The sequence below is a fragment of the Roseateles flavus genome (assembly GCF_039872765.1).
Classification (GTDB): domain Bacteria; phylum Pseudomonadota; class Gammaproteobacteria; order Burkholderiales; family Burkholderiaceae_C; genus Roseateles_B; species Roseateles_B flavus.
In genome coordinates this window covers 54,780-109,034 of sequence record NZ_JBDPZC010000009.1, presented here as the reverse complement: position 1 = coordinate 109,034, position 54,255 = coordinate 54,780, and the positions used below count along the sequence as shown (strand labels likewise).

Genomic DNA, 54,255 nt, shown 5'->3' with positions numbered 1-54,255 from the left:
GCTCAGGTACTTGAGCGGGTCCAGGCCGGTGCCGCGGCTCTTGCTCATCTTCTCGCCGCCGTTGACGGTCAGGAAGCCGTGCACGTGCACGTGGTTGGGCGTCTTGCGGCCGCTGAAGTGCAGCATGGCCGGCCAGAACAGGGTGTGGAAATAGGTGATGTCCTTGCCGATGAAGTGGATCTGCTCCACCGCCTCGTCGGCCATGAAGGCGTCGAAGTCCCGGCCCAGCTTGCCGAAGTAGTTCTTCAGCGAGGCCAGGTAGCCGATGGGGGCGTCCAGCCAGACGTAGAAGTACTTGCCCGGCGCATCGGGGATCTCGATGCCGAAGTAGGGCGCGTCGCGGCTGATGTCCCAGTCACCCAGGCCGCCGTTGCCGTTCTCGTCCTTGGCGAACCACTCGCGGATCTTGTTGAGCACCTCGGTCTGCAGGCGGCCGGGGGTCTGCGTCCACTGCTCGAGGAACTCCACGCAGCGCGGGTCCGAGAGCTTGAAGAAGTAGTGGTCCGAGCTCTTCATCACCGGCGTGGCGCCGGTCAGCACGGAGAAGGGATTCTTCAGCTCGGTGGGCGTGTAGACGGCGCCGCAGACCTCGCAGGAATCGCCGTACTGGTCCTTGGCGCCGCACTTGGGGCACTCGCCCTTGATGAAGCGGTCCGGCAGGAACATGGCCTTCTGCGGGTCGAAGAACTGCTCGATGGTCTTCACCGCGATCAGGTCCTTGGCGCGCAGGGCCTTGTAGATGGACTGGGAGAGCTCGTGGTTCTCGGTGCCGTCGGTCGAGTGCCAGTTGTCGAAGCTGATGTGGAAGCCGTCCAGGTACTGCTTGCGGCCTGCGGCGATGCCGGCCACGAAGTCCTGCGGCGTCTTGCCGGCCTTCTCGGCGGCGATCATGATCGGCGCGCCATGGGCATCGTCGGCACAGACGAAATGCACCTCCTGGCCCATCATGCGCTGGAAGCGGACCCAGATGTCGGCCTGGGTGTACTCCATGATGTGGCCAATGTGGAAGTTCGCATTGGCGTAGGGCAGGGCAGTGGTGACGAAGAGCTTGCGAGTCATGGCGTGCAGGGTAGCTGCGCGGCGCAAAGGGGCCACGCAAGAGGCGGGATTTTAGGGCCTGGGCGCCGGATTGCCGGCGCCTGGCTCAGGCCTCCTGGGACGGTGCCTGGCCGGCCTCGGGACTGGCCGGGTCGGCGTCGTCGCCGTGCGAGGGCTCGTCGCTGCGGCCCTGGGCCTTGCGGGCCTTCTTTTCAGCGGCTTTTTCTTCGGCCTTGCGCTTCTTGGCCAACTCGCGCTGGCGTTTTTCGTAGGAGTAATTTGGAGTTGCCAAGGTCCGGTCCTTCGGTCGCGACGGCAAGTCACCGTCAGACTCGACTGTAGCGCCTCGCCGCCCGACAGGGCCATGCGGGCCTCCGGGCCATGTGCCAAGCCGCTTCAGCTTGCGCGCGCAAGCGCTTGCCAGCACAGGGAAAAATGAGGTCCAGGCTTGTGGATAAGTTTGTGGGAAAAAGGCGGGAAAAGAAGCCGTGAATGCCGCCGGCCAAGCCGGCGTTCGGCCTGCACTCGCCCGGGGAGTCAAAAAAATCCATATGGATCAATGGCTTGCGAATGCTCTGGAGTGGCCGCTGCGGCGCGCTCGCGCACAAGACCAGATGCCCGCCATTGGGGATAAGCCCGACGGCGCTTCGAGCGTTGTGTCAATTGGCGGCAGCCGTGGCGCCGAACGGCGGGGTTCTTTGAGCCCCTGCGCCGGCGGGGCTGGTCACAGAACTTGGCGCATTGAGCTCAAGTATCTTGGAGGGATGGTGTCCAAGTCATTGATTAAACAGGACTAATGAAAGCTGTCCACCGATGCTGTGGATAAGTTTGTGGAGAAGCTGGGTCCCCGAGTCCTAAATGCTTGATTCATCGACGGCGGAGCTGGGTTGCCTCAAATTTTTGCACTTCGATGACGGTCATATGAATCAATGACTTGCACGCACTTTGGAGCAGGCGCGGCCTCTGCCCTGCCGATGGCGGTGTCTTGTTTCTTTCTGGAACGCCGCCTTGGGACAGTGGGGATAAGTCAAGCCCGCCGCAGCCTGCGTGTGTGCAGATCAAGGCCCGGCGTGTGCTCCAAATGGGGGACATGCATGACGCTGGCAGGCCGCCCGGTGGCCTTGCGGGCCGCCGCAGATGGCGCCGTGGACTGGGCAGACATCCCCAGCGGCTGTGGATAAATTTGTGAGTCCGCTGGAGAAAGCCGCGCTAAGTCCTTGATGTCATTGCAGATGTCTTGTGCTGCTCAAGATTTGAGCAGGCTCGGCATGGCGCCGGGGGCAGGTGCTCGCGCCCTGGCATGCGGGGGAACGCCGAGGGGCGGACCCGAACTGGCGGCTAAAATCGCGCGATTTGCAGCCAATGGCCGTATTCATGGGGCAGGGAACCGTTTCGCAGCAATCCGCACAGCAGTCGCCAGACCGGCCGGGACGATCCGCTCAAGGCAGGGACTCGCCCGCCGCCGAGGTGTTCGAGCTCCGCAGCGCGTCCATCGCCGCCTTCAGCCTCGTGCTGCGCAGCCCGGACCTGCAGCAGCTGGCCCAGGCCCTGCAGGAGCGCCTGGGCGACACGCCCGAGGTCTTCAGCCAGGATCCGGTGGTGCTCGACCTCAGCCAGCTGCCCGCCCCGCCCCAGGCGGCCGACGACGGCCAGCTGAGCCTGGAGTCCGCCGCCGTCCAGCTGGACTTCCCCGCCCTGGTGGCCCTGCTGCGGCGCTTCCGCATGCAGGCGGTGGCCGTCAGCGGCGCCACGGTCGAGCAGCTGGCTGCCGCGCAGGCCGCCGGCCTGGCCGAGGCCGATGTCCCTGCCCAGCGTGCCGAGGCGCCGCGGGTGGAGACCGTGGTCAAGGAGGTCGTGCGCGAGGTGATCGTCGAGCGTGAGGTGCCCGTGCCTGCCGCGCCGGCCGAGCCCAGCCGCACCGTCATCGTCGACAAGCCGCTGCGCTCCGGCCAGCAGGTCTATGCCAAGGGCGCCGACCTGGTGGTGATGGCGCTGGTGAACCATGGCGCCGAGGTCATCGCCGACGGCAACATCCATGTCTACGCGCCCCTGCGTGGCAAGGCGATTGCCGGGGCCCGTGGCAATACCGAAGCCCGCATCTTTGCTGCCAGCCTGGAGGCTGAGCTGATCGCCATTGCCGGCATCTACCGCACCACCGAGAACCCTCTGCCCGCCGAGGTGCTGGGCAAGCCGGCGCAGGTCCGGCTGGAGGGCGAGAAGCTGGTGATGGAAGCCTTGAAACTCTGAGCCGCCCGAAGTCCGGACGGCCGAACAACGCATTTTTGAAGAAGGAAGGCAATCGATGACCAAGATCGTCGTGGTGACCTCGGGCAAGGGGGGCGTGGGCAAGACCACGACCAGTGCCAGCTTTGCAACAGGCCTCGCCATGCGCGGCTACAAGACCGCGGTGATCGACTTCGACGTGGGCCTGCGCAACCTGGACCTGATCATGGGGTGCGAGCGCCGCGTGGTCTACGACCTGATCAACGTCATCAACGACGAGATCAAGCTGACCCAGGCCCTCATCAAGGACAAGCAGCTGGACAAGCTCTACATCCTGGCCGCCTCCCAGACCCGTGACAAGGACGCCCTCAGCCAGGAAGGCGTGGAGCGCGTGCTGGAAGAGCTCAAGGCCATGGAGTTCGACTACATCGTCTGCGACTCGCCGGCCGGCATCGAGACGGGCGCGCTGATGGCCATGCACTATGCCGACGAGGCCCTGGTGGTGACCAACCCCGAGGTCTCCTCGGTGCGCGACTCCGACCGCATCCTGGGCATGCTCAACAGCAAGACCAAGCGCGCCATCGAAGGCAAGGAGCCCGTCAAGGAGCACCTGCTGATCACGCGCTACAACCCCAACCGCGTCGAAGGCGGCCAGATGCTCTCGCTGGAAGACATCCACGAGATCCTGCGCACCCCGCTGATCGGCGTGATCCCGGAGAGCGAGATCGTGCTGCAGGCCTCCAACCAGGGCCTGCCCGCCATCCACATGAAGGGCACCGACGTGGCCGAGGCCTATGCCGACGTGGTGGGCCGCTTCCTGGGCGAGGACAAGCCCATGCGCTTCATCGAGGCGGTCAAGCCGGGCTTCTTCAAGCGCCTGTTCGGCGGCAAGTGAGGGGCGGCCACAATGGGATTCCTCTCGTTTTTCATTGGTGAGAAGAAGAGCACGGCCAGCGTCGCCAAGGAGCGCCTGCAGCTGATCCTCGCGCACGAGCGCAATGGCCGCAGCGCCAGCCCCGACTACCTGCCCCAGCTGCAGAAGGAGCTGGTGGCGGTGATCTCCAAGTACGTCTCCATCAACCCGGACGACATCAAGGTCCACATGGAGCGCCAGGACAACCTGGAGGTGCTGGAGGTCAAGATCGAGCTGCCCGAGCCGGGTCGCTGAGCCTTCACCGGCCTCGCAAATGCGAAGGGCCAGTCCTTGCGGGCTGGCCCTTTTTGCTGCCTGGCTTCGGCGACTCAGGCGTGGTCGAACTGGGAGGCGTTCTTGCCCTTGAAGGGGGCGTAGAAGGCCTTGATCTTGACCATGTCTGCCTCGATGTCGCCGGTGGGCACGAAGACCGGGCCCAGGCCGCTGAGCTTGCGGCTGTAGTCCATGTAGGCCATCACGATGGGCACCTCGGCGGTGACGGCGATCCAGTAGAAGCCGGTCTTCCAGTAGCGCGTCTTGCTGCGCGTGCCCTCGGGTGGCACGACCAGCTGCAGCGGGCCGTCGGCGGCCTTGATGGCCTCGGCCGAGGCGGCGACGAGGTTGTTGCTCTTGTCGCGTTGCACGGCAATGCCGCCCAGCCAGCGCATCACGGGCCCGAAAGGGAAGCGGAAGATCTGCGCCTTGCCCATCCAGTAGATGTTCAGGCGCAGTGCGAAGGCCACCATGAGCGTGTAGGGCAGGTCCCAGTTGCTGGTGTGCGGGGCGGCGATCAGCACGCATTTGTCCTGGCCGGCCGGCAGGGCGCCGTCCAGCTTCCAGCCCGTCAGGCGCAGGAAACCCACCGAGAAGGCCCGCAGCAAGGTGTTGACGACGGGCGTGGTGAAGATCGTGCGGTGCATGCGGACGGGGCCTGGGCTGACAAACCGTCGATTATCTCGTCTGCCGCTCCGGGATCCCTGCCTGTTTTTAGAGCAGGACAACAAAGTCCGTGAAGAAACAAGCACTTGCCGCATTGCTGCAGAGGCCGTGCACGGACTTGTCCACAGGCGCTGTGGATGCCTGGACCGATGCGGGCGGCCTCAGCCGCCCGCATCGGTCCCGGGCAGGGCCTCGATCACCAGGTCCGAGCAGGGCCGGGCCACGCAGGGCAGGAACCAGCCCTCCGCCTTCTCCTCGGCGCTGAGCCCGGGCCATTCGACGAGGTACTCGATCTGCCCCGAGACGAGGCGCCGCATGCAGGCCCGGCAGGTGCCAGCGCGGCAGGAGCTCAGCAGGCCGCCGCCCTCGCGCAGGCTGGCGCGCAGCACGGTGAGCTCGGCGGGCGCCTCGAAGCAGTCCCCGGGCTCGCCGGGCTGGAAGCGGATGCGGTAGGACTGTGGTGACATCGGCACATGATGCCAGCGAGCCCCCGGCTTTCGTGAAATGCGAGACGGGCGGCGGGCGCCAGTGGCTGGCATCTGCCTGCGACGGGGCACACACTGCATCCACATGGACGCAGCGCGCCCTCATCCCGAACTGGAGTCGACCCTGGCCAGCGCCTGGTTCTCGCTGGCGGGGGAGCACTGCGCCTTCCGCAGCCTGGACGGCATGCCCGAGCTCGACCCCGAGGCCGCCTGCTTCCAGCTGCCGGTGCTGAGTGCCGACGGGCGCGAGGCCGGCCGCGTACTGCTGGCCCTGAGCGACGAGGATGCCCAGCAGCTGGGCGTCTCCATGTTCGGCATGCCGCTGGACGAGCTGGGCCAGGAGGAGCTGGATGACGCCAATGCCGAGCTCTGCAACATCTTCGGCAGCTGCCTGGTGAAGGCCCTGGACGACAGCCACCAGCTGGAGATGGGCCTGCCGCGCCGCGCCCGCATCGAGGCCTTCGAGGCCCTCAGCCGCCGTCGCATGCCGGCCCTGACGCTGGCGGCCACGCTGGGCCCCCGGCACATCGTCGTGGCCTATTTCGCAAGTGCCCGTGATGTCGACATCGCATCGCCTGCGCCCCCTTCCACCAAGGATCCGCGCCATGGTTGATTCGAACCCCACACCCCTGCGCGTGCTGGTCGTGGACGACAGCCGCGCCATCCAGGCCATCATCACCCGCGTACTGCAGAACGCCGGCCTGGGCCCGATGGTGGTCGAGACGGCCGGCAACGGCGAGCAGGCGCTGCGCATGGTCACCGCCCATCCGCCTGACCTGGTGATCTCTGACTGGCACATGCCCGTCGTCAGCGGCATCGAGATGCTGCAGACGCTGCGCCAGCTGGGCGGCGGCATGGTCAAGGTGGGCTTCGTGACCACCGAGACGGCCGAGCGCCACCTCGACCAGGCGCGCAGCAACGGTGCGGTCTTCGTGATCAACAAGCCCTTCAAGGACGAGGAGCTGCTGCAGGAGGTGCAGAAGGCGCTGGCCGCGCGCGTCGAGCAGCTGAAGGCGCCGCCCCCGCCACCGCCGCCGCCCCTTGCGCCGCCAGCCCTGAGCTCCGAGGGGGCGCTGCATGCCCTGGTCAAGCTGCAGCTGGGGCAGATTCCCTTCCGCCTGGTCGAGGCGCCGGGCCAGAGCCTGGACGACCTGAAGCTGCCGCACGACCTGGCCATGTATGCGCTGGACGGGCAGAAGACACCCTTCGCGCTGGGCATCCTCGACGTCAACGCCTGCTGCATCCTGGGCGGCGGCGGCGCGCGCCTGCAGCCGCCGCCGGTGCGCCAGGCCATGCAGGCGGCCAGGCCCACGCCGGAGATGATGCAGTTCGCCGACCACTTCCTGCGCTCGGCCGCGGGCATCCTGGCGCGCGGGGAGAGCGGTGGCGCGCCGGCGCTGCGCATCGTCAACCTCACGCCCAAGCCCTTCGACAAGCTGCAGGGCCTGCTGTTGCGCAACCACGGGCGCAGCGACTACCGGATCGCCGTCCCAGGCTACGGCGAGGGAAGATTGGCATTCATTCGCTGCTGATGCTGCCGATAAGTCCCTTGGGCGCGCCTTCGCGCCGCAACAGGAACAGGTCGCTCTGATCATGGCGCTGGAGTTTTCGCTCGACAGCCTCGCGGTGGTTGCCGTCTTCGTGGCCAATGCCGCGGTGATGGTGATCACCATTGGCACTTACTGGCGCATGACGCGCTACGAGCAGAGCAACCACATCCACATCGTCAACGCCCTGCGCGAGACCCGCGACGCCGGGCGCGAGATGAAGATCGCCGCCCATGAGCTCATCCGCATTGCCGAGCGCGGCGGCGTGGGGGGCGGAGGTGGCCTTGGCAGCGCGGAGCTGGGCCAGTTGGACGAGCTGATGAAGCTGGTGCGCGGCCTGCTCGACGCCTATGGCGGGCAAGACGAGGAGGCCGAGGCCGGCGATGAGCCCGAGGTGCGCTGGCCCGATGCCGCCCATGAGATGAGCAGCGAGCTGATGGAGCAGCTGCGCCGCAGCCATCGCAACGAGGTGGACCGCCTGGTGGCACAGCGCCGCCGCATGCAGGTGGAGCTGGGCCTGACGCGGGAGCGCCTGGACGATGCGCTCAAGCAGCTCAGCGCCTCGCGGCACCGCGGCGGCGGTGGCGGCTCTGCCGGCGGCGGCCCCGAGCTGCAGGTGCTGCGCCAGCAGCTGGACGGCGTGCGCTCCCAGCTGCAGCAGGCCCAGGACCGCCAGTACCTGGCCGAGACCCGGGCCGAGAAGGCCGAGCGTGTGAGTGCCAAGCTGCAGAAGGAGCTGGAGGAAATGGCCCTGGCGCCCAAGTCCTCGGCCCCGAACAACCAGGCGCCCGAGATGATGAAGCTGCTGGAGCGCGAGGCCCTGATGCTGCGCGAGCAGCTGGCCGAGGCCGAACGCACCATCCAGAAGCTGCGGGCCGAGCTGGCTGCGCTGGCGGCCAACCCGCCCGAGCACGCCGACGCGCAGGCGGTGGACGAGATCCGCGAGCGCCTGGAGCGCGAACTGGAGCAGCTGCGCGGCAAGATCGACGACCTGCAGGACGCGCTCAAGCGCAACCAGGTCGAGAAGGAGTTCATCGAGGAGCACTACCTCAAGGAAGCCCAGAAGAACGAGGAAGCGCGCCTGGAGGCCGAGGCCGCCGCCGCCGCCATGGAGTTCGTGGGCAAGACGCCGGGCGGGCGCTGAGCGTCCCCGGACTGCAGGGCCGGGTCTTGCCTCACCGTGGGGCCAGGTCTTGCCTTGCCGGCTGAGGGACAATCGCGGGTTTCCTTGCGTCCGGGCCCGGCCCGGATTCCTCCCGTCGCAGTTCCTGACCATGCTCAAGTACCTGGCCGGCTATCCGGCAGCCCTGCAGGACCAGGTCCGGCAGATGATCGACGCCGGCCGCCTGGGCGACTACCTGACCGCCCGCTACGCCGAGCCGCACACGGTGCAGAGCGACCGCGCCCTGTTCGACTACACGCAGGCGCTCAAGCAGCGCCACCTGCGCAATGCCGCGCCGCTGGACAAGGTCTGCTATGACAGCAAGCTCAAGGTGATCCAGCACGCCCTGGGCACGCACACCCGCAGCACGCGCGTGCAGGGCAGCCAGCTCAAGAGCCGGCGAGAGATCCGCATCGCCAGCCTCTTCCGCGAGGCGCCGGCCGACTTCCTGAAGATGATCGTGGTGCACGAGCTGGCCCACCTCAAGGAGCTGGAGCACAACAAGGCCTTCTACCAGCTGTGCCAGCACATGGAGCCGCGCTACGGCCAGCTGGAGCTGGATCTGCGCCTGTACCTCACCTGGCGCGAGCTGCCGACGGTGACCGCGACGGAGGCCGTCTCGTGATCCTGCTCGCGCCCATGGAAGGCCTGCTGGACCACATGCTGCGCGACGTGCTGACCCGCGTGGGCGGCATCGACCGCTGCGTCAGCGAGTTCATCCGCATCACCGACATGCTGCTGCCCCGGCGCGTGTTCACCCGCATCGTGCCCGAGTTGCTGCAGGGCGGTCGCACGCCGGCGGGGGTGCCGGTGCGCGCACAGCTGCTGGGCTCGGACCCGACCTGCATGGCCGAGAACGCCGCGCGTCTGGCCGAGTTGAACCCTGCCGGCATCGACCTCAACTTCGGCTGCCCCGCCAAGTGCGTCAACCGCCATCGCGGGGGGGCCGTGCTGCTGGACGAGCCCGAGCTGATCGCCGAGATCGTGGGTGCCGTGCGGCGCGCCATCCCGGCGGACATGCCGCTGTCGGCCAAGATGCGCCTGGGCTTCATGGACCAGTCGCGCACCCTGGAGTGCGCGCTGGCCATGGCCGAGTCGGGCGCCGAGGAGCTGGTGATCCATGCCCGCACCAAGGCCGATGGCTACAAGCCGCCTGCCTACTGGGACCGCATCGCCCACGTGCGCGAGGCGCTCGACCCCGCGGTGGGCGTGGTGGCCAATGGCGAGGTGTGGACGGTGGAGGATGCGCGGCGCTGCCTGCAGGAGTCCGGCTGCGACGCGCTGATGCTGGGCCGGGGCATGGTGGCCAATCCGGGCCTGGCGCTGGCCGTGCGCGGGATGGGCGCAGGGCAGGGGCTGGACTGGAACGCCCTGCAGCCCCTGATGCTGCAGTTCTGGCGCGAGGTCCAGGCGCATGTGCAGCCCAAGCACCAGGCCGGCCGGCTCAAGCAGTGGCTGCACTATCTGCGCCGCCACTACCCTGAGGCGGGCGAGGCCTACCAGCGCGTGCGCACGATCAACGTGCCGGCCGAGCTGGAGCGGGCGTACTTCACGCAGGCCGCCTGAGCAGGCCTGATGCGGGCGCGGCTCGCACGAAGCCCGTCACACAGGCCCGTTTCCCGGTGCAAGCCCGGAGCCCGCGAGGGGAAGGCAACGCGTAGCATCCCGCATGCTTCAAAAATCCCGCCTTCTCCTTTCCCTGCTGCCCCTGCTGGCAGCCTGGCCGCAAGCGCAGGCCGCGGCCGCGCCTGAGGCCCTGGATCCCGCGCTGACGCTGGAGCGCATCCACGGCGACCCGCCCCTGATGGGCCGCGCCGGCCTGGGCGGCGTGCTCTCGCCGGGCGGGCAGTGGCTGACTCATCTTCGGCCCTCCGAGGCGAACCCCGATGTCAACGAGCTGTGGGGCACGCCCGTGGCCGGCGGCGATGCCCGCCGCCTGGTGGCCGCGAGCGACCTCATCGGCCAGCGCGAGGCCGTGCTGACCGAGGCCGAGCGCATGGCCCTGGAGCGGCGCCGCCAGCGCGGTGCAGGCATCACCGGCTACCAGTGGTGCGGCAAGGACGACCGCCAGCTGATCCTGCCCCTGTCGGGTGACCTCTACAGCGTCGAGCTGGCGCAGTCACAGGGCGGCGCGCCCAAGGTTCGCCGTCTCACCCACGACGAGCAGGAGCCCGAGCGCGATCCTCAATGCGATACCGCAGGCCGGCAGCTGGCCTATGTGAAGCAGAACGACCTCTGGATCCAGGGCCTGGACGGCAGCCCCGCGCGCCGTCTCACCCACACGGGCAGCGAGACGCGTTCCACCGGCCTGGCCGAGTTCATCGCCGAAGAGGAACTGCACCGCCATCGCGGCTTCTGGTGGTCGCCCGAGGGCACCCGGCTGCTGGCTCTCGAGGTGGACGAGTCCGGTGTGCCCCTGCGCCGGCGCGCGCAGATCGGTGGCGATGGCACGCACCTCGTGGAGCAGCGCTACCCGGCCGCCGGCAGCCCCAATGCCAAGGTCCAGGCGCTCGTGCTGGACCTGAGCGGCAAGGCGGAGGCCCAGCGCCTGCCCCTGCCCGCCGAGGCCGAGTACATCGCCCGCGCCGGCTGGTTCGCCGATGGCAGTCCCTGGCTGCAGTGGCTGACGCGCGACCAGAAGCGCCTGCAACTGCTGGAGTTCAACGCCCAGGCCCAGCCCCATGTGGTGCTGGACGAGCGCGATGCCGCCTGGGTCGAGGTGCATGACGACCTGCGCGAGCTGCCCGGGCTCAAGCGCTCGGGCAAGCCGGCCCTGCTGTGGAGCAGCGAGCGCAGCGGGCGCCGCCAGCTCTACCTGGTCGACCGCGTCAGTGGTGCCGTGCAGGCCCTCACGCATCAGCCCGAACCCGTGGCCCAGCTGGTGTGCCTGGGCGAGCAGCACCTGGTCTTTGCCGGCGCCACCGAGCGCGGCCGCGGCCGCGAGCTGTTCCAGGCCGACTTCAAGGGCCAGGTCCGCCAGCTCCAGCCCGGCGAGGCCCGCCGCTGGCGCGATGCGCGCGGCGATGCCGCCTGCACGCGGCTGCTGATCACGCAGTCCTCCTGGCAGCAGGCGCCGCGCACCGAGCTGCTCCTGCTGGACGGCAGGACGGCACCGCGCCTCATCGAGCAGGCCCGGCCCGATCCGCTGGTGCTGGACCTCGCCGCGAAGCTGCAGCCCCAGTTCCCCGCGCTGCTGGCCGCCGACGGCAAGACCCCGCTCAACGCCATCTTCCTGCCGCCCACGCGGCCCAGCCTCAGCGGCAACTACCCCGTCGTGGTGCGGGCCTATGGCGGCCCGGGCACGGCCACGGTGAACTGGCGCTGGCAGGGCGATCTGCCCACCCTGGCGCTCTACCAGCAGCAGGGCTTCGGCGTGCTGATGCTGGACACCCGCGGCATGGCCTTCCGCGACCGTGACTTCACCCGCGCCCATGACCACGCCTTCGGCAAGACCGAGGTGGCAGACCTCTTCGGCGCGGTGCGCCAGCTGGTGCAGCAGTATCCGGCGGTGGACGCCGGCCGCATCGGCTTCATGGGCTGGTCCTATGGCGGCTTCCTGGCCCTGCGGGCGCTGCTGGACGCCGACACGCCCTTTGCCGCCGCCATCGCCGGCGCCTCGCCCACCGACTGGACGCTCTACGACACGGCCTACACCGAGCGCTACCTCGGCCTGCCCGAGGGCGGCAAGGCGCCGGCCTACCAGCAGGCCCAGCTGGTCTCGCGCGCGGCCCTGCTGAGCAAGCCGCTGATGATCATCCACGGTACCGCCGACGACAACGTGCTCTTCGACAACTCGCTGCGCATGATCCAGGCGCTGCAGAACGAGGGCAAGCTGTTCGAGACCGTCATCTACCCGGGCCATGCCCACGGCGTGGCCGGCCGCAAGGCCCGCTACCACCTGGCGCGCACGCAGCTGGATTTCTTCCAGCGGCAGCTGCGTCCCTGAGTCCACCACTGAGCCGGAACCCGGGGTGGATGGGCATGTGGATTGCCTGTCGTGAATAAATCATGTCAGTGCATTTCCTAGTCCACCCATCTCGAGGATCCGACGTTGAATCGAGACCTTTGCACATGGTGGCCCCCGCGATTGAGGCCTAGTCTTGGATCAAGCCCACAGCAAAGATGAGGGCGTCGTTGGAGAAGATCATGAACATCCTGGAAAGCACCGCTCCGCGCGTGGCGGGGCCGTTCGAAAGCAGCTTCGAGCTGAGGTTCCAATCCCTGTTCCACAGCGGCAAGGCCCTGGCCTTTCCCTGCGATGCGCGGGGCGAAGTGAGCCTGGATGCGCTGAGCGAGCGGGCACGCGAGAACTACCTCTTCGCACGGGCCGTGGTGGGGCATGAGTACGCCGCACCGGTGGTCACCAGCCGTGGCTGAGGCCTGCACCCGTGCGGCCCCTGCTGAGCCGGTGTTCCTGAACGCCTGCCTTCAAAGGCGGCCTGTGCGCTGATCAGCGCCCTCGTCGGCGCCATGAAAAAGACCGCCCTCGGGCGGTCTTGTCATTGCGGGAGGCCGCGGCCTCGTCGATCACTTGCCCCAGCCGTCGCGCAGGCCGGTGATCTTGTTGAACACCGGCGTGTCGGCGCGGTGGTCCACGCGGTCGGCCACGAAGTAGCCGTGGCGCTCGAACTGCACCTTGGTGTCGGCCACGGCCGCGGCCAGGGAGGGTTCGAGGTAGCCCGTCACCACGCGCTTGCTGCCGGGGTTGATGACTTCCAGGAAGTCGCGGCCGCCGGCGTCCGGCTGGGCCTCGGTGAAGAGGCGGTCATAGAGGCGGAGCTCGGCCTGCACGGCCTCGTGCACGGCCACCCAGGTGATCACGCCCTTGACCTTGACGGCGTCCGCGCCCGGCGTGCCGCTCTTGGTGTCCGGCACCAGGGTGGCGAGCACGGCGGTGATCTCGCCGGCCTCGTTCTTCTCGCAGCCCGTGCACTCGACCACATAGCCGGCCTTGAGGCGCGCCTTGTTGCCGGGATAGAGGCGGTGGTAGCCCTTGCTCGGCACCTCCATGAAGTCCTCGCGCTCGATCCACAGCTCGGGGCCCAGGCTGAATGCGCGCTGGCCCAGCTCGGGCAGGTGCGGGTGGGCCGGGGCGCTGCAGGGCTCGCGGTGCTCGAGGCTGCCGAAGATCTCGGCGAAATTCGTGAGCTTGAGCTTGACGGGGTCGATCACGGCCATGGCGCGCGCGGCCTTGCCTTCGAGGTCGGCACGCAGGCAGCCGTCCAGCACGCTGTAGTCGATCCAGGCGTTCTGCTTGGTCACGCCGGTGGACTCGACCATGTTGCGGATGCTCTCCGGCGTGTAGCCGCGGCGGCGCATGCCCACGAGCGTCGGCATGCGGGGGTCGTCCCAGCCGCTCACATGGCCTTCCTCGACCAGCTGGCGCAGCTTGCGCTTGCTGGTGACCACGTAGCTCAGGTTCAGCCGACCGAACTCGTACTGATGGGGCAGGGGGCGCGCCAGCAGGCCGCCCTGGGCCAGGTGCTCCAGCAGCCAGTCGTAGAAGGGGCGCTGGTCCTCGAACTCCAGGGTGCAGATGGAGTGGGTGATGCGCTCCAGCGCGTCCTCGATCGGGTGCGCGAAGGTGTACATCGGGTAGATGCACCACTTGTCGCCCGTGTTGTGGTGGGTCGCGCGGCGGATGCGGTACAGGGCCGGGTCGCGCATGTTGATGTTGGGCGAGGCCATGTCGATCTTGGCGCGCAGCACCATGGCGCCGTCCGGATGGACGCCATCGCGCATCTCGCGCAGGCGGGCCAGGTTCTCGGCCGGCGTGCGGTCGCGGAAGGGGCTGTTGGTGCCGGGCGTGCCGAAGTCACCGCGATTGGCGCGCATTTCCTCGGGCGTCTGCTCGTCCACATAGGCCAGGCCCTGCTCGACCAGGTACTCGGCGGCGCGGTACATGAAGTCGAAGTAGTTGCTGGCGTAGTAGAGGTTGCTGCGCTCGCCGTGCGAGGCCGGGGCCTGCCAGGACCAGCCCAGCCAGGCCACCATCTCCTTGATGGCGTCGACGTACTCCTGCTCTTCCTTCTCCGGGTTGGTGTCGTCGAAGCGCAGGTGGCATTCGCCGCCGTAGTCGCGCGCCAGGCCGAAGTTCAGGCAGATGCTCTTGGCGTGGCCGATGTGCAGGTAGCCGTTGGGCTCGGGCGGAAAGCGGGTGCGGACGCGGGCGGGGTCCAGCGGGCCGGCGGCATGGTGGGGCGCGTCACCCGGGCCGCTGCCGAAGCGGCGCTCGGCGCCGTAGCCCTGCTCCAGGTCGCGCTCGATGATGGCTCGCAGGAAGTTGTTGGGCTTGAGGGCCTCGGCGTCAGGGGCGTTCTTGGGCTCGGACATCGGCGTTTCAGGAGCCGCCGGATGTGCCGCGGCCCCCTCGTTGGAATGGGAAGGGGCGGATTTTATCGGTGCTGCGCGACGGTCCGCCGCTCACAACCCCCGGAAAAGGTGCGCATAGAGCCGGCTGACGCCCAGCTTCTCGGCGTGATCGCGCAGATGCAGGGTCAGTTTGCCCTGTTCATCGCGTACGGCGCGGTCGATGGCGGTGGCGCGCACCACAGTGCCGCGGTGCACCTGCCAGAACTGCTCGGCGTCCAGCTGGGGCAGCAGTTCGCGCAGGGAGAGCCGCATCAGGTGCTCCTTGCCGGCGGTGACCACGCGCACGTATTTGTCAGCCGCTTCGAAGAACAGCACCTCTTCGATGGGCACCATCTGAATGCTGGAGCCCTGGCTGACCTGGAGCAGACGCAGGCGGGGCACGGCCGGGGCCGAGGCCGTGGCAAGGGCCTGTGGGGGCGCCAGCAGCTGGCGCAGCTGGTCCAGCGTGGCGTCCAGCGCCTGCGGGGCCTGGCGCTGGGCCAGGGACTGCTTCAGCCGGGCGACGGTCTGGGCCAGGCGCTCGCGCTGCACGGGCTTCAGCACATAGTCCACGGCTGCGTGCTCGAAGGCCTGCAGCGCGTACTGGTCATAGGCGGTCACGAAGACCAGCAAGGGGAAGGGCGCGCCCTCGGGCCAGTCCTCGGCCAGGGCCGCGGCGGCTTCCAGGCCGCTGAGGCCGGGCATGCGGATGTCCAGGAAGCACAGGCTGGGGCGCCGCGCCAGGGCCAGGTCCACGGCGGCCTGGCCATGCGGGGCGATGGGCAGCAGATCCAGCTCCGGCCACAGCAGCTGCAGCTCGGACTTGAGGTGCTCGGCGAGCAGGGCTTCGTCTTCGGCAATGAGGGCGATGGGGGCGGTGAGGCTCATGGGGAGGCGGCGGGGGCGGGCGCCGTCATCAGGCGGCGCGGGATGTGGATCTCGATGCGGCAGCCGCCGTCGGGCGGGTAACTCAGGCTGAGGCCGGCGGCCTCGCCGTAGCGCGCCTGCAGGCGCTCGCGGACCTGCTGCAGGCCGAAGCCGGTGCCCGCGGTGTCGGCGGCCGGGAAGTGGCCGCGGCCGCTGTCACTGACCACCAGCAGGCAGTCCTCGCCCTGCATCCGGGCCTGGACGCTCAGCGTGCCGCCCTCGATCTTGGGCTCCAGGCCATGCTTGATGGCGTTCTCCACCAGCGGCTGCAGCAGCAGGGCCGGCAGCTGCAGCGAGGCGAGCTCGTCCGGCAGCTCGAAGCGGGCCTGCAGGCGCTCGCCCATGCGCACCTGCATGAGGCTGAGGTAGTCCCGCAGCCGCGCGAACTCGTCGCGCAGGGCATGGTGGCCTACGCGGGAGGCCTCCAGCGTGGCCCGCAGGAAGGCGATCAGCTGGTCCAGCATCGCCTGGGCGCGGGCGGTATCCAGGCCGATCAGCACGCGCAGATTGGCCAGGGTGTTGAACAGCATGTGCGGCTCCAGCTGGGCCTGCAGCAGCAGGAGCTGGGTCTCGGCCGCCACGCGGCGTGCGTGCTCGGCCTCGACCTGGGCCGCGGCCATGCGGTGGCGGGTGTAGAAGAAGGCCGTGGCGACCAGGGAGGCCACGCCTGTCACCGTCAGCATGGCGGCCGCGTGGCTCCATTGCGCGGACCACAGGCTGCGGGTGTGCAGGCCGGAGATCAGGTCGCCCAGCTGCTGGCCGATCGAGAAGCCCCCCACCGATCCGAAGATCACGGCCAGGGCGATCCAGGGCAGGCCGGGCCATTCCTGCTCGGCGCCTTCCGGGCACGGGCGGCCCTTGCGCATCGCGTAGGCCAGGCCGCGGAAGCTGGCGTCGATGAGGCCCCAGCAGCACATGCCGATGCACACGGAGTAGAGGATGTTGTGCCAGAAGTCCCGCCAGCCGCTCACCCCTGCCAGCACCAGACCGATCAGAAGGCACCACAGAAAGGCCGCGGCGGCACCGTGGAGCCATTGGCGCAGCCCCTGTCTGCGGGTCCAGAGGGAGCGGAAGGGGCGGGAGGCCTGGGTCATGGCGGGCGATTGTGCAGCAGGGGCTCAGGCCGCCGGCGCGCTGCGGGCCATCAGGTTGCGGGACCGGGCCAGGAAGAGCGAACCGAGGGCGCCATTGAGCGCACTCACGCCCAGCACCACGCCGGCCTGCTGCGCCAGAGCCGGGCTCATGGCCAGGGTCATGCCCATCAGGAACTTGATGGCGAAGATGCCCATCATCACGGCCAGGGGCGCCCAGCTGCCGGGCACGAAGTAGGCTCCGCGCGCCGCATCGTGGCGCGCAGCGCCGGGCCAGCCGCTGGCCATGACCAACTGGCGCGTGGCCGAGAGCCCGGCCAGGAATCCCAGCACCGTCAAGGCCTGCCAGCCGAAGGCGCCCACCGTGCTCCAGGCCGAGAAGGCGAGGAAGGCCAGGGGCATGCGGCGCAGGCGCGCAGCGCTGACCCAGCGGTCACGGGCCTGGCTCAGGCCGAGGGCGACGAGTGCCAACAGCAAGCCCCAGACCCAGGTCGGGACTTGATTGAGAATCATGGAGAGGGTTGTGCTGCTCATCGTGGGCTCCTGGTTGAGGTGTCGATGGCTGCACTGTGCCGGGGGCGCCGGCTGGCGTCCCCCGGGGCGCGACGGGGCGCAGGGCGGCGTCGCGAAATGCGTTCAGTCGTCGTGAAGCGCTTGAGCGCTCAGCGGCGCCGGCTGCCCCCGCCGCCCAGGATGCTGCCCAGCACGCCGCGCATGATCTCGCGGCCCAGGGAGCTGCCCATGCTGCGCAGCGCGGACTTGGCGGCGGCCTCGGCCAGGCCCTCGCGGCGGCCGCCGCGGGGGCCGGTGGAGCCGAAGAGCACATCCTTGAGGCCGTCCATCAAGCCATTGCCCTCGTCCGGTGCCGGGGCCGGCGTGGCGGGGCCGCGCTGCAGGGCCTGGCGAGCCTCGGCTTCCAGTGAGCCGCCGGCATCGGTGCGCGCAGGCGCGCCCGCTCTGGGCGCAGCCGGCGCGGGCGTGCCCTTGAGCCGCTCGTAGGCGGACTCGCGGTCCAGCAGCTTCTCATAGACGCCCGCCACCAGCGAGCCTTGCAGCAGGGCCTGGCGCTGCTCGGCGGTGATGGGGCCGATGCGGCTGCCCGGCGGCAGGATGAAGACCCGCTCGGTGATGCTGGGCCGGCCCTTCTCATCGAGCAGGCTCACCAGTGCCTCGCCCACGCCCAGCTCGCTGATGGCGCTGGCGATGTCCAGCCCGGGCTTGGCGCGCATGGTCTCGGCCGCGGCCTTGACGGCCTTCTGGTCGCGCGGGGTGAAGGCGCGCAGCGCGTGCTGCACCCGGTTGCCCAGCTGGCCCAGCACGGTGTCGGGGATGTCCAGCGGGTTCTGCGTCACGAAGTAGACGCCCACGCCCTTGGAGCGCACGAGGCGCACGACCAGCTCGATGCGCTCCACCAGCGCATCCGGCGCGTCCTTGAACAGCAGGTGGGCCTCGTCGAAGAAGAAGACGAGCTTCGGCTTGTCCAGGTCGCCCACCTCGGGGAGCGTCTCGAAGAGCTCGGACAGCAGCCACAGCAGGAAGGTGGCGTACAGGCGCGGCGCGGCCATGAGCTTGTCGGCCGCGAGGATGTTGATCACACCCATGCCGGACTCCGGCGCCGCAGGCGACGTGGGGGCACCAGGAACGGCCTGCATGAAATCGGCGATGTTGAGCATCGGCTCGCCGAAGAACTTGTCACCGCCCTGAGCCTCGATCTGCAGCAGCCCGCGCTGGATGGCGCCGATGGAGGCGGCCGTGACATTGCCGTACTGCGTGGTGAACTCGCTGGCGTGTTCGCCCACGTACTGCAGCATGGCGCGCAGGTCCTTGAGGTCCAGCAGCAGCAGGCCCTGGTCGTCAGCGATCTTGAAGACCAGCTGCAGCACGCCGGTCTGGGTCTCGTTGAGGGCCAGCATGCGGGCGATGAGCAGGGGGCCCATGTCCGAGATGGTGGCGCGCACGGGGTGGCCCTGCTCGCCGAAGACATCCCACAGGGTGGTGGGGCAGGCCACCGGCTCGGGCGCCTCCAGCGCGCGCTCCTTGAGCACGGCCAGCAGCTTTTCCGAGGCCTGGCCGGGCTGCGAGATGCCGGTGAGGTCGCCCTTGATGTCGGCCATGAAGACGGGCACGCCCTGCAGGCTGAAACTCTCGGCGAGCTTCTGCAGGCTGATGGTCTTGCCGGTGCCGGTGGCGCCCGTGATCAGGCCGTGACGGTTGGCCAGGGCGGGCAGGAGGTGGCACTCGATATCGCCATGGCGGGCGAGCAGGATGGGGTCGGCCATGCGGGGCTCCGGGAAAGAGGTGGTGGCGAAAGCTAAAATCGCAGTCTATCCAACACCATCACGGCTGGAGCGCACGGAATTCCACAGGGGAATCACGGCAGGCGCCAAGCGGCCGACCCGGAGAACAAGACATATGGCAGGGCATTCCAAATGGGCCAATATTCAGCACCGCAAGGGCCGTCAGGACGAGAAGCGGGGCAAGGTCTGGACCCGTCTGACCCGTGAAATCATCGTGGCCGCCCGCTCTGGTGGCGGCGACATCGCGATGAACCCCCGCCTGCGCCTGGCCATCGACAAGGCCAAGGCCGCCAACATGCCGGCCGACAACATCAAGCGCAACGTCGACAAGGCCACCGGCAACCTCGATGGCGTGACCTATGAGGAAATCCGCTACGAGGGCTACGGCATCGGCGGCGCAGCCATCATCGTGGACTGCATGACCGACAACCGCGTGCGCACCGTGGCCGAGGTGCGCCACGCCTTCAGCAAGCACGGCGGCAACCTGGGCACCGAAGGCTCGGTGGCCTTCCAGTTCAAGCACTGCGGCCAGCTGGTCTTCGCCCCCGGCACCTCGGAAGACAAGGTCATGGAAGTGGCCCTGGAAGCCGGCGCAGAGGACGTGATCAGCGGCGACGACGGTTCCATCGAAGTCCTGACCCCCCCGGGCGACTTCGAGGCCGTGAAGAACGCGCTGGAGGCCGCGGGCCTGAAGCCCGAGATCGCCGAAGTCACCATGCGTGCAGAGAACACCATCGACCTCGCCGGCGACGACGCCGCCCGCATGCAGAAGCTGCTGGACGTGATCGAGGACCTGGACGACGTCCAGGAGGTCTATCACAACGCGAGCATCGAGCAATGAGCCGTCTGATGAGCACCCGGAGGTCTGCATGAAGGTTCTCGTCCTCGGCAACGGCGGCCGCGAACACGCCCTGGCCTGGAAGCTCTCGCAGAGCGAGCGCGTGAGCCAGGTCTACGTGGCCCCCGGCAACGGCGGCACTGCGCAGGATCCGCGCCTGCAAAACGTCAACCTCAGCGACGTCAAGGCCCTGGCCGACTTCGCCCAGGCCGAGAAGATCACGCTGACGGTCGTGGGCCCCGAGGCCTTCCTGGCCGCCGGCGTGGTCGACGAATTCCGTTCGCGCGGCCTGCGCATCTTCGGGGCCACCAAGGCCGCTGCGCAGCTGGAATCCAGCAAGGCCTTCGCCAAGGACTTCATGAAGCGCCATGGCATCCCCACGGCCGCCTACGAGACCTTCAGCGACGCCGCCGCCGCCCATGCGTACGTGGATGCGCAGGGCGCGCCCATCGTGATCAAGGCCGACGGCCTGGCCGCGGGCAAGGGTGTGGTGGTGGCCATGACGCTGCCCGAGGCGCACGAGGCCATCGACTGGATCCTCGAGGACAACAAGCTGGGCGTTGTGCACAACGAGGGCGGCGCGCGCGTCGTCATCGAGCAGTTCCTGCAGGGCGAGGAAGCCAGCTTCATCGTGCTGTGCGACGGCCGCAACGTCGTGCCCCTGGCCACCAGCCAGGACCACAAGCGCCTGCTGGACAAGGACGAAGGCCCCAACACCGGCGGCATGGGCGCCTACTCGCCGGCCCCGGTGGTGACGCCCAACGTCCATGCCAAGGCCATGCACGAGATCATCATGCCCACCATCCAGGGCATGGCGCGCGACGGCATCCCCTTCACCGGCTTTCTCTATGCCGGCTTGATGATCGACGAGCACGGCCAGCCGCGCACCGTCGAGTTCAACACCCGCATGGGCGACCCCGAGACCCAGCCCATCATGATGCGGCTCAAGAGCGATCTCTTCGAGGTGCTGATGCATGCCACCGAAGGCACGCTGGACCAGGTCGAGCTGCAATGGGACCGCCGCGTGGCGCTGGGCGTGGTGATGGCCGCCGAGGGCTATCCGCTGAACCCGCGCAAGGGCGACGTGATCACCGGCCTGCCCGCCGAGACCGAGGATGCCATGGTCTTCCAGGCCGGTACGGTCGAGAAGGACGGCCAGCTGCTGACCAACGGCGGCCGCGTGCTGTGCGTGACGGCCCTGGGCGAGTCGGTGCGCACCGCGCAGCAGCGCGCCTACCAGGCCATCCATGGCATCCAGTTCGCCGGCATGCAGTGCCGCCAGGACATCGGCTATCGCGCCATCAAGCGCTGAAGCCGCCGCCATGAGCAGTTCCCTTCCCGTGTCCGCCTGCGTGCCCAGCGCGGTCGACGGCAAGCCCGGCATGCCCCGCGTCATCGAGGGCGGCGCGCGCCTGCGTCCGCCGGGCAGCCGCCTGGCGCGCGGCCTGCTGCGACTCTTCGGCTGGCGCCTGGAGTTCAGCGGCCTGCCCGCGCTGCAGGGGGTGATCATGGTCTACCCCCACACCTCCAACTGGGACTTCGTCATCGGTGTGCTGGCCAAGTGGGGCCTGGGCCTGGAGCTGAAGTTCTGGGGCAAGGACTCGCTGTTCAAGCTACCCCTGTTCGGCGCCTGGGTGCGCTGGATCGGCGGCATCGCGGTGGAGCGCTCCAGTGCCCACGGCGTGGTGGCGGACACCGTCGCGCAGGTGCGCGCCGCACAGCAGCGCCAGCAGTCCTTCTGGCTGGCCCTGGCGCCCGAGGGCACGCGCTCGCTGGCCCCGGGCTGGCGCTCCGGTGCCTATCACGTGGCGGTGCAGGCCGGCATCCCCGTGGGCCTGGCCTATTTCGACTTCCAGCGCAAGGTGGTCGACCTCAGCCATTTCGTGCAGCTGTGCGGCCAGCCCGAGCGGGACTTCGCCCACTTCGCGCACTACCTGGCCCCGGTGAAGGGCAAGCGGCCCGAGCTGGCCAGCCCCATCACCCTGAAAGGTTCCAAGCGATGAACACACAGCTGGTGCGCGACTACCTGCTGGGCCTGCAGCAGCGCATCATCAGCGGGCTGGAGCAGCTCGACGGCCAGCCCTTCCTCAGCGACGGCTGGCAGCGCGAGCCCGGCGGGCGCCTGGAGGGCGACGGCCTGACGCGGCTGATCGAGAACGGCGGGCTCTTCGAGCGCGGCGGCTGCAACTTCTCGCATGTGCGGGGTCGGGTCTTGCCCCCGTCGGCCACCCAGCACCGCCCGGAGCTGGCCGGTGCGCCCTTCGAGGCCATGGGCGTGTCCCTGGTCCTGCATCCGCACAACCCCTTCGTGCCCACAGTCCACATGAACGTGCGCATGTTCGCGGCCCTGCCGGCGGGTGCCGAGCCCGTGGTCTGGTTCGGCGGCGGCATGGACCTCACGCCCTACTACGGCTTCGAGCGCGACGCCCAGCACTTCCACCGCACCTGCCAAGCCGCGCTGGAGCCGCATGGCGCGCAACACTACCCGCGCTTCAAGCAGTGGTGCGACGACTACTTCTTCCTGAAGCACCGCAACGAGCCGCGCGGCATCGGCGGCATCTTCTTCGACGACCACGCGGAAGGCGGCTTCGATGCGGCCTTCGGCCTGATGCAGTCGGTGGGCGATGCCTTCCTGCCGGCCTATGTGCCCATCGTCGAGCGCCGCCAGGGCCTGGCCTATGGCGAGCGCGAGCGTGACTTCCAGGCCTACCGCCGCGGCCGCTACGTGGAGTTCAACCTGGTCTTCGACCGCGGCACGCTGTTCGGGCTGCAGTCGGGCGGGCGCACCGAGTCCATCCTGATGTCCATGCCGCCGCTGGTGAAGTGGCGCTATGACTGGCATCCGGAGGAGGGCACCCCCGAGGCGCGCCTGTACACCGATTTCCTGCGGCCCCGCGACTGGGCGGGCGAGAAAGCCACGCACCTATGGCTGTGAGCCCGGACGACACCACGGGCACCGGCCTCGCCGGCCCCGTGGGGCTGTTCGGTGGCTCCTTCGACCCGCCGCACCTCGCCCATCTGAGCCTGGCGCGCACGGCCCTGCGGCAGCTGGGCCTGACCGAGCTGCGCTGGCTGCCCGTGGGCCAGCCCTGGCAGAAGGCGGGGCGCCAGCTGGCGGCGCCGGCGCACCGCCTGGCCATGGTGCAGGCCCTGGTGGCGGGCGAGCCGCGCTTCGTGGTGGACACCACCGAGCTGATGCGCGCGGGCCCCAGCTACATGATCGACACCGTGGAGGCGCTGCAGTCGCGTTTTCCACAGCGGCGCGAGTGGTTCCTGGTCATCGGCCAGGATCAGTACGCGCGCCTGTCCAGCTGGCACCGCTGGCAGGATCTGTTGAAGCGACTCACCCTGGCCGTCGCGGCCCGGGCGGGTCAGGCGGTGAGCGCGGCGCCCGAGGTGGCGGCGGTGGCTCATCGTGTGGTCCGGCTGGACATGCCGGCCCTGGAGATTTCCTCCACCCTCCTGCGCGGGCAATGCCTGCGTGGCGAGGACATCACGCCCATGGTGGGCGACGGGGTTGCGCGCTATATTGCCCAGCACCGTCTTTACAGCGAGCACTGAATGGACATTCGTAAACTGCAGCGTGCCATCGTCGATGGTTTGGAAGACGTCAAGGCGCAAGACATCGTCGTGTTCAACACGGAGCACCTCTCGCCCCTGTTCGAGCGCGTGATCATCGCCTCTGGCACCAGCAACCGTCAGACCAAGGCCCTGGCGTCCAGCGTGCGCGAGACCGTCAAGGGTCGCGGCATGGAAGTGATGCGCACCGAGGGTGAGGACAACGGCGAATGGATCATCGTGGACTGCGGCGCCGCCGTCGTGCACGTGATGCAGCCCGCCATCCGCGAGTACTACCACCTCGAGGAGATCTGGGGCGAGAAGCCCGTCAAGCTCAAGGTCGCCAGCGGCGAGACCAAGCTGGTGAAGGCCTCGGAAGACGCCAGCGAGGCCAAGCCGGCCAAGAAGTCCGCGAAGAAGCCCGCCGCCAAAGCCGTCAGCGAGGAAACCGAAGGCATGAAGGCCGCGGTGAAGAAGCCGGCTGCCAAGAAGGCGGCCACCAAGACCGTGGTGGCGAAGAAGGCCGCCACCAAGACCACGGGCACGAAGGCCGCGGCCACCAAGACCGCCGCCAAGGCCCCTGCCAAGCGCCGCAGCACCGAGCTGAGCCCGCGCACCAAGGAAGCCGTGACGGTCAAGGTCGGCACCAAGAAGCCGGCGGCCAAGAAGGCGCCGGTGAAGGCTGCGGCCAAGCCGGCTGCCAAGCGCGCCCCGGTCAAGTCCGCAGCCAAGCCCGCCGCCAAGAAGCCGGCCGCCAAGAAGTCTGCCAAGTAAGGCATGCGCCTCCTGCTGATGGCCGTGGGCCAGCGCCAGCCCGGCTGGGCGGACGAGGCCTACGAAGACTTCGCCAAGCGTTTCCCCCCGGAAATGCGCCTGGAGCTCAAGGCCGTCAAGGCCGAGCCCCGGGGCGGCAAGAGCGCCGAGCAGCTGATGGCCGCCGAAGGGCAGCGCCTGGAAGCGGCCCTGCCCAAGAGCGTGCGGCGCATCGTGCTCGATGAGCGCGGGGATCGCGTCACCACCAAGCAGCTGGCCGAACGCCTGGAACGCTGGAAGGGAGACGGTCGCGATGTGGCCATCTTCATCGGCGGCCCGGACGGCCTGCATCCCGATCTCAAGGGCAAGGCCGACGAGCTGCTGCGCCTCTCCGACCTCACGCTGCCGCACGCCTTCGTGCGCGTGCTGCTGGCCGAGGCCCTGTACCGGGCCTGGTCCGTGATGGAAGGGCATCCCTATCACCGCGAGTAAGGCCGGCATGGCTGACTTCATCTACCTGGCGTCCCAGAGCCCGCGCCGCCGCCAGCTGCTGGAACAGATCGGCGTGCGGCACGAGCTGCTGCTGCCCGGCGCCGACGAGGACGCCGAGGCGCTGGAGGCCGAGCGTGAGGGCGAGAGCCCGGACGCCTACGTCCAGCGCGTGACCCTGGCAAAGCTGGACGCGGCCCTCGCGCGCCTGCAGCGCCGCGGTCTGCCCGTGGCACCGGTGCTGTGCTCGGACACCACGGTGGCCCTGGGCTCGCGCATCCTGGGCAAGCCCGCCGACGCGGCCGACGCCCTGGCCACGCTGCGCCTGCTCAGCGGCCAGGAGCACCGCGTGCTGACGGCCGTGGCCGTGGGCGAGGGCGCGCGGCGCCTGCTGCGCCTGAATGTCTCGACGGTGCGCTTCGCCCCGGTCGAGGACGCCGCGCTACGCCGCTACGCCGACAGCGGCGAGCCCATGGGCAAGGCCGGCGCCTATGCCATCCAGAGCCAGGCCGCCGCCTGGATTTCCCACATCAGCGGCAGCTATTCAGGCATCATGGGCCTGCCCCTGTACGAGACCGCCGGGCTGCTGGCGGACTTCGGCATCACGGCCTGACGGAGACCCGCGGAAGCAGGCCCGCGGGGCCTGGCATGATGGGGGTCAGGTCTTGCGTCGCCCGATGCCAGCCCTGCCGCCTCGAACGCTGGCGCCAACGGTGGGACTCACCGCTGGCGCGAGCGCTGGAGCCCAAGCTATGGAAGATATCCTCATCAACTGGTCTCCCCAGGAGACCCGCGTCGCCGTGGTCGAGAACGGCGCCGTGCAGGAGCTGCACGTCGAGCGGACCCTGGAACGCGGCCTGGTCGGCAACGTCTATTCGGGCCGTGTGGCGCGCGTGCTGCCGGGCATGCAGTCCGCCTTCATCGACATCGGCCTGGAGCGCGCCGCCTTCCTGCACGTGGCCGACCTCCACATCGCCGGCCAGGCCGGTCGCGGCCACCATGCCGAGAACGGCACGCCCACGCCCATCGAGCGCCTGGTCTTCGAGGGTCAGGCCTTGACAGTGCAGGTGATCAAGGACCCCATCGGCACCAAGGGCGCGCGGCTGTCCACGCAGATCTCCATCGCCGGCCGCATGCTGGTGCACCTGCCGCAGGACGAGCACATCGGCATCTCGCAGAAGATCGGCTCGCCCGAGGCCCGCGAGCAGCTGCGCCAGCGCATGCAGGCCCTGGTGGGCAAGGCGGAGGAGGGCGGCGGTGGCGGCTTCATCCTGCGCACCAATGCCGAGGACGCCAGTGATGAGGAGCTCGGCTCGGACATCGCCTATCTGCGCAAGACCTGGGCGACCATCCGCGAGCGCAGCTTCCGCTCGCCGCCCGGCACCCTGCTGCACCAGGACCTGAGCCTGGTCGAGCGCGTGCTGCGTGACCTGGTCAGCGAGCGCACCGGCTCCATCCGCATCGACTCCCGCATGCAGTACGAGGTGCTGCACGGCTTCGGCGAGACCTACATGCCCGCCGCCGTGGCCAAGCTGGAGCACTACCGCGGCGAGCGCCCCATCTTCGACCTCTACAACATCGACGGCGAGATCGACCGCGCCCTGGCGCGCCGCGTGGACCTGAAGTCCGGCGGCTACCTGATCATCGACCAGACCGAGGCGATGACGACCATCGACGTCAACACCGGCGGCTTCGTCGGCGCGCGCAACTTCGACGACACCATCTTCAAGACCAATCTGGAGGCGGCCGGCGCCATCGCCCGCCAGCTGCGCCTGCGCAACCTGGGCGGCATCATCATCGTGGACTTCATCGACATGACCCGCGAGGAGCACCGCGCCTCGGTGCTGTCGGAGTTCCGCAAGCAGCTGGCCAAGGACCGCACCAAGGTCACCGTGGGTGGCTTCACCCAGCTGGGCCTGGTGGAGATGACCCGCAAGCGCACCCGCGAGTCCCTGGCCCGCATGCTGTGCGAGCCCTGCCCGACCTGCGAGGGCCGCGGGCAGGTCAAGACCGCGCGCTCGGTCTGCTACGACATCATGCGCGAGATCCTGCGCGAGGCCCGCCAGTTCTCGCCCAAGGAGTTCCGCGTGGTGGCCGCGGCCAATGTGGTCGAGATGCTGCTGGACGAGGAGAGTCAGCACCTGGCCGGCCTGTCCGACTTCATCGGCAAGCCCATCTCCCTGACCGCCGAGCCCACCAACCAGACCGAGCACTACGACATCGTGCTGCTGTGATCATCGGCAGGGTCTTTGCCCTGCGGCACAATCGGCGGGCCGCCAGCCGGGCGGCCTGTCTTGATTGAACGCCGAATCGCCGATGAATCGCCTCACCACGCCCGCCCAGCCCCTGAGCAATCCGCTGCGCCGCAGCCTGCTGGTCTCTTCCGCGGCCTCCGCGGCGGCAGCCTTCAGCTTCCCGGCCCTGGCGCAGTTCCGCGTCGAGATCTCCGGTGTGGGCGGCACGCAGCTGCCCATCGCCATTGCCGATTTCCGTGACGAGGCCATGGCCGGCCAGTCGGTGGCCGGCATCGTGCGGGCCGACCTGGAGCGCAGCGGCCAGTTCCGCATGATCGCGGCGCCTGCTGGCCTCTCCGAAACCATCAGCCCCAATTTCAACGAGTGGCGCGGCAAGCAGGCCGATGCCCTGGCCGCCGGCTCCGTGGCCCGCCTGGCCGACGGCCGCCTGGACGTGCGCTACAAGCTCTGGGACGTGGTCCGCGGCCAGGACCAGGGCGGCGAGGCGCAGGCCGTGCATGCCGATGATGTGCGTCTGGCCGCGCACCGCATCGCCGACAGCATCTACCAGAAGCTCACCGGCGACCGCGGCGTCTTCGCCACCCGCATGGCCTACGTCACCAAGACCGGTCCGCGCTACCAGCTGCGCATCACCGATGCCGACGGCGAGGGCGGGCAGGTCGCTCTCAACAGTCCGGAGCCCATCATCTCGCCGGCCTGGTCGCCGGAAGGGCGCGAGATCGCCTATGTGTCCTTCGAGTCCCGCAAGGCCGTCGTCTGGCTGCAGGACCTCTCCACCGGCCGCCGCCGCGTGCTGGCGGACTTCCGCGGCTCCAACAGCGCGCCGGCCTTCTCGCCCGACGGGCAACGACTGGCCCTCACCCTGTCCCTGGCCGGCGGCTCGCAGCTCTTCACCATCAGCCGCAATGGCGGTGATCCCAAGCGCCTCAGCCAGACCCGCGCCATCGACACCGAGCCGGTCTACAGCCCCGACGGCACGCAGATCTACTTCGTCAGCGACCGCGGCGGCGCGCCGCAGATCTACCGCATGCCCGCCAACGGCGGCGAGGCCGAGCGCGTCACCTTCAGCGGCAGCTACAACATCAGCCCCGCCATCAGCCCGGACGGCAAGACCCTGGCCTTCATCACCCGCGAGGGCGGCTCCACCTTCCGCCTGTGCGTGATGGACCTCGTGACCGGGCAGTCGCAAAAGATCACCGACTCCACCGAGGACGAAAGCCCCAGCTTCGCGCCCAACGGCAAGCTCATCGTCTACGCCACCCGCGCCGGCGGCCGGGACGTGCTCATGACCACCACGCTGGATGGCCGCATCAAGGCCAAGCTGGTGGCCAGCACGGCCGATGTGCGCGAGCCCACCTGGGGCCCGTTCGGGCGCTGATGTGGCGTTGCAGGGGCGATGTAGGGGCGATGTAGGGGCGCTGGCCAGGTGAAAAACCGCCATTCATGCCCTGCTGACAGCATTTGGTTCCATTCGAACCATGCCAGTGCCCGAAGTCATGCCGAACTTGAGCCAAAATACCGGCCGAGCCGGGTGAGTCGGCCTGCCGCATGCTTTCAGACCAAACCGCATTCGGACCTAACGTACGGACATTGAGGATCCAAGGAGAGAAATGATGCAAATGCAAAAGTTGGCACTGGTGGTGCTCATGGCTGCCGGTCTGGCCGCCTGCTCGTCGACCAAGCTGGAAGAGCCGGCACCGGTGGCGACCCCGCCCGCCCAGCCGCCCGTCGTCCAGAAGGAAACCCCGCCGCCCGTGACCCCGGTCAAGACCGTGGATCTGGACACCGAGCTGCTGAACGCCGCCAACGCCAAGGGCCGCACCGTCTACTTCGACTTCGACAGCTTCGTCGTCAAGAGCGACTACACCCCCCTGATCGAAGCCCACGCCAAGCGCCTGAAGAACAACGGCAAGGTCAAGATGAGCCTGGAAGGCCACGCTGACGAGCGCGGCGGCCGCGAATACAACCTGGCCCTGGGCCAGAAGCGTGCCGAGGCCGTGGCTCAGTCCATGAGCCTGCTGGGCGCCGGCAGCGCGCAGGTCGAGCCGGTGAGCTTCGGCAAGGAGCGTCCCGCTGTGGAAGGCCACAACGAGGAAGCCTGGTCCAAGAACCGTCGCGTCGAACTGAAGGACAAGTGAGATGCCGGCCTTGCGACCCCGTCTGAGTGCCCTGGCCCTGGTCGTCGCGACCCTGGCCCTGAGCCAACCGGCCCGTGCCGGCCTGTTCGAGGATGACGAGGCCCGCAAGGCCATCCTGGACCTGCGGGCCAAGCTGCAGCAGGTGGAGGACGCCCAGCGTTCCCGCCTGGAGCAGCTGGCCACGCAAGCGCAGGACCAGCAGTCGGCCCAGAGCCGCAGCCTGCTGGACCTGAGCGCACAGATTGAAGCCCTGCGCGCCGAGATCGCGAAGCTGCGCGGGCAGAACGAGCAGCTGGCACGCGACCTGGCCGAGACCCAGCGCCGTGTCAGCGACCAGGCCCAGAACCTGGACTCCCGCCTCAAGCCCCTGGAGCCTCAGAAGGTCAGCCTGGACGGCAAGGAGTTCAACGTCGAGCCCGAGGAACGCCGCCAGTACGAGGCCGCCATCGGCGCCGTGCGCAAGGGCGACTTCGCCGAGGCCGTGGGCGGCTTCAACGCCTTCCTGAAGCGCTATCCCGGCAGCGGCTATGCCGACTCCGCCCGCTTCTGGCTGGGCAACGCCCAGTACGGCAAGCGCGACTACAAGGACGCCATCGCCAGCTTCAAGTCGCTGATCGTGGCCAATCCCGAGCACCCGCGCGCGGCCGAGGCCCTGCTGGCCCTGGCCAACTGCCAGATCGAGCTCAAGGACCTGAAGGCCGCCAAGCGCAGCCTGGAGGACCTGGTCAAGGCCTACCCCGGCACCGAGGCCGCGCAGGCCGCCAAGGAGCGGCTCAAGGCCCTCAAGTAAGCCGGAGCCGGACCGAGGCAAGACCTGCCCCCCGACCCTTCGAACCCCGCCCGGATCCGTCGCCGGCGGGGTTTTGCATTTCTGATGTGCCACCATGAGCGACATGACCCCGCCCCCTCCCAGCGCCCCCGACCATGACAGCGAACGCCGCTTCGGCGGCCTGCGACGCCTCTATGGCGAGCGCGACTACCTGCGCCTGCGCGGCGCGCGCTTCGCCGTGGTGGGCGTGGGCGGCGTGGGCTCCTGGGCGGTCGAGGCGCTGGCGCGCAGCGGCGTGGCCGAACTGGTGCTGATCGACCTGGACCAGGTGGCCGAGTCCAACATCAACCGCCAGATCCAGGCTTTGGGCAGCACGCTGGGCATGGCCAAGATCGACGCCCTGCGCGAGCGCATCCGCGACATCCACCCCGACTGCCGGGTCCACGGCATCGAGGAATTCGTCGAGCCCGGCAACTGGCCGGACCTGCTGCAGGGCCGGGCCATCGACGGCCTGATCGACGCCTGCGATCAGGTCCGCGCCAAGGCCGCGCTGGCCGCCTGGGCGCGGCAGACGGGGCATTGCTTCGTGACCGTCGGCGCGGCCGGCGGCAAGCGGGCCTCGCATCTGCTGGAGGTGCAAGACCTGGCCCTCACCACCCACGACCCGCTGCTGGCCAGCCTGCGTCAGCGCCTGCGCAAGGAGCACGGCCTGGCGCGCCAGGGCAAGATGGGCGTGCGCTGCGTGTTCTCGCGCGAGGCCGTGCAGCGGCCCGAGGCGGCCTGCTCGGTGGACGGTCAGGTGGATGGGAGTCTCAACTGCGCGGGCTACGGCTCCAGCGTGATGGTCACCGCGGCCTTCGGCATGACGGCCGCGGCCGAACTGGTGAAAGAATTTTTGCAAACCGCTTGCACTGACTGAAAAACTGCTTCTATAATCTGAGGCTCTGCTGATGAGTGCAGCAGTCAAGGCAAAAAGCTCAAGAAGGCTGGATGCCAAGGCAGCCGTAGCTCAACAAGGCTCGGGTTGTTAGCTCAGTCGGTAGAGCAGCGGACTTTTAATCCGTTGGTCGCAGGTTCGAATCCTGCACAACCCACCAGTTTCGGTCGGTTTCGATCACGGGCTCTTAGCTCAGTTGGTAGAGCAGCGGACTCTTAATCCGTTGGTCGTAGGTTCGAATCCTACAGGGCCCACCAAGTTTTCTTGGCAGGCGTGATCGAAGGCGATAAGGGATTGGGCTCTTAGCTCAGTTGGTAGAGCAGCGGACTCTTAATCCGTTGGTCGTAGGTTCGAATCCTACAGGGCCCACCAAAACAGAAGGGACTCGTTGAAAGACGAGTCCCTTTTTGTTTTTCCGGGCCGCCCGCTGCGAGCACCTCCCTGTGCGGCGCCCGTGCCGCTTTGCACGCTTGTGCGCATCCCAGGGCCCGCCCCCCCGCACGCGCTGCGGTTGTGAAGTTTTGTTTCAGTATCATCCAGGCCTTTGCATGCGCCCATTTCCGGTCGCAGCAGCGATCGCGAGAGCAGCAGGGCCATGGACAGCAGCAAGGACACGATCAGCCTGGGCGCGCAGCCGCGCGGCGTCGGCCTGCGCCTGGGGCCCTGGACCCTGGACATGCAGAGCCGCCGCGATGCCGGCCGCCTGCTCCTCGCCTTCCTCGTCTTCCATGCCCTGCTGTGGGTCGTCAGCTCCGCGCTGACCCACCGCGCCCCGCCCTGGGACAACATCGAGCAGCTGGTCTGGCAGCAGTCCCTGCAGTGGGGCTACTACAAGCACCCGCCGTTCCCCACCTGGTGGCTCAGCTTCTGGACCACGCTGCTGGGCAAGCAGATCTGGGTGACCTTCTTCGCCGCGCAGCTGAGCGTGGTGCTGATGCTCTACATGGTCTGGCGCATCGGCCTGCTGGTGATGTCGCCGGCGCGCGCGCTCTGCGCGGTGCTGCTGAGCAGCCTGCTGATCTACCACGGCATCCACGGCATCATGGCCAACCACAACACGGTGCAGCTGATGCCCGTGGCCCTGCTGCTGTGGACCGGCCTGCTGGCGGTGCGGGAGGGCGGCTGGTGGCGCTGGCTGCTGGCCGGCCTGGCCGCGGCCTTCTGCATGCTGACCAAGTACAGCGCCCTGATCTGGTTGGCCGTGCTGGGCCTTTGGATGATCCAGGACCTGCGCATGCGCCGCCTGCGCCCCTGGCTGGGGGCAGGTCTTGCCCTGCTGGTGGCGGCCGTGCTCTTTGCGCCGCACGTGCAGTGGCTGCTGCGCGAAGGCGCGCCCACTCTCGGCTACGTCAGCAAGGCCGTCAATGGCGAGAACGATGCCTCGCAGCTGGGCCACTGGGGCCGGCTGCTGAATTTCGTCGTGATCCAGTTCGGCCGCGCGCTGCCTCTGCTGCTGGCCACGGGCCTGCTGGCCTGGCTGCTGCGCCCGCACGCCCGCTGGCCGGGCGTCCAGGTGCCTGAGCGGCCGGAGCTGCGCTTCATCAGCTTCATGGCGCTGGGCCCGGTGCTGCTGACCTCCCTGCTGGGCGTGGCCGGCGTGAAGCTGGGCTCGGCCTGGGCTGCCACCTTCTTCGTGGTGCTGGGCCTGTGGCTGATGCGTTTTGTCCCGGCCTACGAACCCAACCGCATGGTGCGCACGGCGCTCATCATTGCCATGGGTTTCGAGCTGCTGATGGCCCTGAGCCAGGCCCTGGCCAATGGCTGGCTGGTGGACCTCAAGGACCGCCCGGCCCGCGCCAACTTCCCGGCGCAGAAACTCGCCGCCCAGGTGGACGCGGTCTGGCGCCGGCACCAGCCGGGGCCCCTGCATATCCTCGTCGGCGAGACCTGGCTGGCGGGCAATGTCTCGGTGCATGCGCCCACGCACCCGCTGGTCTTCCTGGATGCCGACCCGCAGAAGTCGCCCTGGGTCAAGCCCGAGATGGTCCGCCAATGCGGCGCCATGCTGGTCATCGACGTGCGTGACCTGGGCCAGCTGCCCACTGCCGTGAACGCCCTGCGCGAGCAGGCCTACGCCCAGGGCCGCATCGACCTGCCCTGGACGCGGCGCGGCACCGGGCCGCACCTGCAGGTGGAGTGGTCCATCGTGGCGCCGGAGAAGTCGGGCCTCTGTCCGGTGAACTGACAGCCGCTAGCATGGCGGCATGAAGCTGTACCTCCTCTTCCTGCTGGTGGCCGCCGCCACGGTGGCCAGCCCCGGGCCCGGCGTGATGCTCTCGCTCAACAACGCCCTGCGCCTGGGCTGGCGCGGCAGCCTGCCGGGCATCGCCGGCGTGGCAGCGGGGGCGGCGGTGGTGGCGGGCATCTCGGCCACCAGCCTGGGACTGCTGCTGGCGCAGTCGGCCCTGGCCTTCACCGTGATCAAGCTGCTGGGCGCGGCCTATCTGGTGTGGCTGGGGATCAAGCTCTGGCGGGCGCCGTCCCAGGACTGGGCAGAGGCAGCCCAGGCGCCGGTGCTGAGCCCGCGCCGGCGCTTCCTCGAAGGCCTGATGCTGCAATTCACCAATCCCAAGGCCATCGTCTTCTTCCTGTCCATCCTGCCGCAGTTCGTGGACCCGGCCCATGGCGCAGCGCCGCAGCTGCTGCTGCTGGTGCTCAGCTATGCGGGCCTGGTGCTGCTCATCCACAGCCTCTATGCCTGGGGTGCGCAGTCGGTGCGGCAGTTCCTGGGCTCGGCCCGCGGCCGGCGCTGGTTCCAGCGCGGCAGCGGCCTGGTCTTCATCGGCTTCGGGCTGGCGCTGGCGCGGGCCAGCCGCTGAACCGTTGAGCCGTCCACCCGACCCTGCTTGGCGCGGGCCTATGAGCGGGCGGCAAGGGCCCCTGGGCTAGACTGCGCGGCTTGCGAGAGATCCCCATGAGCATGAATCAAGAAGCCCTGGTGCTGCAGGCCCTGCAGCGCGTCGTCGATCCTGTGACCCAGCAGGATTTCGTCAGCAGCAAGCAGATCAAGCAGCTGCGCATCGAGGGCGAGGCCCTGAGCTTCGAGCTGGAGATGGGCTACCCGGCCGCCGGCCTGCATGGCGCCCTGCGCGAATCGCTCGCCGCCGCGGCCCGCACCGTGCCGGGCATTGCGCGCGTGGACATCCGCATCAGCACCCGCGTGCTGGCCCATGCCGTGCAGCGCGGCGTGCAGCTGCTGCCCGGCGTCAAGAACATCGTGGCCGTGGCCTCCGGCAAGGGCGGCGTGGGCAAGAGCACCACCGCCGCCAACCTGGCCCTGGCCCTGGCGGCCGAAGGCGCCCGCGTGGGCCTGCTGGACGCCGATATCTACGGCCCCAGCCTGCCCCTGATGATGGGCGCCAGCGGCCAGCCGGAGTCGAAGGACGGCAAGACCATGGAGCCCATCCTGGCCCATGGCATCCAGCTGATGTCCATCGGCTTCCTGGTGGCCGAGGACCAGGCCATGGTCTGGCGCGGCCCCATGGCCACCCAGGCCCTGGACCAGCTGCTGCGCCAGACGCACTGGCAGGACCTGGACTACCTCATCATCGACATGCCGCCGGGCACCGGCGACATCCAGCTGACCCTGTCCCAGCGCGTGCCGGTGACGGGGGCGGTCATCGTGACCACGCCCCAGGACATCGCCCTGATCGACGCCAAGAAGGGCCTCAAGATGTTCGAGAAGGTGGGCGTGCCCATCCTGGGCCTGGTCGAGAACATGGCGGTGCACATCTGCACGAACTGCGGCCATGCCGAGCACATCTTCGGCGCCGAGGGTGGCCAGAAGATGGCCGCGCAGTACGGCCTGGCCTACCTGGGCGGGCTGCCGCTGGCGCTGTCCATCCGCGAGCAGGCCGATGCCGGCCGGCCCAGCGTGGTGGCCGAGCCCGAGGGCGAGATTGCGCAGCGCTACCGCGACATCGCCCGCAAGGTGGCGGCGCGCATCGCGGGGCAGGCCCGGGACTACTCGTCCAAGTTCCCCACCATCACCATCTCCAAGAACAGCTGAGCCCATGAGCATGCCGGGACCCGAGCTGCTCCAGGCCCTGCTGGAGCGCCATTCCGTCGGCCCCAAGCACCTGGCCGAGCCGGGACCGGACGAGGCGCAGCTGCAGCAGATGGTGGCCGCCGCGCTGCGCGGGCCGGACCACGGCGAGCTGGTGCCCTTCTGCTTCAAGTGGGTGGGCGGCGAGGCCCGCCAGCGCATGGCCGACCTGTTCGCCGCGGCCGCGCGGCGTGCGGGCAAGGACGAGGCCGGCGCGTCCCTCGACGCCGAACGCGCCCTGCGCCCGCCCGTGACGGTGGCCCTGGTGGCCCGCATCGACATGGGCCACCCGCAAGTTCCTGCCCATGAGCAATGGGCCTGCGTGGGTGGCGCCCTGGCCAATTTCCTCAACGCGGCGCATCTGCTGGGCTATGGCGCCAAGATGCTGTCCGGCGCCAAGGTGCGGGATGCCGACATCGTGGCCGCCTTCTGCGAGCCCGGCGAGACCCTGCTGGGGTGGATCGCCCTGGGCACGCCGCTCAAGGCCGGCCGCGCCTCGCGCAAGCCCGAGGCCGGCGCGGTGCTGCAGCGCTGGCCGAAGAAGCCTTGAGGCTCAGCCCTGCTGCGTGGCCTTGAGGTCACGCACATGCGTCGGGCCCACGCGGGCCTCGATGGCGGCCAGCATGTCCTTGCCCCAGCCCAGCGCGAACAGCCCCTCGCCCACCACGAACATGGGCCCGACCAGCAGGCCCACCAGATCGTCCACGAAGGCGGGCTTGCGGCCCTCGTAGTAGTGGCCGACGAACTGGATGATCCAGCCCACCACGAAGCTGCCCACGCCCACCGTCAGCCAGGCGGCCGCCGACCCTTGCGCGAAGGGCGTGGCCAGGGCCATCAGCAGGGCGTTCACGGCCACGGTGGCCAGGCCCAGCACCAGGGCGCCGCGGCTGAGGTACCACAGCGCGCTGACGGCGCACAGCAGCCAGGCGGCATTGGCCTGCAGACCCGCCACCTCCAGCGGGATGCGCGCCAGCAGCACACCGATGGCGAACACGATCAGCGGGATGCCCACGAAGTGCGTGGCAATGTTGCGGCGGTCGCGGTGGTAGGCGGCGTACTGGGCCATCAGGTCCAGGGCAGGACGGAAGGGGCTGGCCATGGCGGGTCTCCACGTTTGTCTTGATATCCATCAGCTTAGGCAGCGGCGAGCATTCGCACTGTCAAAGATTCGACAGTTGAGCCCCTCCCAAACCCATGGTCCCGGATGACGAATACCAGGCCCTGGCCCGCAGCCGCTGGTTCGCCAGCTGCGAGCCCGAGCTGCAGGCCGCCCTGTGCGCGCTGGGTCACGGCCTGAGCCTGGTGGACGGTGAGCTGCTGTTCCACCAGGGCCAGCGCTCGGCCGGCCTGTGCTGCGTGCTCGCCGGCGCTCTGCATGTGGGGCGGCTGCAGCCGGACGGCACACAGAGCCTGCTGGCCTGGCTGGAGGCCGGTCACTGGTTCGGCGAGATCTCCCTGCTGGACGGCCAGCCCCGCACCCACGATGTGCGCAGTGACGGCACGAGCCGGCTCTGGCTGGTGCCCGAGGCGGCCCTGGTGGCCTGGCTGGACCAGCATCCGCGGCACTGGCGCAGCGTCGCCCGCCTGGCCTGCGCCAAGCTGCGCCAGAGCTTCGAGGTGCTGGAGGACATCGCCCGGCAGCCCCTGGAGGCACGGCTCGCCAAGCGCCTGCTGCAGGTGGCTCAGGGCTATGGCGAGCAAGACCTGACCCCACAGGATGCGTCGACGCCGCGCCGGCTGCGCCTCCCCCAGGAGCAGCTGGCCCTGATGATGGGCGTGAGCCGGCAGACCGTGAACAAGGCGCTGAAGTCCCTGGAGGCGCAGGGGCATATCGCGCTGCGCTATGGCGGCATCGAGCTGCTGGCGCCACAGGCCCTGGCGACGCTGGGGCAGAATCTTGGGCATGACTAAGCCAGCACGCGTCCGCATCCAGACCGAGGACTTCGACCTCAGCGCCGAGTGCGCCGCCCTGCGCGCCGACGATGGCGGCGTGGGCGCCGTGGTCAGCTTCGTGGGCACTGTGCGCGGCGGGTCCGGCCAGCCGGGCGCCGACGCCATCACGCTGATGGAGCTGGAGCACTACCCCGGCATGACCGAGGCGGCCATCGAGGCCATGATCGACGAGGCCCAGCGCCGCTTCGACATCCGCGCCGCCCGCGTGATCCACCGTGTGGGGCCGCTGGCCCCGCTGGACCAGATCGTGGGCGTGTTCGTCAGCTCCCGCCACCGCGGCCAGGCCTTCCAGGCCTGCGAGTTCCTGATGGACTACCTCAAGACCCAGGCCCCGTTCTGGAAGAAGGAGCACGGGCCGGACGGCGCCCGCTGGGTCGATGCCCGCGAGGTGGACGACGCCGCCCTGGCGCGCTGGGGCATCGCCTCGGACAACGCCTCGGACCGCGCGGCGTCGGGCGCATGAGCCTGCCGCTGCAGATCGCCGCCGTGGCCGTGGGCGCCAGCGCGGGCGCCCTGGCGCGCTGGGGCGCGGGCCTGTGGCTCAATGCCCGCTGGACGGGTTTCCCGCTGGGCACGCTGCTGGTCAATGTGCTGGGCGGCTTCCTGATCGGCATGGCCCTGGAGTGGTTCGGCCGCATGCCCAACGAGATGGCGCGCCTGCTGCTGGTCACCGGCTTTCTGGGCGGGCTGACCACCTTCTCCAGCTTCTCTGGCGAGTCCCTGAGCCTGCTGCAGCGCGGGGACTTCGGCCTGGCCCTGGCTCATACCCTGATCCATGTGCTGGGTTCCCTGGCCGCCGCGGCCGCAGGCCTGGCCCTGATGCGTGCCGCGCTGAGCTGAGCGCCTTCAGTACCGGTGCAGGCCGTCGTACTGCGCCTTGCCCAGCGGCAGGCCCTGCTGGCGCAGCAGCAGGTAGACGGCGGTGAGGTGGAAGCAGAAATTGGGCAGGGCGAACTCGTGGATCCAGGCGCGCAGCGGCAGGCGCAGCCAGGCCTGGCCGGCATCGCCTTCGACCAGGCGGCCGGCGGGCTCGAAGTCCTCGGGGTGCCAGGCCTGTACCTGGGCCTGAAGCGCCTGCACCTGGCGCCGCATGCCGGCCAGGTCCTGCGGCCAGTCCGGGTAGCGGGGCTCGCTGCCGCGCAGTACCGCCTCCATGCGGGGCACGAAATTGCCGCAGATCCAGACCTGGCTGCGCAGGGGCAGCATGTCCGGCGCCAGGCGGGCTTCCAGCAGCGCGTCCTCCGCCAGCCCCTGGCTTCGGACCTGCGATTGAGCCAGGTCAAGAAGCCCGTCCAGCTGCCCGAGATAGCGTAGAAGGGTGGGCACGGTGCCGAGATGAAGCTCGGAGCCGGCGCTGCCCGGGGCGGTGGAGTTGGCGGTCTGTGGCATGGTCAGCATTCTGACCGCGGACGCCGGGCTGTCACCCCGCGGCTCTTGAAATGCGGCGAGCTGCGCCCACTTGAACGACAACGGAGGATGACATCCATGCGAGTCGACAAGTTCACCACGCGCTTCCAGGAAGCCCTGGCCGAAGCCCAGAGCGGCGCCGTCACGCGCGACAACCCCTACATCGAACCTGCCCACCTGCTGCAGGCCATGCTGGCGCAGGAGGACGGCCCCCGCGCTCTGCTGGAGCGGGCCGGCGTGCGCCTGCCGGCGCTGAAGACGGCGCTGGACAGCATCGTCAACGGCCTGCCGCAGGTGCAGGGCGAGGGCCAGCAGGTCCAGCCCAGCCGCGACCTCGTCAGCCTGCTGCAGGCGGCCGAGAAGGAAGCCGCCAAGCGCGGTGACCACTTCATCGCCAGCGAGATGTTCCTGCTGTCGCTGGCCGACGCCAAGAGCGACCTGGCCGGCATCGTCCGCGGCCACGGCCTCACCCGCAAGGGCCTGGAGGCGGCCATCGAGGCGGTGCGCGGCGGGCAGAAGGTGGATTCGCAGGAGTCCGAGGGCAATCGGGAATCCCTTAAGAAGTACACCCTGGACCTCACCGAGCGTGCGCGCCAGGGCAAGCTGGATCCGGTGATCGGCCGCGATGACGAGATCCGCCGTGCCATCCAGGTGCTGCAGCGCCGCTCCAAGAACAACCCCGTGCTGATCGGCGAACCGGGCGTGGGCAAGACCGCCATCGTGGAGGGCCTGGCTCAGCGCATCGTCAACGGCGAGGTGCCAGAGTCGCTGAAGGACAAGCGCGTGCTGGTGCTGGACATGGCCGGCCTGCTGGCCGGCGCCAAGTACCGCGGCGAGTTTGAGGAGCGCCTGAAGTCCGTGCTGAAGGAGGTGGCCGCCGACGAGGGCCGCATCATCCTGTTCATCGACGAGATCCACACCATGGTCGGCGCCGGCAAGGCCGAAGGCGCCATCGACGCGGGCAATATGCTCAAGCCCGCGCTGGCCCGCGGCGAGCTGCACTGCATCGGCGCGACCACGCTGGACGAATACCGCAAGTACGTCGAGAAGGACGCCGCCCTGGAGCGCCGCTTCCAGAAGGTGATGGTCGACGAGCCGACGGTGGAGGCCACCATCGCCATCCTGCGCGGCCTGCAGGAGAAGTACGAGGTGCACCACGGTGTGGAGATCACCGACCCGGCCATCGTGGCCGCGGCCGAGCTCTCGCACCGCTACATCACCGACCGCTTCCTGCCGGACAAGGCCATCGACCTCATCGACGAGGCCGCGGCCAAGATCAAGATCGAGATCGACTCCAAGCCCGAGGCCATGGACAAGCTCGACCGCCGCCTGATCCAGCTGAAGATCGAGCGCGAGGCCGTGCGCAAGGAAAAGGACGAGGCCTCGCAGAAGCGCTTCGAGCTGATCGAGGACGAGATCGAGAAGCTGCAGCGCGAGTACGCGGACCTGGAGGAGATCTGGAAGTCCGAGAAGGCCACGGCCCAGGGCTCGGCCCAGGTCAAGGAAGAGATCGACCGCATCAAGTTCCAGATCGAGGAACTCAAGCGCAAGGGCGACTTCAACAAGGTCGCCGAGCTGCAGTACGGCAAGCTGCCCGAGCTGGAGAAGCGCCTCAAGGAAGCGCAGGCCAAGGAGAGCGACAAGGCAGGCAAGGCCAAGCAGGGCGCCGCGCCGCAGCTGCTGCGCACCATGGTGGGTGCCGAGGAGATCGCCGAGGTGGTGTCACGCGCCACCGGCATTCCCGTCTCCAAGCTGATGCAGGGCGAGCGCGACAAGCTGCTGCAGATGGAAGACAAGCTGCACCAGCGTGTGGTGGGCCAGGACGAGGCCATCACCGCGGTGGCCGATGCCATTCGCCGCTCGCGCGCCGGGCTGTCCGATCCGAACCGCCCGCTGGGCTCCTTCCTCTTCCTGGGCCCCACGGGCGTGGGCAAGACCGAGCTGTGCAAGGCGCTGGCGGGCTTCCTGTTCGACAGCGAGGACCACATGGTGCGCATCGACATGAGCGAGTTCATGGAGAAGCACTCCGTGAGCCGCCTGATCGGCGCGCCCCCCGGCTATGTGGGCTACGACGAGGGCGGCTACCTGACCGAGGCCGTGCGCCGCAAGCCCTACAGCGTGCTGCTGCTGGACGAGGTCGAGAAGGCCCACCCCGATGTGTTCAATGTGCTGCTGCAGGTGCTGGACGACGGCCGCCTGACCGACGGCCAGGGGCGCACCGTGGACTTCAAGAACTGCGTCATCGTGATGACCTCCAACCTCGGCTCCCAGCACATCATGGCGCTGGCCGGCCAGGACGAGGAGGTGATCCGCGAGGCCGTGTGGGGCGAGGTCAAGCAGCACTTCCGCCCGGAGTTCCTGAACCGCATCGACGAGACGGTGATCTTCCACGCGCTGGATGCCCAGCACATCCAGTCCATCGCCAAGATCCAGCTGCGCCAGCTGGAGGAGCGCCTGGCCAAGCTGGAGATGAAGCTGGACGTCAGCGAGGACGCCCTGGCCGAGCTGGCCAAGGTGGGCTTCGACCCGGTCTTCGGTGCGCGGCCGCTCAAGCGGGCGATCCAGCAGCGCATCGAGAATCCGCTGTCCAAGCTGATCCTGCAGGGCCGCTTCGGTCCCAAGGATGTGATCCCGGTGCAGGTCGAGAACGGCGAGTTCAGCTTCGGGCGCGTGGTGCACTGACCCCGTCGCTCAAGAAGGCAAAGGGCGCGAACCCGCGAGGGTCGCGCCCTTTTCACTGGAGCCTGTGGATCAGCCCTTGGCCTGCTTCCAGCGCTGCAGCAGCGTGGCTTCCTGCTCCGCGCTGAAGGCCAGCTTCACGCGGCCCTTCTCCTCCTTGAGCTGGGTCTTGTACCAGGCCAGGGTGTCGGCCACGGTCTGCTCGACGGGGCGGAACTTCAGGCCGGCCTGGACGGCGCGGGTGGTGCGCCAGGTGTGGAAGCCCTTGCTGTCACCGAGGTAGGGCGCCCAGATGGGCATGTCCAGGTCTTCCTGCTTGGCCATGAACTCGCCCGGCACCCAGGTCACGGTGCCCGGCGTGCCGGCGGACTTCTGGCAGGCGGCGATCACGCGGCCCCAGCTCATGGGCTCGGCCGGGCCGACGGCGTTGAACTGGCCCATGGTGCCGTTCTCCACGAGGTGCACCAGCCAGGTGGCGAGATCGCGCACGTCGATCAGCTGCAGCGGATCCGTGGGGGCGCCTGGCACGGCGATCTCGCCGCCCTTGTCGAAGCGCACCGGCCAGTAGGTGAAGCGCCCGGTGGGATCGTCCGGGCCGACGATGTAGCCAGGGCGCACGATGGTGCTGCGGCCGGGCAGGGCCTTGGCCACGGCGGCCTCGCAGGCGGCCTTGAGCCCGCCGTAGTTCTCGAAGTTCTTGCCCATGGTCTCGACCGTGGGGTCGGCCAGCACGGCCAGGGGCGAGTCCTCGTCGCCGCCCACGGGCACCGGCTCCTTGTAGGCGCTGATGCTGGAGATGTAGATGTACTGCTTCACCCGCGGCGCCAGCAGCTGGGCCGAGGCGCCGACCATGCGGGGGTAGTAGCCGGAGTCATCGATCACGGCATCCCATTCGCCGGTCTCGAGCGACTTCAGGCCTTCGCCCTTGAGCGGGTCGCGGTCGCCCTGGCGCTTCTCCACGTCGGGGAAGAGGCCAGGCCGGGTCTTGCCGCGGTTGAAGAGGGTCAGGACGTGACCCCGTGCCTTGGCCACCTCGACGATGGCCGGGCCCAGGAAGCCCGTGCCGCCCAGCACCAGGATGCGCTTGGGCGCGGGGGCTTTGTCCGCGGCATGGGACTGGGGCAGCAGGCTCAGGGCGCCGAGGCCGGCGGTCCATTGCATCAGGTGGCGACGGGTAGGTTTCATGGGACGTCCTTTTCAGCGGAAGGGAAGGGAGAGGGCTCAGGGGCGCAGTGCCGCGGTGGCCGGCGCAGGAGGGGTGGGCGGGGGCGCGTCGGGCCGGGTGGCCTGCTGACGCACGAGCTGCCCCAGCGAGCGGCCCGTCCAGATCCACAGGCCGGCGCAGCCCAGGGCGGCGAGGCTCACGGGCAGGGCCAGCACGCTCATCAGCGTGGGGGCCCAGACGCCCAGCACGTCGCCCACGCGGTAGACGAAGGTGTCGATGAAGGGCTTGGACTTGTAGCGCTCCTCGGGCCCCAGCGGGATGTACAGCAGCTCACGCGCCGGGCGATCCACCGCGTAGTGCAGGCCGCGGCGCAGCACCTGCACGGCCGCCAGCACCGCGAAGCTGGGCCACAGGGCCAGGGCGCCGAAACCGGCGAGAGTCAGCGTGGGCAGCACCAGCAGCACGCCGCTGACGCCGATCCAGCGCAGCAGGCGGCCGGTCAGGAAGAGCTGGGTCAGCAGGGTCAGGGCATTGACCCACAGGTCCAGCCGCGCGAAGGCCGCGGTGCGTTCGGCGCCGCCGGCGAAGCTGCTGGCCACGATCTCGCCCTGGGTCAGGTAGAGGAAGGTGGAGGTCAGCGCATACAGCAGCATGTAGACGCACAGGGCCTGCAGATAGCGCGAGCCCGCGATCGCCCGCCAGCCCTCCAGGGCCGAGGGGCCGGGCTCGCGTTCGGGCTGGGCCTGCTCGGAGACGCCGAAGTGCCGCCGCAGCACGCCCATGCAGGCCACCGCGATCTCCAGCGCCAGCACCGAGAGCCCCATCAGCGCGGCCGGCCCCAGCTGCAGGCCCCAGCTGCCGCGGCTCAGCGCGTCCGTCAGCGCCGCGCCTCCCATGGCGCCCAGCGTGCCGCCCATGGAGATCAGGCCGAAGAGGCGACGGCCCTGTTCCTCGCGGAACACATCGCTCATGAGGCTCCAGAACACCGAGACCACGAAGAGGTTGAAGACGCTCAGCCATACGTAGAAGGCATAGCCCAGCCACACGGCGCCGGGCCAGGCCATCATCAGGCCCCCGAAGACCAGCAGATTGGCCGCGAAGAAATGCGAGACCGCCGGGATGAAGCGCCGCCGCGGCCAGCGCGACACCAGCTTCGCGTAGAGCGGGTTGGCCACCAGCATCACCAGCAGGGTCACGCTCATCAGCCAGGGCAGCTTGTCCGCGCCCTTGGCGATGCCCATGGCCTCGCGCACCGGGCGCAGCAGGTAGTAGCTCAGCAGCAGGAAGAAGAAGTAGGCGGCAGCCCACAGCAGGGCGCGGCCTTCGCCGGGGCGCACCAGCACCAGTCGCTGCAGGAGGGGTCGTGAGGCGGTCATGGGGGACATGCGGGGAAGCTGGGCGGAGGGGCGGCTGAGGCCGCTCCTGTCTTGACTGGCATTGAAGGCCGGCCACGCCGCCTTGTCCTGAAGTCATGCCGGCTTTGTGATGCCATTTGTTCTCAGTGTTTTCACGGTTGGCGGCGCGAGCCGCGGGCGGCGGCAGGGGCCGGAGCCGCGCTGGAGCTTTCTACAATCCGCCTCCATGACTTCCTATTCCGTGGGCGTGCAGCCCCGTTGCTTCGCCCTGGTGCCCGCGGCAGGCGTGGGCAGCCGCTCGGGCGCCACGCAGCCCAAGCAGTACGTGCCCCTGGCGGGCCGCGCCCTGATGGCCCACACGCTCGCTGCCCTGCAGGCGGTGCCGGGACTGGACGCGACCCTGGTGGTGCTGTCCCCCGAGGACGAGCAGTTCGAGCAGGCCGTGCCCGGCTTCGCCGGCGAGCGCGCCTGGGTCGCCCGCTGCGGCGGTGCCAGCCGCGCCGAGAGCGTCGCCAACGGCCTGCTGGAGCTCCAGGCCCGCGGCGCCCAGCCCCACGACTGGGTGCTGGTGCACGACGCCGCGCGCTGCCTGCTGCGGCCTGAGTGGGTGCAGGCGCTGATGGCCGCCTGCGCGGACGATGAGGTCGGCGGCCTGCTGGCCCTGCCGGTGGCCGACACGCTGAAGGACGAGGCCGAGGGCCGCGTGCAGGCCACCGTGGACCGCCGCGGCAAATGGGCCGCGCAGACCCCGCAGATGTTCCGCCTGGGCCTGCTGCAGCCGGCGCTGCGGCAGGTGGGCGACGCCGCCACCGACGAGGCCAGCGCCGTCGAGGCCCTGGGGCACCGGCCGCGGCTGGTGGCGGCGTCGCTGGAGAATTTCAAGGTGACCTATCCGGCGGACTTCGCACTGGCCGAGCGCCTGCTGAGGACACGCGCGGAATGAGCCGCCCTCTGCCCTGGCGTCGCGCGGCGCTGCTGTTGCTCGCCAGCGGCCTGAGCCTGCCGGCCCATGCGCACGGCGCCGGCCTGCTGCTGCTGATGGTCGGGCTGCCGCTGCTGCTGGGCCTGTACGCCACAGTGCTGGTGCGCGCCGCCTTCTTTGTGCCGCGGCCACGGCGTGGAGCCGTCCTTGGGGTGACCCTCATGCTCGCGCCGCTGTGGGCGCTGCTTGCGGGCAGCCCCTTGCTGGACTATCGCCTCGAGATCGCCCTGCGCGAGTTCGAGGGCCGCTGGTCGCTGGGCGTGCCTGTGCTGCTGGCGGCGCTGAGCTGGCATCTTCAAAACCGCATCATCCGGGCGCCTCGCCCGCGTGGAAAGTGAGCTTCGAACCATGAACCCTCTGGACCTGCGCATCGGCGAAGGCTGGGACACCCACCAGCTCGTCAGCGGTCGCCCGCTGATCCTCGGCGGCGTGACCATCCCGCACACCCACGGCCTGCTGGGCCATTCCGATGCCGACGCGTTGGCGCACGCCATCACCGACGCCCTGCTGGGCGCCGCGGCTCTGGGCGACATCGGCAAGCTCTTCCCCGACACCGCGGCGGCCTTCAAGGATGCCGACTCCATGGTGCTGCTCGCAGAAGCCCATCGCAAGGTGCGCGAGGCGGGCTGGGCCCTCGTCAACATCGACAGCACCATCGTGGCCCAGGCGCCCAAGATGGCGCCGCACATCGTGCCCATGCGCGAGCGCCTGGCTCAGGTGCTGAGCCTGCCGGTCGATCGCATCAATGTGAAGGCCAAGACGGCCGAGAAGATGGGCCCTGTGGGCGAGGGCCGGGCCATCGAGACGCGGGCGGTGTGCCTGCTGATGCGCGCGGGCTGAGCCCGCCCGGGCTCACTGCGCGCGGCGCAGGCGGATCTGGGTGACCAGGCCGCCGTCGTCGGCATTGCGCATGGAGAGCTTGCCGCCCTGGCGCTGCACCGACTTCTCCACGATGGCCAGGCCCAGGCCGGCGCCGGTGGCCGCCGTGCGGGCGGCATCGCCGCGAAAGAAGGGCGTGGTGAGCTTGTCCAGCTTGTCCTGGGGCACGCCGGGGCCGTGGTCACGCAGGGTCAGCAGCACCTCGGCGCCCTGCACCTTGGCTGTCACCAGCATCAGGGTGGGCAGGTCCGGCAGGTGGCCGTAGCGGCGCGCGTTCTCCATGATGTTCAGGAAGATGCGGCCCAGCTCGACCTCGTCGGCCCAGACCTTGATGTCCGCCGGCACATTGTTCTGGATGCGGATCTGGGACGGGTCGCGGAAGCCCTGGGCCTCGCGCTCGGCCACGTCGCGCAGTTTGATGGGATGCAGGGCCAGCTCGCTGGGGCGGGCGTAGTCCATGAACTTGTTGATGATGGCGTCGAGCTGGTCGATGTCCTGCGCCATGTACTGGCGGGCCAGTTCGTCGGTGACGCTCATCTCGGCCTCCAGCCGCAGACGGGCCAGGGGGGTGCGCAGGTCATGGGAGATGCCGGCCAGCATCACGCTGCGGTCTTCCTCCATCTTGGCCAGGTCGCGGGCCATGCGGTTGAAGCCCATGTTGACTTCGCGGATCTCGCTGGTGAGGGTGCTCTCGTCCAGGCGGGAGTCGTACTCGCCCTCGCGGATGCGGCCGGCGGCGGTGGCCAGCTCGCGCAGCGGGTGGTTGATCAGCCGCGCGATCAGGGCCGAGCCCAGGATGGTCACCAGTAGCGCGATCAGCAGCCACCACCAGTTGGCGGTGAGCCGGGCGGACATGGGCTCGGGATTGGTGCGCAGCCAGTAGTGCTCGGTGTCGATGCTGAAGCGCACCCACAGGCCGGCCTCGCCATTGAGGCTGCCGGCCACGACGGTGTCGGCACCCAGGCGCTGCTGCAGGGCCTGGACCAGCTGGTGGGTGAAGCTGCTGTTGCCGTAGTCCACCCACTGGTCGGTGGGCTCGGAGATCTCCACCTGGATGTCACGGCTGTGGGTCAGCGACTTGATCATGGCCACGCGGTTCACGCCGTCGGTGGTCGCCATGGCGGCACGGCACAGATTGACCAGGCCGGCCAGCTGATGGGCGGACTCCAGCGCGCGGGGTTCGGCGTCCAGCGCCCGGAAGGTCAGCTGCCAGGCGAACACGGCACCGGCCAGCAGGGCGGCCAGCAGCGCGAAGGTGCGCCAGAACAGGTTGAAGGCGAGGATCTTGGGCGGTTGCGGCATGGGCGCTCAGCCTGCCCGACGGGCGGCTTCAGGCGACGCCAGGCCGCGGCGGGCCGGCGTCAGCAGGGGATTGGTCAGCTGTTTTCGTCGGGCACGAAGACGTAGCCCACGCCCCAGACGGTCTGGATGTAGCGGGGCTGGGCCGGGTCCGATTCCAGCAGCTTGCGCAGGCGCGAGATCTGCACGTCCAGGCTGCGGTCGAAGGGCTCGAACTCGCGGCCCCGGGCCAGCTGGGCGAGCTTGTCGCGCGACAGCGGCTGGCGGGGGTGGCGCACCAGGGCCTTGAGCATGGAGAACTCGCCGGTGGTGAGGGGCAGGGGCTCGCCGTTCTTGGACAGGCGACGCAGGGCCAGGTCGAACTCGAAGGGGCCGAAGCTGACCGTCATCGGTTCCTTGGACGGCGCACCGGGCGCCTCCATGGCCGGGCGGCGGCGCAGCACGGCATTGATGCGGGCCAGCAGCTCGCGCGGGTTGAAGGGCTTGGCGAGGTAGTCGTCGGCGCCCACTTCCAGGCCCACGATGCGGTCCACTTCCTCGACCTTGGCCGTCAGCATGATGATGGGCGTGCTGTCGTTGGCGGCACGCAGGCGGCGGCAGATGGACAGGCCGTCCTCGCCGGGCATCATCAGGTCCAGCACGATGAGGTCGACGGTCTCGCGGGTCAGCTGCTTGTTGAGCGCCTTGCTGTCTTCCGCCAGCAGGACCTCGAAGCCCTCCTGCGTCAGGTAGCGGCGCAGCAGGTCGCGGATACGGGCATCGTCATCGACGACGAGGATGCGGTTGGCGCGGGTACTGCTGCTCATGAACGGCTCCGGGAAATATGTAACAGCGCCATTGTGGGCCTGTTCGCCGCATGAATCGCAACCGAATCAACAGTCGTTACGGTTTGGTAACAACTCAGGCGGAGCCTTGCCAACGAGGGGTCGGCGCCCTTCGTTGTGGGCGGGGCGCGGCCTGTCCTGCTATGGTCAGGCCTGCTCCATTTCCAGTGATTTCAAGGATTCCAAGGAGGATTGCATGAAGAAGCGACTGCACCGCGCCGCCTGGGCCGGGCTCATTCTGGGCTCGGCCGCACTGCCTGCGCTGGCCCAGCAGGCGGCCAGCCCGCTGCCACGTGACCGGCTGAATCTCTCGGCCACCGCCAGCGTGGAGGTCACGCGTGACACCCTCGGTGTGGTCTTCTCGACCACCAAGGACGGCAACAACGCCGCCGCGGTCCAGCTGGCCCTGAAGCAGGCCCTGGAAGCCGCGCTGGCCGAGGCGAAGAAGATCGCCAAGCCGGGCCAGGTCGAGGTGCAGACGGGCAATTTCTCCATGTACCCGCGCTACGGCAGCAAGAATGGCCAGACCTACATCAACGGCTGGCAGGGCTCGGCCGAGCTGATGGTGGAAGGGAAGAACATCGGTGCCATTTCCGAGCTGACGGGCCGCATCGGCACCATGAACATTGCGCGGGTGGGCTACAGCCTGTCCAAGGAAGCCCGCGAGCAGCAGGAGAGCGCGGTGGTGGCGCAGGCCATCGCCCAGTTCAAGGCCCGGGCCGCGGAGTACGCGAAGCAGTTCGGCTTCAGCGCCTATGAGATCGGCGAGGTCAGCGTGAACACGCAGGACGCCGCGCCCATGCCTATGGCCGCGCCGGCGCTGCGCATGAAGGCCGCCGGCGCGTCCATGGACGAAGCCCTGCCCGTGGAAGCGGGCAAGGCGACGGTGAGCGTCAGCGTGAACGGCTCCGTCGTGATGAAGCGCTGAGGGGCTGGAGGCTGCCGGCGGCGGCCTCCTGTCACCTCACTGGGCGGTCCAGCCGCCGTCCAGGCTCCAGGCCTGGCCGCGCACATTGGCGGCCGCCTCGGAGCACAGGAAGACCGCCAGCGCGCCCAGCTGCTCGGGCGTGGTGAACTGCAGCGAGGGCTGCTTCTCGGCCAGCAGGCGGCGCTTGGCTTCCTCGTTGTCCACCCCGTCGGCCGCGGCGCGCGCGTCGACCTGCTTCTGCACCAGGGGCGTCAGCACCCAGCCGGGGCAGATGGCGTTGACGGTGACGGGGCAGGTGGCGGTCTCCAGTGCCACGGACTTGGTGAAGCCCACCAGGCCGTGCTTGGCCGCCACATAGGCCGACTTCTGCGCCGAGGCCACCAGGCCATGCACCGAGGCCAGGTTGATGATGCGCCCCCAGCCCTTGTCCAGCATGCCGGGCAGCGCCAGGCGCGTGGTGTGGAAGGCCGAGCTGAGGTTGATGGCAATGATGGCGTCCCAGCGCTCCGTCGGGAAGTCCTGGACCGGCGCCACGTGCTGGATGCCGGCGTTGTTCACGAGGATGTCCACCCCCCCGAACTCGCGCTGGGCATAGGCCATCAGTTCGGTGATCTCGGCGGCCTTGCTCATGTCGGCCCCGTGGTAGCCGACCTTCACGCCCAGTGCCGCCACCTCGGCCTTCGGACCCTCGGCATCACCGAAGCCGTTGAGCACGATGTTCACGCCCTCGCGAGCCAGAGCGAGGGCGATGCCCAGCCCGATGCCGCTGGTGGAACCGGTCACCAGGGCAGTCTTGCCTTTCAACATGTGAATTCCTTTCGTGGGTCTGCGTGGACTTCGGGGTGCGGGCCTGCCTGCCAGGGCAGAATGCCGTCAACGCCCTCGCGGGCTTTTGGAATCCCGGGGACGGCCCCGCGCTTCCGCGTGAGGATACAAACAATGTCTGAACCGCTGCTGAATACCCTGCGCTGCCTCAGCGCCACCGGCCTGCACCGCATGGCCTATTGGGAATGGGGGGCCCGGGACAATCCGCGGGTGCTGGTCTGCGTGCACGGCCTGGCCCGCCAGGGCCGGGACTTCGACCGCCTGGCCCGACGGCTCAGCTGCGACTACCGCGTGATCTGCCCGGACGTCGTCGGCCGTGGCCGCAGCGACTGGCTCAAGAACCCCGCCGCCTACCAGATCCCGAGCTATGTGGCCGACATGGTCACGCTCATCGCCCGGCTGGACGTCGAGCAGGTGGACTTGGTGGGCACCTCCATGGGCGGGCTGATCGGCCTGGGCCTGGCCTCGCTGCCGGGCACGCCCATCCGTCGCCTGGTGCTCAATGACGTGGGCCCCAGCGTCGAGGCGGCGGCCCTCCAGCGCATCGGCGCCTATCTGGGTCAGCCCCTGCGCTTCAAGACGGTGGAGGAGGGGGCTGCCTATCTGCGCACCATCTCCGCCGGCTTCGGCCCCATCAATGACGAGGACTGGCTGACGCTGTCCCGGCCCATGTTCAAGGCCGACGGGGATCAGTTCAAGCTGCACTACGACCCCGCCATCGCACAGGCCGTGGCGGCGGTCACGCCCGAGATCGCAAAGACGGCCGAGCAGATGCTCTGGGCCGGCTACGACAGCCTGCGCATGCCCACGCTGCTGATCCGCGGCGCGGACTCGGACCTGCTCTCGCGCGCCACCGCCGAGGCCATGACCCAGCGTGGGCCGCGTGCCGAGCTGGTGGAGATCGCGGGGGCAGGTCATGCCCCCATGTTCAGCGACGAGGCGCAGATCGCCGTCGTCGAGGAGTTCCTGAAGCGCGCATGAAGACCGGAGTTGCCGTACATCCCGCCGAGCACGCGGCGCCCATCGTGGCGCTGGCCGATGCCGACCTGCCCGCCGCGCTGCCCGGCGCCGATCCGCAGGCCGAAGGCACCCCGCTGCTGCCCGTGGCCCGGGCGCGCGCCTTCGCCGAGCCCCTGCTGCGCGGCCAGCCCCTGGACACCGGCGAGGACGCCCTGGCCCACGCCGATGGCGTGGCGGCCCTGCTCGCCGGCGTCGGCGCGGCGCCGGCCATGCAGGCCGCGGCCTATCTCGTCTATGCGGGCGACTTCCTCAACAAGCCCGAGGAGATCGTCGCCAAGGCCTTTGGCGAGAGCTATGCCAGCCTGGTGACGCACACCCGCAAGCTGGTGCAGATCCAGCGGGCGGCGCGCGAGGCCCTGGTCGAGGAGGAGCAGCGCCAGCAGCAGACGGAGCGCGTGCGCAAGATGCTGCTGGCCTTCTCGCGGGATCTGCGCGTGGTGCTGCTGCGCCTGGCCTCGCGCCTGCAGACCCTGCGCTACTACGCCGCGAGCAAGTTGCCCTGTCCGTCGGCCCTGGCCACGGAGTCGCTGCAGGTCTTCGCGCCTCTGGCCAACCGCCTGGGCATCTGGCAGGTCAAGTGGGAGCTGGAGGACCTGTCCTTCCGCTTCCTTGAGCCCGAGACCTACAAGGCCATCGCCAAGAGCCTGGACGAGAAGCGCCTGGAGCGCGAGGTCAGTGTCGAGTTCGCGCGCGTGGGCCTGGTGCAGGAGTTGCGCGCCCTGGGCATCGAGGCCGAGGTGCAGGGCCGGCCCAAGCACCTCTACAGCATCTGGAAGAAGATGCAGGGCAAGAGCCTGAGCCTGGAGCGGGTCTTCGACCTGCGCGCCCTGCGCGTCATCGTCAAGGACGTGGCCGACTGCTACGCCGTGCTGAGCCATCTGCACGAGAAGTACCAGCCCGTGGCCGGCGAGTTCGACGACTACATCGCCAAGCCCAAGCCCAATGGCTACCAGTCCCTGCACACCGTGGTGCGCGGGGCCGACGACAAGGCCATGGAGGTGCAGATCCGCACCCGCGCCATGCACGAGCATGCCGAGCATGGCGTGGCGGCGCACTGGGCCTACAAGGAGGCGGGCACCAAGGGCTATGCCGGCGTGGCCGCCGCGGGCGACTTCGAGGAGCAGGTCGCCCAGGCCCGCAAGGCCGTGCTGCGCCAGCTGCTGGCCTGGGAGCGCGACTACGTCAGCAACGAGGCGCAGGGCGTCTTCGACGACCGCATCTACGTCTTCACGCCGCAGTCGACCGTGGTGGAGCTGGCGGCCGGCTCGACCCCGGTGGACTTCGCCTATGCAGTGCACACGGACCTCGGCCACCGCTGCCGCGGTGCCAAGGTCGACGGCCAGATGGTGCCGCTGAACACGCCGCTGCAGAGCGGGCAGACCATCGAGATCAGCGCGCTCAAGGAAGGCGGTGGGCCCTCGCTGGACTGGCTCAACCCGGAGCTGGGCTATCTGCAGAGCCAGCGCAGCCGCGCCAAGGTGCGGGCCTGGTTCAATGCCCAGGCCCAGGCGCAGACCGTGGCCAAGGGCCGCGAGCTGGTCGAGAAGCTGCTGCAGCGCGAAGGCCGCACCGCGATCAAGCTGGAGGACCTGGCCTCGCGCCTGGGCTTCAAGAATGCGGACGCACTCTTCGAGGTGGTGGGCAAGGACGAATACTCGCTGCGCAATATCGAGCTGCTGCTGCGCCCGCAGGAACAGCAGCCCGAGACCGACGAGCAGCTGGCCCTGCGCCGCACCAAGGCCGGCAGCAAGGGCGCGGGGCAGGGCGGTGTGCTGGTGGTGGGCGTGGACTCGCTGCTGACCAACCTCGCGCGCTGCTGCCGTCCGGCCCCGCCGGACGAGATCAGCGGCTATGTGACCCGCGGCAAGGGCGTGGCCATCCACCGCTGCGACTGCACCAACTTCCGCGAGATGGCCCAGCGCGCTCCCGAGCGCGTGATCGCCGTGACCTGGGGCGAGCAATCTGGCAAGGGCGGGCAGGGCCTGGCCTATCCGGTGGACGTCATCATCGACGCCATGGAGCGCCAGCACCTGCTGCGCGACGTGCTGGAAGTCTTCGCCAAGGAGAAGCTCAACGTCACCGCCATGAACCTGCAGCCCAGCAAGCAGAGCAAGGGCTCCAACAGCTGGATCAGCCTGACGGTGGAAGTGAGCGACTCCGGCCGCCTGTCCAAGGTGCTGCAGGCCGTGACGCAGGTGAGCGGCGTGCGCAGCGCGCGGCGGCGCTGAGGGCAGGGGCTGGCGACACGCGCTCGGGGGTGTCGTCGAGCGCTGCTCTCCAGGGCAGTCATGAAGAAAATTTCGAGAATGTAGACAACTCCGAAAATTCCATGCTATAGTGCGAAGCTCTTCAGGCGCGTAGCTCAGTTGGTTAGAGCACCACCTTGACATGGTGGGGGTCGTTGGTTCGAATCCAATCGCGCCTACCAAATTCGGTAGGCCCTGCTTCGGCGGGGAGCCCAAAAAAGCCCGGTAGATCTCAGATCTGTCGGGCTTTTTGCTTTGGGTCCTTGCTTGCGTTTGAGTTCGGACCGACCCACACCTCAGGGGCGCCGGCCGGGCCGTCGCAATGCGAAGATGCGCGCCATCGACACACGATGACGCGGAGCTGGCACGGCATGGACAAGCAGGGGACTTTCTGGGGCGGACGCACGAGCCGCCGCTGCGTGCTGGCGGGGCTACTGGCCTGGGGCGCGGTCTTGCCTGGCCTGGCGACGGCCGCGCTGCCCGAGACCGTCCAGCAGCTCAAGCCCTCCGTGCTGATGGTCGGTACCTACGCCGAGACCGACACCCCGCGCTTCAATTTCCGTGGCACCGGCTTTGCCGTGCTGGAGGGGCGCCATGTGCTGACCAATGCGCATGTGATCCCCGAGGCGGCGAGCCTGATCGAAGGGCGGCGCCTGGTGGTGCAGGTGCCCGAGGGCAAGGGCAAGTGGAGCCAGCGCACGGCACTGGTGGTGGCTCAGGACGTGAGCCGGGACCTGGCCCTGCTCAGCGTCGAAGGTGCACCGGTGAAGCCGCTTCGCCTGGCCTCGGCCGATCAGCTGCGCGAGGGCATGGACATCGCCCTCATGGGCTTTCCGCTGGCCGGCGCCGTGGGCTACACGGCCGTCACGCACCGCGGTGTGCTGGCCGCCATGACCGATGTGGTGCTGCCGCCGCCGGTGGCGCAGGCCCTGTCCCCGCGGGCCATCCGGCAGCTGCGCGACGGCGGTTTCCAGGTGATGCAGCTGGATGTCACTGCCTACCCCGGCAACAGCGGCGGTCCGGTCTTCGAGCCGGACAGTGGCCTGGTGCTGGGCGTGGTGAGCATGGTGCTGATCAAGGGCACGCGCGAATCGGCGCTCAGCTCGCCGACGGGCATCACCTATGCCATCCCGGCCGATGTGGCGGCGGAGTTCGTGCGCAGCAGCAAGCCTTGATCGCCGCGCCTGCCCCCTTGAACGACGGGGAAAACCCGTCCGGCTGCTCGGCGGGGGCGCTCCTAGAATCTTCGCTCTCGCTCAAGGAGTTTTCATGGTCACTGCCCGTCGAGGCAAGGCGTCTTCCACGCAGGATCCGGCCGGCAAGGCAGGCCCGCGTGTGCTCAAGAAGTACCCCAACAGGCGTCTCTACGACACCCAGACCAGCAGCTACATCACCCTGGCCGATGTCAAGGCCATGGTGCTGCAGGGTCAGAGCTTCGAGGTGCGCGACGCCAAGACCGGCGACGACCTCACTCGCTCCATCCTGCTGCAGATCATCCTGGAGGAGGAGACCGGTGGCGTGCCCATGTTCTCCACCCAGATCCTCGAGCAGATCATCCGCTTCTACGGCCACGCCATGCAGGGAGTGATGGGCGCCTACCTCGAGAAGAACCTGCAGACCTTCACCGACCTGCAGCACAGCTTCGTCGAGCAGAGCAAGGGGTTGCCCTTCAGCCCCGAGCTCTGGACGCAGTTCCTCAGCGGCCAGACGCCCGCCATGCAGGGCCTCATGGGCAGCTACATGGAGCAGTCCAAGAACCTGCTGACCCAGATGCAGGAGCAGATGCAGCAGGCGGGATCGATGTTCCCCGTCATGCCGGGCATGCCCGGCTTTGGCGGCAAGAAGTAGGCGTCCCTGGCCTTTCAGCGCTGACGCCGGCGCCAAGAAATCGTCAAGGCGCTGCCATTTGACGGCGTGATGAACGGGCTGCGTGGGTAC

Annotated in this window: 55 protein-coding genes and 4 tRNA genes (1 of these 59 cut by a window edge); 43 read left to right on the top strand and 16 right to left on the bottom strand. The window is 69.0% G+C overall.

Annotation, left to right across the window (positions count from 1 at the left end; genetic code table 11):
- Positions 1-1,059, bottom strand: the 5' portion of a protein-coding gene (metG, locus tag ABDJ40_RS18445) for a methionine--tRNA ligase (protein WP_347611825.1). Its footprint begins 987 nt before the window's first position; the window shows 1,059 of its 2,046 coding nt (coding positions 1-1,059); it begins with the start codon at positions 1,057-1,059; its stop codon lies beyond the left edge, outside the window.
- Between the two features lie 85 nt (positions 1,060-1,144).
- Complete coding sequence (locus ABDJ40_RS18440; protein ID WP_347611824.1) at positions 1,145-1,330, bottom strand: hypothetical protein; 186 nt, start codon at positions 1,328-1,330, stop codon at positions 1,145-1,147.
- Between the two features lie 1,175 nt (positions 1,331-2,505).
- Between ABDJ40_RS18440 and minC the strand changes: the two genes are divergently transcribed.
- The 3 genes from minC to minE are packed head-to-tail and all read left to right on the top strand — an operon-like array spanning position 2,506 to position 4,429.
- Positions 2,506-3,285: a septum site-determining protein MinC gene (gene minC, locus ABDJ40_RS18435; protein WP_347611823.1), complete on the top strand. Its 780-nt coding sequence runs from the start codon at positions 2,506-2,508 to the stop codon at positions 3,283-3,285.
- Positions 3,286-3,340: 55 nt separating this feature from the next.
- The gene (gene minD, locus ABDJ40_RS18430) at positions 3,341-4,156 is read left to right on the top strand and encodes a septum site-determining protein MinD (protein WP_183105220.1); all 816 of its coding nucleotides are present in this window, start codon (positions 3,341-3,343) and stop codon (positions 4,154-4,156) included.
- A gap of 12 nt (positions 4,157-4,168) precedes the next feature.
- The gene (gene minE / locus ABDJ40_RS18425) at positions 4,169-4,429 is read left to right on the top strand and encodes a cell division topological specificity factor MinE (protein ID WP_183105219.1); all 261 of its coding nucleotides are present in this window, start codon (positions 4,169-4,171) and stop codon (positions 4,427-4,429) included.
- 74 nt (positions 4,430-4,503) lie between these two features.
- On the opposite strand, the gene ABDJ40_RS18420 is transcribed toward minE, so the two are convergent.
- Positions 4,504-5,094 (bottom strand): lysophospholipid acyltransferase family protein, encoded by a 591-nt coding sequence (locus tag ABDJ40_RS18420; protein ID WP_347611822.1) that lies wholly within the window; start codon positions 5,092-5,094, stop codon positions 4,504-4,506.
- A gap of 180 nt (positions 5,095-5,274) precedes the next feature.
- Positions 5,275-5,580 (bottom strand): 2Fe-2S iron-sulfur cluster-binding protein, encoded by a 306-nt coding sequence (locus tag ABDJ40_RS18415; RefSeq protein ID WP_347611821.1) that lies wholly within the window; start codon positions 5,578-5,580, stop codon positions 5,275-5,277.
- A 103-nt stretch (positions 5,581-5,683) separates the two neighbouring features.
- Between ABDJ40_RS18415 and ABDJ40_RS18410 the strand changes: the two genes are divergently transcribed.
- The 7 genes from ABDJ40_RS18410 (at position 5,684) to ABDJ40_RS18380 (ending at position 12,684) form a co-directional block, all read left to right on the top strand.
- A complete protein-coding gene (locus tag ABDJ40_RS18410) occupies positions 5,684-6,211 on the top strand; it encodes a hypothetical protein (protein WP_347611820.1) in 528 nt (175 codons plus the stop codon).
- Positions 6,204-7,130, top strand: a complete 927-nt coding sequence (locus ABDJ40_RS18405) for a response regulator (protein ID WP_347611819.1) — start codon at positions 6,204-6,206, stop codon at positions 7,128-7,130. Before ABDJ40_RS18410 ends, ABDJ40_RS18405 begins: the two co-directional genes overlap by 8 nt.
- Positions 7,131-7,191: 61 nt before the next feature.
- The gene (locus ABDJ40_RS18400; protein ID WP_347611818.1) at positions 7,192-8,289 is read left to right on the top strand and encodes a hypothetical protein; all 1,098 of its coding nucleotides are present in this window, start codon (positions 7,192-7,194) and stop codon (positions 8,287-8,289) included.
- Between the two features lie 130 nt (positions 8,290-8,419).
- A complete protein-coding gene (locus ABDJ40_RS18395; RefSeq protein WP_347611816.1) occupies positions 8,420-8,932 on the top strand; it encodes a YgjP-like metallopeptidase domain-containing protein in 513 nt (170 codons plus the stop codon).
- A gap of 14 nt (positions 8,933-8,946) precedes the next feature.
- Positions 8,947-9,873 carry a tRNA dihydrouridine synthase gene (locus ABDJ40_RS18390; protein ID WP_347611923.1) on the top strand — a complete coding sequence of 309 codons (927 nt, stop codon included), beginning with the start codon at positions 8,947-8,949 and terminating at the stop codon, positions 9,871-9,873.
- Positions 9,874-9,976: 103 nt separating this feature from the next.
- Positions 9,977-12,253, top strand: a complete 2,277-nt coding sequence (locus tag ABDJ40_RS18385; RefSeq protein ID WP_347611815.1) for a S9 family peptidase — start codon at positions 9,977-9,979, stop codon at positions 12,251-12,253.
- 200 nt (positions 12,254-12,453) lie between these two features.
- Positions 12,454-12,684, top strand: coding sequence for a hypothetical protein (locus ABDJ40_RS18380; protein ID WP_269633836.1), 231 nt, complete (start codon positions 12,454-12,456; stop codon positions 12,682-12,684).
- A 150-nt stretch (positions 12,685-12,834) separates the two neighbouring features.
- Here the strand turns inward: ABDJ40_RS18380 and ABDJ40_RS18375 are convergent, their stop codons facing one another.
- The 5 genes from ABDJ40_RS18375 to ABDJ40_RS18355 form a co-directional block, all read right to left on the bottom strand.
- On the bottom strand, positions 12,835-14,640 hold the full coding sequence (locus ABDJ40_RS18375) for a glutamine--tRNA ligase/YqeY domain fusion protein (protein WP_347611813.1): 1,806 nt from the start codon (positions 14,638-14,640) through the stop codon (positions 12,835-12,837).
- A 90-nt stretch (positions 14,641-14,730) separates the two neighbouring features.
- A complete protein-coding gene (locus tag ABDJ40_RS18370; protein WP_347611812.1) occupies positions 14,731-15,546 on the bottom strand; it encodes a LytR/AlgR family response regulator transcription factor in 816 nt (271 codons plus the stop codon).
- Entirely contained in the window at positions 15,543-16,679 is a 1,137-nt protein-coding gene (locus ABDJ40_RS18365; protein WP_347611811.1) for a sensor histidine kinase, read from the bottom strand. Before ABDJ40_RS18365 ends, ABDJ40_RS18370 begins: the two co-directional genes overlap by 4 nt.
- 24 nt (positions 16,680-16,703) lie before the next feature.
- Positions 16,704-17,210, bottom strand: coding sequence for a DUF6622 family protein (locus ABDJ40_RS18360; protein WP_347611810.1), 507 nt, complete (start codon positions 17,208-17,210; stop codon positions 16,704-16,706).
- Positions 17,211-17,338: 128 nt separating this feature from the next.
- Positions 17,339-18,955, bottom strand: coding sequence for a helicase HerA-like domain-containing protein (locus ABDJ40_RS18355; RefSeq protein WP_347611809.1), 1,617 nt, complete (start codon positions 18,953-18,955; stop codon positions 17,339-17,341).
- Between the two features lie 133 nt (positions 18,956-19,088).
- On the opposite strand from ABDJ40_RS18355, the gene ABDJ40_RS18350 reads away from it, so the two are divergent.
- The 20 genes from ABDJ40_RS18350 (at position 19,089) to ABDJ40_RS18255 (ending at position 35,305) form a co-directional block, all read left to right on the top strand.
- Positions 19,089-19,814, top strand: coding sequence for a YebC/PmpR family DNA-binding transcriptional regulator (locus tag ABDJ40_RS18350; RefSeq protein WP_347611808.1), 726 nt, complete (start codon positions 19,089-19,091; stop codon positions 19,812-19,814).
- 28 nt (positions 19,815-19,842) lie between these two features.
- Complete coding sequence (gene purD / locus ABDJ40_RS18345) at positions 19,843-21,123, top strand: phosphoribosylamine--glycine ligase (RefSeq protein ID WP_347611806.1); 1,281 nt, start codon at positions 19,843-19,845, stop codon at positions 21,121-21,123.
- Positions 21,124-21,133: 10 nt separating this feature from the next.
- A complete protein-coding gene (locus ABDJ40_RS18340) occupies positions 21,134-21,814 on the top strand; it encodes a 1-acyl-sn-glycerol-3-phosphate acyltransferase (protein ID WP_347611805.1) in 681 nt (226 codons plus the stop codon).
- The gene (gene hemF, locus ABDJ40_RS18335) at positions 21,811-22,746 is read left to right on the top strand and encodes an oxygen-dependent coproporphyrinogen oxidase (RefSeq protein ID WP_347611804.1); all 936 of its coding nucleotides are present in this window, start codon (positions 21,811-21,813) and stop codon (positions 22,744-22,746) included. The genes ABDJ40_RS18340 and hemF overlap by 4 nt, the downstream gene beginning before the upstream one ends.
- A complete protein-coding gene (gene nadD, locus ABDJ40_RS18330; protein WP_347611803.1) occupies positions 22,737-23,372 on the top strand; it encodes a nicotinate (nicotinamide) nucleotide adenylyltransferase in 636 nt (211 codons plus the stop codon). Before hemF ends, nadD begins: the two co-directional genes overlap by 10 nt.
- On the top strand, positions 23,373-24,143 hold the full coding sequence (gene rsfS / locus ABDJ40_RS18325; RefSeq protein ID WP_347611802.1) for a ribosome silencing factor: 771 nt from the start codon (positions 23,373-23,375) through the stop codon (positions 24,141-24,143). It begins immediately after the preceding gene.
- Between the two features lie 3 nt (positions 24,144-24,146).
- Positions 24,147-24,614, top strand: coding sequence for a 23S rRNA (pseudouridine(1915)-N(3))-methyltransferase RlmH (rlmH, locus tag ABDJ40_RS18320; RefSeq protein WP_347611801.1), 468 nt, complete (start codon positions 24,147-24,149; stop codon positions 24,612-24,614).
- Positions 24,615-24,621: 7 nt separating this feature from the next.
- Positions 24,622-25,224 (top strand): Maf family protein, encoded by a 603-nt coding sequence (locus ABDJ40_RS18315; protein WP_347611800.1) that lies wholly within the window; start codon positions 24,622-24,624, stop codon positions 25,222-25,224.
- Positions 25,225-25,363: 139 nt separating this feature from the next.
- Positions 25,364-26,845 (top strand): ribonuclease G, encoded by a 1,482-nt coding sequence (gene rng, locus ABDJ40_RS18310; RefSeq protein ID WP_347611799.1) that lies wholly within the window; start codon positions 25,364-25,366, stop codon positions 26,843-26,845.
- 82 nt (positions 26,846-26,927) lie between these two features.
- Positions 26,928-28,244 carry a Tol-Pal system beta propeller repeat protein TolB gene (tolB, locus tag ABDJ40_RS18305; protein ID WP_347611798.1) on the top strand — a complete coding sequence of 439 codons (1,317 nt, stop codon included), beginning with the start codon at positions 26,928-26,930 and terminating at the stop codon, positions 28,242-28,244.
- A gap of 241 nt (positions 28,245-28,485) precedes the next feature.
- Positions 28,486-29,004: a peptidoglycan-associated lipoprotein Pal gene (gene pal / locus ABDJ40_RS18300; RefSeq protein WP_347611797.1), complete on the top strand. Its 519-nt coding sequence runs from the start codon at positions 28,486-28,488 to the stop codon at positions 29,002-29,004.
- A 1-nt stretch (position 29,005) separates the two neighbouring features.
- On the top strand, positions 29,006-29,794 hold the full coding sequence (gene ybgF / locus ABDJ40_RS18295; RefSeq protein WP_269633852.1) for a tol-pal system protein YbgF: 789 nt from the start codon (positions 29,006-29,008) through the stop codon (positions 29,792-29,794).
- A gap of 94 nt (positions 29,795-29,888) precedes the next feature.
- The gene (locus ABDJ40_RS18290) at positions 29,889-30,692 is read left to right on the top strand and encodes a tRNA threonylcarbamoyladenosine dehydratase (protein ID WP_347611796.1); all 804 of its coding nucleotides are present in this window, start codon (positions 29,889-29,891) and stop codon (positions 30,690-30,692) included.
- Positions 30,693-30,794: 102 nt separating this feature from the next.
- Positions 30,795-30,870, top strand: a tRNA-Lys gene (locus ABDJ40_RS18285).
- A 21-nt stretch (positions 30,871-30,891) separates the two neighbouring features.
- Positions 30,892-30,967 (top strand) — tRNA-Lys (locus tag ABDJ40_RS18280).
- A gap of 39 nt (positions 30,968-31,006) precedes the next feature.
- Positions 31,007-31,082, top strand: a tRNA-Lys gene (locus ABDJ40_RS18275).
- 223 nt (positions 31,083-31,305) lie between these two features.
- Positions 31,306-32,895: a glycosyltransferase family 39 protein gene (locus tag ABDJ40_RS18270; RefSeq protein ID WP_347611795.1), complete on the top strand. Its 1,590-nt coding sequence runs from the start codon at positions 31,306-31,308 to the stop codon at positions 32,893-32,895.
- 19 nt (positions 32,896-32,914) lie between these two features.
- Positions 32,915-33,529: a LysE family translocator gene (locus tag ABDJ40_RS18265; protein ID WP_347611794.1), complete on the top strand. Its 615-nt coding sequence runs from the start codon at positions 32,915-32,917 to the stop codon at positions 33,527-33,529.
- 95 nt (positions 33,530-33,624) lie between these two features.
- Positions 33,625-34,719 (top strand): iron-sulfur cluster carrier protein ApbC, encoded by a 1,095-nt coding sequence (gene apbC, locus ABDJ40_RS18260; RefSeq protein ID WP_347611793.1) that lies wholly within the window; start codon positions 33,625-33,627, stop codon positions 34,717-34,719.
- 4 nt (positions 34,720-34,723) lie between these two features.
- Positions 34,724-35,305, top strand: a complete 582-nt coding sequence (locus ABDJ40_RS18255; RefSeq protein ID WP_347611792.1) for a nitroreductase family protein — start codon at positions 34,724-34,726, stop codon at positions 35,303-35,305.
- Between the two features lie 3 nt (positions 35,306-35,308).
- Here ABDJ40_RS18255 and ABDJ40_RS18250 read toward each other — a convergent pair whose 3' ends face one another.
- Positions 35,309-35,854 (bottom strand): Mpo1 family 2-hydroxy fatty acid dioxygenase, encoded by a 546-nt coding sequence (locus ABDJ40_RS18250; RefSeq protein WP_347611790.1) that lies wholly within the window; start codon positions 35,852-35,854, stop codon positions 35,309-35,311.
- Positions 35,855-35,949: 95 nt separating this feature from the next.
- On the opposite strand from ABDJ40_RS18250, the gene ABDJ40_RS18245 reads away from it, so the two are divergent.
- Genes ABDJ40_RS18245 through crcB form a run of 3 tightly spaced genes read left to right on the top strand, consistent with a single transcriptional unit; the run spans position 35,950 to position 37,548 of the window.
- Positions 35,950-36,666, top strand: a complete 717-nt coding sequence (locus ABDJ40_RS18245; RefSeq protein ID WP_347611789.1) for a Crp/Fnr family transcriptional regulator — start codon at positions 35,950-35,952, stop codon at positions 36,664-36,666.
- Entirely contained in the window at positions 36,659-37,171 is a 513-nt protein-coding gene (locus ABDJ40_RS18240) for a molybdenum cofactor biosynthesis protein MoaE (protein ID WP_347611787.1), read from the top strand. The genes ABDJ40_RS18245 and ABDJ40_RS18240 overlap by 8 nt, the downstream gene beginning before the upstream one ends.
- Positions 37,168-37,548 (top strand): fluoride efflux transporter CrcB, encoded by a 381-nt coding sequence (crcB, locus tag ABDJ40_RS18235; RefSeq protein ID WP_269633861.1) that lies wholly within the window; start codon positions 37,168-37,170, stop codon positions 37,546-37,548. Before ABDJ40_RS18240 ends, crcB begins: the two co-directional genes overlap by 4 nt.
- A 6-nt stretch (positions 37,549-37,554) precedes the next feature.
- Here crcB and ABDJ40_RS18230 read toward each other — a convergent pair whose 3' ends face one another.
- On the bottom strand, positions 37,555-38,097 hold the full coding sequence (locus tag ABDJ40_RS18230) for a DUF1993 family protein (protein ID WP_347611786.1): 543 nt from the start codon (positions 38,095-38,097) through the stop codon (positions 37,555-37,557).
- A 96-nt stretch (positions 38,098-38,193) separates the two neighbouring features.
- Between ABDJ40_RS18230 and clpB the strand changes: the two genes are divergently transcribed.
- Complete coding sequence (clpB, locus tag ABDJ40_RS18225) at positions 38,194-40,797, top strand: ATP-dependent chaperone ClpB (RefSeq protein WP_347611785.1); 2,604 nt, start codon at positions 38,194-38,196, stop codon at positions 40,795-40,797.
- Between the two features lie 69 nt (positions 40,798-40,866).
- Here clpB and ABDJ40_RS18220 read toward each other — a convergent pair whose 3' ends face one another.
- Complete coding sequence (locus ABDJ40_RS18220) at positions 40,867-41,979, bottom strand: Rossmann-fold NAD(P)-binding domain-containing protein (protein WP_347611784.1); 1,113 nt, start codon at positions 41,977-41,979, stop codon at positions 40,867-40,869.
- Positions 41,980-42,015: 36 nt separating this feature from the next.
- Entirely contained in the window at positions 42,016-43,335 is a 1,320-nt protein-coding gene (locus ABDJ40_RS18215) for an NTP/NDP exchange transporter (RefSeq protein ID WP_347611783.1), read from the bottom strand.
- 205 nt (positions 43,336-43,540) lie between these two features.
- Here ABDJ40_RS18215 and ispD point away from each other — a divergent pair, with 205 nt between their 5' ends.
- The 3 genes from ispD to ispF are packed head-to-tail and all read left to right on the top strand — an operon-like array spanning position 43,541 to position 45,136.
- Positions 43,541-44,257 (top strand): 2-C-methyl-D-erythritol 4-phosphate cytidylyltransferase, encoded by a 717-nt coding sequence (gene ispD / locus ABDJ40_RS18210; protein ID WP_347611782.1) that lies wholly within the window; start codon positions 43,541-43,543, stop codon positions 44,255-44,257.
- Positions 44,254-44,634 carry a hypothetical protein gene (locus ABDJ40_RS18205; RefSeq protein ID WP_347611781.1) on the top strand — a complete coding sequence of 127 codons (381 nt, stop codon included), beginning with the start codon at positions 44,254-44,256 and terminating at the stop codon, positions 44,632-44,634. The genes ispD and ABDJ40_RS18205 overlap by 4 nt, the downstream gene beginning before the upstream one ends.
- Positions 44,635-44,644: 10 nt before the next feature.
- Positions 44,645-45,136, top strand: coding sequence for a 2-C-methyl-D-erythritol 2,4-cyclodiphosphate synthase (ispF, locus tag ABDJ40_RS18200; protein ID WP_347611780.1), 492 nt, complete (start codon positions 44,645-44,647; stop codon positions 45,134-45,136).
- Positions 45,137-45,148: 12 nt separating this feature from the next.
- Here ispF and ABDJ40_RS18195 read toward each other — a convergent pair whose 3' ends face one another.
- Positions 45,149-46,477 carry an ATP-binding protein gene (locus ABDJ40_RS18195; RefSeq protein WP_347611779.1) on the bottom strand — a complete coding sequence of 443 codons (1,329 nt, stop codon included), beginning with the start codon at positions 46,475-46,477 and terminating at the stop codon, positions 45,149-45,151.
- Positions 46,478-46,551: 74 nt separating this feature from the next.
- On the bottom strand, positions 46,552-47,280 hold the full coding sequence (ompR, locus tag ABDJ40_RS18190; RefSeq protein ID WP_183104246.1) for an osmolarity response regulator transcription factor OmpR: 729 nt from the start codon (positions 47,278-47,280) through the stop codon (positions 46,552-46,554).
- Positions 47,281-47,494: 214 nt separating this feature from the next.
- Between ompR and ABDJ40_RS18185 the strand changes: the two genes are divergently transcribed.
- The gene (locus ABDJ40_RS18185) at positions 47,495-48,226 is read left to right on the top strand and encodes an SIMPL domain-containing protein (RefSeq protein WP_347611777.1); all 732 of its coding nucleotides are present in this window, start codon (positions 47,495-47,497) and stop codon (positions 48,224-48,226) included.
- A gap of 36 nt (positions 48,227-48,262) precedes the next feature.
- Here ABDJ40_RS18185 and ABDJ40_RS18180 read toward each other — a convergent pair whose 3' ends face one another.
- Positions 48,263-49,033, bottom strand: a complete 771-nt coding sequence (locus ABDJ40_RS18180) for a 3-hydroxybutyrate dehydrogenase (RefSeq protein WP_347611776.1) — start codon at positions 49,031-49,033, stop codon at positions 48,263-48,265.
- A 132-nt stretch (positions 49,034-49,165) separates the two neighbouring features.
- Between ABDJ40_RS18180 and ABDJ40_RS18175 the strand changes: the two genes are divergently transcribed.
- From ABDJ40_RS18175 to phaR, 5 genes are all read left to right on the top strand, one after another.
- Positions 49,166-50,032 (top strand): alpha/beta fold hydrolase, encoded by an 867-nt coding sequence (locus tag ABDJ40_RS18175; RefSeq protein WP_347611775.1) that lies wholly within the window; start codon positions 49,166-49,168, stop codon positions 50,030-50,032.
- Positions 50,029-52,299: a RelA/SpoT family protein gene (locus ABDJ40_RS18170; RefSeq protein WP_347611774.1), complete on the top strand. Its 2,271-nt coding sequence runs from the start codon at positions 50,029-50,031 to the stop codon at positions 52,297-52,299. Before ABDJ40_RS18175 ends, ABDJ40_RS18170 begins: the two co-directional genes overlap by 4 nt.
- 123 nt (positions 52,300-52,422) lie before the next feature.
- Positions 52,423-52,499 (top strand) — tRNA-Val (locus tag ABDJ40_RS18165).
- A gap of 189 nt (positions 52,500-52,688) precedes the next feature.
- Entirely contained in the window at positions 52,689-53,492 is an 804-nt protein-coding gene (locus ABDJ40_RS18160; RefSeq protein WP_347611773.1) for a S1C family serine protease, read from the top strand.
- A gap of 94 nt (positions 53,493-53,586) precedes the next feature.
- Entirely contained in the window at positions 53,587-54,165 is a 579-nt protein-coding gene (gene phaR, locus ABDJ40_RS18155; protein ID WP_347611772.1) for a polyhydroxyalkanoate synthesis repressor PhaR, read from the top strand.
- The last annotated feature ends 90 nt before the right edge of the window (positions 54,166-54,255 follow it).

Coding starts and splice junctions, on each gene's coding strand:
- ABDJ40_RS18180 (WP_347611776.1), bottom strand. CDS start 49,033: ATGTTGAAAGGCAAGACTGCCCTGGTGACCGGTTCCACCAGCGGCATC.
- ABDJ40_RS18400 (WP_347611818.1), top strand. CDS start 7,192: ATGGCGCTGGAGTTTTCGCTCGACAGCCTCGCGGTGGTTGCCGTCTTC.
- ABDJ40_RS18255 (WP_347611792.1), top strand. CDS start 34,724: ATGAGCATGCCGGGACCCGAGCTGCTCCAGGCCCTGCTGGAGCGCCAT.
- ompR (WP_183104246.1), bottom strand. CDS start 47,280: ATGAGCAGCAGTACCCGCGCCAACCGCATCCTCGTCGTCGATGACGAT.
- ABDJ40_RS18365 (WP_347611811.1), bottom strand. CDS start 16,679: ATGACCCAGGCCTCCCGCCCCTTCCGCTCCCTCTGGACCCGCAGACAG.
- ABDJ40_RS18385 (WP_347611815.1), top strand. CDS start 9,977: ATGCTTCAAAAATCCCGCCTTCTCCTTTCCCTGCTGCCCCTGCTGGCA.
- ABDJ40_RS18290 (WP_347611796.1), top strand. CDS start 29,889: ATGAGCGACATGACCCCGCCCCCTCCCAGCGCCCCCGACCATGACAGC.
- ABDJ40_RS18170 (WP_347611774.1), top strand. CDS start 50,029: ATGAAGACCGGAGTTGCCGTACATCCCGCCGAGCACGCGGCGCCCATC.
- ispF (WP_347611780.1), top strand. CDS start 44,645: ATGAACCCTCTGGACCTGCGCATCGGCGAAGGCTGGGACACCCACCAG.
- ABDJ40_RS18405 (WP_347611819.1), top strand. CDS start 6,204: ATGGTTGATTCGAACCCCACACCCCTGCGCGTGCTGGTCGTGGACGAC.
- ABDJ40_RS18265 (WP_347611794.1), top strand. CDS start 32,915: ATGAAGCTGTACCTCCTCTTCCTGCTGGTGGCCGCCGCCACGGTGGCC.
- ABDJ40_RS18315 (WP_347611800.1), top strand. CDS start 24,622: ATGGCTGACTTCATCTACCTGGCGTCCCAGAGCCCGCGCCGCCGCCAG.
- crcB (WP_269633861.1), top strand. CDS start 37,168: ATGAGCCTGCCGCTGCAGATCGCCGCCGTGGCCGTGGGCGCCAGCGCG.
- ABDJ40_RS18175 (WP_347611775.1), top strand. CDS start 49,166: ATGTCTGAACCGCTGCTGAATACCCTGCGCTGCCTCAGCGCCACCGGC.
- rsfS (WP_347611802.1), top strand. CDS start 23,373: ATGGACATTCGTAAACTGCAGCGTGCCATCGTCGATGGTTTGGAAGAC.
- ABDJ40_RS18410 (WP_347611820.1), top strand. CDS start 5,684: ATGGACGCAGCGCGCCCTCATCCCGAACTGGAGTCGACCCTGGCCAGC.
- purD (WP_347611806.1), top strand. CDS start 19,843: ATGAAGGTTCTCGTCCTCGGCAACGGCGGCCGCGAACACGCCCTGGCC.
- rlmH (WP_347611801.1), top strand. CDS start 24,147: ATGCGCCTCCTGCTGATGGCCGTGGGCCAGCGCCAGCCCGGCTGGGCG.
- pal (WP_347611797.1), top strand. CDS start 28,486: ATGCAAAAGTTGGCACTGGTGGTGCTCATGGCTGCCGGTCTGGCCGCC.
- ABDJ40_RS18215 (WP_347611783.1), bottom strand. CDS start 43,335: ATGACCGCCTCACGACCCCTCCTGCAGCGACTGGTGCTGGTGCGCCCC.
- ABDJ40_RS18205 (WP_347611781.1), top strand. CDS start 44,254: ATGAGCCGCCCTCTGCCCTGGCGTCGCGCGGCGCTGCTGTTGCTCGCC.
- phaR (WP_347611772.1), top strand. CDS start 53,587: ATGGTCACTGCCCGTCGAGGCAAGGCGTCTTCCACGCAGGATCCGGCC.
- rng (WP_347611799.1), top strand. CDS start 25,364: ATGGAAGATATCCTCATCAACTGGTCTCCCCAGGAGACCCGCGTCGCC.
- ABDJ40_RS18360 (WP_347611810.1), bottom strand. CDS start 17,210: ATGAGCAGCACAACCCTCTCCATGATTCTCAATCAAGTCCCGACCTGG.
- ABDJ40_RS18270 (WP_347611795.1), top strand. CDS start 31,306: ATGGACAGCAGCAAGGACACGATCAGCCTGGGCGCGCAGCCGCGCGGC.
- ABDJ40_RS18390 (WP_347611923.1), top strand. CDS start 8,947: ATGGAAGGCCTGCTGGACCACATGCTGCGCGACGTGCTGACCCGCGTG.
- clpB (WP_347611785.1), top strand. CDS start 38,194: ATGCGAGTCGACAAGTTCACCACGCGCTTCCAGGAAGCCCTGGCCGAA.
- ABDJ40_RS18370 (WP_347611812.1), bottom strand. CDS start 15,546: ATGAGCCTCACCGCCCCCATCGCCCTCATTGCCGAAGACGAAGCCCTG.
- tolB (WP_347611798.1), top strand. CDS start 26,928: ATGAATCGCCTCACCACGCCCGCCCAGCCCCTGAGCAATCCGCTGCGC.
- ABDJ40_RS18355 (WP_347611809.1), bottom strand. CDS start 18,955: ATGGCCGACCCCATCCTGCTCGCCCGCCATGGCGATATCGAGTGCCAC.
- minE (WP_183105219.1), top strand. CDS start 4,169: ATGGGATTCCTCTCGTTTTTCATTGGTGAGAAGAAGAGCACGGCCAGC.
- ABDJ40_RS18415 (WP_347611821.1), bottom strand. CDS start 5,580: ATGTCACCACAGTCCTACCGCATCCGCTTCCAGCCCGGCGAGCCCGGG.
- ABDJ40_RS18245 (WP_347611789.1), top strand. CDS start 35,950: ATGGTCCCGGATGACGAATACCAGGCCCTGGCCCGCAGCCGCTGGTTC.
- ispD (WP_347611782.1), top strand. CDS start 43,541: ATGACTTCCTATTCCGTGGGCGTGCAGCCCCGTTGCTTCGCCCTGGTG.
- ABDJ40_RS18160 (WP_347611773.1), top strand. CDS start 52,689: ATGGACAAGCAGGGGACTTTCTGGGGCGGACGCACGAGCCGCCGCTGC.
- ABDJ40_RS18395 (WP_347611816.1), top strand. CDS start 8,420: ATGCTCAAGTACCTGGCCGGCTATCCGGCAGCCCTGCAGGACCAGGTC.
- ABDJ40_RS18380 (WP_269633836.1), top strand. CDS start 12,454: ATGAACATCCTGGAAAGCACCGCTCCGCGCGTGGCGGGGCCGTTCGAA.
- ABDJ40_RS18420 (WP_347611822.1), bottom strand. CDS start 5,094: ATGCACCGCACGATCTTCACCACGCCCGTCGTCAACACCTTGCTGCGG.
- ABDJ40_RS18185 (WP_347611777.1), top strand. CDS start 47,495: ATGAAGAAGCGACTGCACCGCGCCGCCTGGGCCGGGCTCATTCTGGGC.
- minD (WP_183105220.1), top strand. CDS start 3,341: ATGACCAAGATCGTCGTGGTGACCTCGGGCAAGGGGGGCGTGGGCAAG.
- ABDJ40_RS18220 (WP_347611784.1), bottom strand. CDS start 41,979: ATGAAACCTACCCGTCGCCACCTGATGCAATGGACCGCCGGCCTCGGC.
- ABDJ40_RS18230 (WP_347611786.1), bottom strand. CDS start 38,097: ATGCCACAGACCGCCAACTCCACCGCCCCGGGCAGCGCCGGCTCCGAG.
- ABDJ40_RS18195 (WP_347611779.1), bottom strand. CDS start 46,477: ATGCCGCAACCGCCCAAGATCCTCGCCTTCAACCTGTTCTGGCGCACC.
- apbC (WP_347611793.1), top strand. CDS start 33,625: ATGAGCATGAATCAAGAAGCCCTGGTGCTGCAGGCCCTGCAGCGCGTC.
- hemF (WP_347611804.1), top strand. CDS start 21,811: ATGAACACACAGCTGGTGCGCGACTACCTGCTGGGCCTGCAGCAGCGC.
- ABDJ40_RS18250 (WP_347611790.1), bottom strand. CDS start 35,854: ATGGCCAGCCCCTTCCGTCCTGCCCTGGACCTGATGGCCCAGTACGCC.
- ABDJ40_RS18340 (WP_347611805.1), top strand. CDS start 21,134: ATGAGCAGTTCCCTTCCCGTGTCCGCCTGCGTGCCCAGCGCGGTCGAC.
- ABDJ40_RS18375 (WP_347611813.1), bottom strand. CDS start 14,640: ATGTCCGAGCCCAAGAACGCCCCTGACGCCGAGGCCCTCAAGCCCAAC.
- ABDJ40_RS18350 (WP_347611808.1), top strand. CDS start 19,089: ATGGCAGGGCATTCCAAATGGGCCAATATTCAGCACCGCAAGGGCCGT.
- ybgF (WP_269633852.1), top strand. CDS start 29,006: ATGCCGGCCTTGCGACCCCGTCTGAGTGCCCTGGCCCTGGTCGTCGCG.
- ABDJ40_RS18240 (WP_347611787.1), top strand. CDS start 36,659: ATGACTAAGCCAGCACGCGTCCGCATCCAGACCGAGGACTTCGACCTC.
- nadD (WP_347611803.1), top strand. CDS start 22,737: ATGGCTGTGAGCCCGGACGACACCACGGGCACCGGCCTCGCCGGCCCC.